This window comes from Paraburkholderia sp. J69-1 (genome assembly GCF_905220255.1).
Lineage (GTDB): Bacteria > Pseudomonadota > Gammaproteobacteria > Burkholderiales > Burkholderiaceae > Paraburkholderia.
Genome location: NZ_CAJMZG010000024.1, coordinates 113857 through 155030, shown reverse-complemented (window position 1 = coordinate 155030; position 41174 = coordinate 113857). Strand labels below are relative to the sequence as shown.

The 41174-nt window shown below is 61.6% G+C and carries 41 protein-coding genes and 1 pseudogene (1 of these 42 running past the window's edge); 20 read left to right on the top strand and 22 right to left on the bottom strand.

The window, feature by feature from the left end; all coding sequences use genetic code 11:
- The 11 genes and pseudogenes from U5A67_RS33575 to serC form a co-directional block, all read left to right on the top strand.
- Nucleotides 1-223 (top strand): annotated as a pseudogene (locus U5A67_RS33575) (phosphate ABC transporter substrate-binding protein PstS); the annotation flags it as partial.
- A 362-nt stretch (nucleotides 224-585) separates the two neighbouring features.
- Nucleotides 586-2694, top strand: coding sequence for a TonB-dependent receptor (locus tag U5A67_RS33570; RefSeq protein ID WP_321817715.1), 2109 nt, complete (start codon nucleotides 586-588; stop codon nucleotides 2692-2694).
- A 21-nt stretch (nucleotides 2695-2715) separates the two neighbouring features.
- A complete protein-coding gene (locus U5A67_RS33565) occupies nucleotides 2716-3402 on the top strand; it encodes a MotA/TolQ/ExbB proton channel family protein (RefSeq protein WP_321817714.1) in 687 nt (228 codons plus the stop codon).
- A 1-nt stretch (nucleotide 3403) separates the two neighbouring features.
- Nucleotides 3404-3802, top strand: coding sequence for a biopolymer transporter ExbD (locus U5A67_RS33560; protein WP_321817713.1), 399 nt, complete (start codon nucleotides 3404-3406; stop codon nucleotides 3800-3802).
- Nucleotide 3803: 1 nt separating this feature from the next.
- Complete coding sequence (locus U5A67_RS33555) at nucleotides 3804-4523, top strand: TonB family protein (RefSeq protein WP_321817712.1); 720 nt, start codon at nucleotides 3804-3806, stop codon at nucleotides 4521-4523.
- Nucleotides 4520-6085 carry an alkaline phosphatase family protein gene (locus tag U5A67_RS33550; RefSeq protein WP_321817711.1) on the top strand — a complete coding sequence of 522 codons (1566 nt, stop codon included), beginning with the start codon at nucleotides 4520-4522 and terminating at the stop codon, nucleotides 6083-6085. Before U5A67_RS33555 ends, U5A67_RS33550 begins: the two co-directional genes overlap by 4 nt.
- Nucleotides 6086-6092: 7 nt before the next feature.
- Nucleotides 6093-6809 carry a response regulator transcription factor gene (locus U5A67_RS33545; RefSeq protein ID WP_321817710.1) on the top strand — a complete coding sequence of 239 codons (717 nt, stop codon included), beginning with the start codon at nucleotides 6093-6095 and terminating at the stop codon, nucleotides 6807-6809.
- The gene (locus tag U5A67_RS33540; RefSeq protein ID WP_321817709.1) at nucleotides 6796-8172 is read left to right on the top strand and encodes a sensor histidine kinase; all 1377 of its coding nucleotides are present in this window, start codon (nucleotides 6796-6798) and stop codon (nucleotides 8170-8172) included. The genes U5A67_RS33545 and U5A67_RS33540 overlap by 14 nt, the downstream gene beginning before the upstream one ends.
- A 371-nt stretch (nucleotides 8173-8543) precedes the next feature.
- The gene (locus tag U5A67_RS33535; protein WP_321817708.1) at nucleotides 8544-8735 is read left to right on the top strand and encodes a hypothetical protein; all 192 of its coding nucleotides are present in this window, start codon (nucleotides 8544-8546) and stop codon (nucleotides 8733-8735) included.
- Nucleotide 8736: 1 nt separating this feature from the next.
- A complete protein-coding gene (locus U5A67_RS33530) occupies nucleotides 8737-9987 on the top strand; it encodes a RimK family alpha-L-glutamate ligase (protein ID WP_321817707.1) in 1251 nt (416 codons plus the stop codon).
- Nucleotides 9962-11062 (top strand): 3-phosphoserine/phosphohydroxythreonine transaminase, encoded by a 1101-nt coding sequence (serC, locus tag U5A67_RS33525; RefSeq protein ID WP_321817706.1) that lies wholly within the window; start codon nucleotides 9962-9964, stop codon nucleotides 11060-11062. The genes U5A67_RS33530 and serC overlap by 26 nt, the downstream gene beginning before the upstream one ends.
- Nucleotides 11063-11131: 69 nt before the next feature.
- Here the strand turns inward: serC and U5A67_RS33520 are convergent, their stop codons facing one another.
- From U5A67_RS33520 to U5A67_RS33495, 6 genes are all read right to left on the bottom strand, one after another.
- Nucleotides 11132-11452 (bottom strand): DUF4148 domain-containing protein, encoded by a 321-nt coding sequence (locus U5A67_RS33520; RefSeq protein ID WP_205983617.1) that lies wholly within the window; start codon nucleotides 11450-11452, stop codon nucleotides 11132-11134.
- A 224-nt stretch (nucleotides 11453-11676) separates the two neighbouring features.
- Nucleotides 11677-13023: a sensor histidine kinase gene (locus tag U5A67_RS33515; RefSeq protein ID WP_321817705.1), complete on the bottom strand. Its 1347-nt coding sequence runs from the start codon at nucleotides 13021-13023 to the stop codon at nucleotides 11677-11679.
- Nucleotides 12999-13664 carry a response regulator transcription factor gene (locus U5A67_RS33510; RefSeq protein ID WP_321817704.1) on the bottom strand — a complete coding sequence of 222 codons (666 nt, stop codon included), beginning with the start codon at nucleotides 13662-13664 and terminating at the stop codon, nucleotides 12999-13001. Before U5A67_RS33510 ends, U5A67_RS33515 begins: the two co-directional genes overlap by 25 nt.
- Before the next feature lie 584 nt (nucleotides 13665-14248).
- On the bottom strand, nucleotides 14249-14398 hold the full coding sequence (locus U5A67_RS33505; RefSeq protein ID WP_321817728.1) for an IS3 family transposase: 150 nt from the start codon (nucleotides 14396-14398) through the stop codon (nucleotides 14249-14251).
- A 50-nt stretch (nucleotides 14399-14448) separates the two neighbouring features.
- On the bottom strand, nucleotides 14449-14871 hold the full coding sequence (locus U5A67_RS33500; RefSeq protein WP_321959783.1) for an IS3 family transposase: 423 nt from the start codon (nucleotides 14869-14871) through the stop codon (nucleotides 14449-14451).
- A gap of 251 nt (nucleotides 14872-15122) precedes the next feature.
- Nucleotides 15123-15425, bottom strand: coding sequence for a transposase (locus U5A67_RS33495; RefSeq protein ID WP_321817702.1), 303 nt, complete (start codon nucleotides 15423-15425; stop codon nucleotides 15123-15125).
- Between the two features lie 254 nt (nucleotides 15426-15679).
- Here U5A67_RS33495 and U5A67_RS33490 point away from each other — a divergent pair, with 254 nt between their 5' ends.
- A complete protein-coding gene (locus U5A67_RS33490; protein ID WP_321817701.1) occupies nucleotides 15680-16909 on the top strand; it encodes a porin in 1230 nt (409 codons plus the stop codon).
- Nucleotides 16910-16913: 4 nt separating this feature from the next.
- Here the strand turns inward: U5A67_RS33490 and U5A67_RS33485 are convergent, their stop codons facing one another.
- Entirely contained in the window at nucleotides 16914-17738 is an 825-nt protein-coding gene (locus U5A67_RS33485; RefSeq protein ID WP_321817700.1) for a TetR/AcrR family transcriptional regulator, read from the bottom strand.
- Nucleotides 17739-17920: 182 nt separating this feature from the next.
- On the opposite strand from U5A67_RS33485, the gene U5A67_RS33480 reads away from it, so the two are divergent.
- The 7 genes from U5A67_RS33480 (at nucleotide 17921) to U5A67_RS33450 (ending at nucleotide 25469) form a co-directional block, all read left to right on the top strand.
- Nucleotides 17921-19114 carry an alpha/beta hydrolase gene (locus tag U5A67_RS33480; protein ID WP_321817727.1) on the top strand — a complete coding sequence of 398 codons (1194 nt, stop codon included), beginning with the start codon at nucleotides 17921-17923 and terminating at the stop codon, nucleotides 19112-19114.
- Nucleotides 19115-19149: 35 nt separating this feature from the next.
- Entirely contained in the window at nucleotides 19150-20850 is a 1701-nt protein-coding gene (locus tag U5A67_RS33475) for an AMP-binding protein (protein ID WP_321817699.1), read from the top strand.
- Entirely contained in the window at nucleotides 20847-21713 is an 867-nt protein-coding gene (locus tag U5A67_RS33470) for a VOC family protein (protein WP_321817698.1), read from the top strand. The genes U5A67_RS33475 and U5A67_RS33470 overlap by 4 nt, the downstream gene beginning before the upstream one ends.
- Entirely contained in the window at nucleotides 21710-22867 is a 1158-nt protein-coding gene (locus tag U5A67_RS33465; RefSeq protein ID WP_321817697.1) for an FAD-dependent monooxygenase, read from the top strand. Before U5A67_RS33470 ends, U5A67_RS33465 begins: the two co-directional genes overlap by 4 nt.
- A complete protein-coding gene (locus U5A67_RS33460) occupies nucleotides 22864-23322 on the top strand; it encodes an acyl-CoA thioesterase (RefSeq protein WP_321817696.1) in 459 nt (152 codons plus the stop codon). Before U5A67_RS33465 ends, U5A67_RS33460 begins: the two co-directional genes overlap by 4 nt.
- Before the next feature lie 7 nt (nucleotides 23323-23329).
- Nucleotides 23330-24088: an Asp/Glu racemase gene (locus tag U5A67_RS33455; RefSeq protein ID WP_321817695.1), complete on the top strand. Its 759-nt coding sequence runs from the start codon at nucleotides 23330-23332 to the stop codon at nucleotides 24086-24088.
- A gap of 91 nt (nucleotides 24089-24179) precedes the next feature.
- Complete coding sequence (locus U5A67_RS33450) at nucleotides 24180-25469, top strand: MFS transporter (RefSeq protein WP_321817694.1); 1290 nt, start codon at nucleotides 24180-24182, stop codon at nucleotides 25467-25469.
- Between the two features lie 52 nt (nucleotides 25470-25521).
- Here U5A67_RS33450 and U5A67_RS33445 read toward each other — a convergent pair whose 3' ends face one another.
- The 15 genes from U5A67_RS33445 to U5A67_RS33375 form a co-directional block, all read right to left on the bottom strand.
- The gene (locus tag U5A67_RS33445) at nucleotides 25522-25965 is read right to left on the bottom strand and encodes a helix-turn-helix domain-containing protein (RefSeq protein WP_321817726.1); all 444 of its coding nucleotides are present in this window, start codon (nucleotides 25963-25965) and stop codon (nucleotides 25522-25524) included.
- Between the two features lie 257 nt (nucleotides 25966-26222).
- Nucleotides 26223-27653 carry an OprD family outer membrane porin gene (locus U5A67_RS33440; RefSeq protein ID WP_321817693.1) on the bottom strand — a complete coding sequence of 477 codons (1431 nt, stop codon included), beginning with the start codon at nucleotides 27651-27653 and terminating at the stop codon, nucleotides 26223-26225.
- A gap of 171 nt (nucleotides 27654-27824) precedes the next feature.
- The gene (locus U5A67_RS33435; protein ID WP_321817692.1) at nucleotides 27825-29177 is read right to left on the bottom strand and encodes an FAD-binding oxidoreductase; all 1353 of its coding nucleotides are present in this window, start codon (nucleotides 29175-29177) and stop codon (nucleotides 27825-27827) included.
- Nucleotides 29178-29202: 25 nt separating this feature from the next.
- A complete protein-coding gene (locus tag U5A67_RS33430) occupies nucleotides 29203-30027 on the bottom strand; it encodes an ABC transporter permease (RefSeq protein WP_321817691.1) in 825 nt (274 codons plus the stop codon).
- Complete coding sequence (locus tag U5A67_RS33425) at nucleotides 30024-30866, bottom strand: ABC transporter ATP-binding protein (protein ID WP_321817690.1); 843 nt, start codon at nucleotides 30864-30866, stop codon at nucleotides 30024-30026. Before U5A67_RS33425 ends, U5A67_RS33430 begins: the two co-directional genes overlap by 4 nt.
- Nucleotides 30863-31909, bottom strand: coding sequence for an ABC transporter substrate-binding protein (locus U5A67_RS33420; RefSeq protein ID WP_321817689.1), 1047 nt, complete (start codon nucleotides 31907-31909; stop codon nucleotides 30863-30865). The genes U5A67_RS33425 and U5A67_RS33420 overlap by 4 nt, the downstream gene beginning before the upstream one ends.
- 84 nt (nucleotides 31910-31993) lie before the next feature.
- Nucleotides 31994-32842, bottom strand: coding sequence for a creatininase family protein (locus U5A67_RS33415; protein WP_321817688.1), 849 nt, complete (start codon nucleotides 32840-32842; stop codon nucleotides 31994-31996).
- Between the two features lie 46 nt (nucleotides 32843-32888).
- Entirely contained in the window at nucleotides 32889-33374 is a 486-nt protein-coding gene (locus U5A67_RS33410; protein ID WP_321817687.1) for a RidA family protein, read from the bottom strand.
- Complete coding sequence (locus U5A67_RS33405) at nucleotides 33371-34648, bottom strand: amidohydrolase family protein (RefSeq protein WP_321817686.1); 1278 nt, start codon at nucleotides 34646-34648, stop codon at nucleotides 33371-33373. Before U5A67_RS33405 ends, U5A67_RS33410 begins: the two co-directional genes overlap by 4 nt.
- A 5-nt stretch (nucleotides 34649-34653) precedes the next feature.
- On the bottom strand, nucleotides 34654-35646 hold the full coding sequence (locus U5A67_RS33400; protein ID WP_321817685.1) for a PDR/VanB family oxidoreductase: 993 nt from the start codon (nucleotides 35644-35646) through the stop codon (nucleotides 34654-34656).
- A gap of 214 nt (nucleotides 35647-35860) precedes the next feature.
- A complete protein-coding gene (locus U5A67_RS33395; RefSeq protein WP_321817684.1) occupies nucleotides 35861-36520 on the bottom strand; it encodes a TetR family transcriptional regulator C-terminal domain-containing protein in 660 nt (219 codons plus the stop codon).
- On the bottom strand, nucleotides 36517-37326 hold the full coding sequence (locus U5A67_RS33390) for an SDR family oxidoreductase (protein WP_321817725.1): 810 nt from the start codon (nucleotides 37324-37326) through the stop codon (nucleotides 36517-36519). The genes U5A67_RS33395 and U5A67_RS33390 overlap by 4 nt, the downstream gene beginning before the upstream one ends.
- Before the next feature lie 373 nt (nucleotides 37327-37699).
- The gene (gene groL / locus U5A67_RS33385) at nucleotides 37700-39334 is read right to left on the bottom strand and encodes a chaperonin GroEL (RefSeq protein WP_321817683.1); all 1635 of its coding nucleotides are present in this window, start codon (nucleotides 39332-39334) and stop codon (nucleotides 37700-37702) included.
- 33 nt (nucleotides 39335-39367) lie between these two features.
- Nucleotides 39368-39658 (bottom strand): co-chaperone GroES, encoded by a 291-nt coding sequence (gene groES, locus U5A67_RS33380; RefSeq protein ID WP_321817682.1) that lies wholly within the window; start codon nucleotides 39656-39658, stop codon nucleotides 39368-39370.
- A 141-nt stretch (nucleotides 39659-39799) separates the two neighbouring features.
- On the bottom strand, nucleotides 39800-39949 hold the full coding sequence (locus U5A67_RS33375; RefSeq protein ID WP_321959782.1) for a hypothetical protein: 150 nt from the start codon (nucleotides 39947-39949) through the stop codon (nucleotides 39800-39802).
- Nucleotides 39950-40181: 232 nt separating this feature from the next.
- On the opposite strand from U5A67_RS33375, the gene U5A67_RS33370 reads away from it, so the two are divergent.
- On the top strand, nucleotides 40182-41174 hold the 5' portion of the coding sequence (locus U5A67_RS33370; protein ID WP_321817681.1) for an LLM class flavin-dependent oxidoreductase. 84 nt of this gene lie beyond the right edge of the window; 993 of the gene's 1077 nt are visible here — the first part of the coding sequence; it begins with the start codon at nucleotides 40182-40184; the stop codon falls past the right edge of the window.

The following is a 41174-nucleotide window of genomic DNA, read 5'->3' as shown; positions in this document are numbered from 1 at the left end:
CTGGCCGGTCGTTGGCGCCACGTTCGTGCTGCTGCACACGGCACAGGACAAGCCGGATCAAGGCAAGGAAACGCTCAAGTTCTTCGACTGGGCCTTCAAGAATGGCACGCCGGCTGCTGACAGCCTCGATTACATCTCGCTGCCGCAATCGGTTGTGAGCGAAATCGAGCAGCAATGGAAGCTGAAAATCAAGGATGCAAGCGGTAAGCCGCTGAGCCAGTAAGCGTATTGCGCAACGGTTCGCTCCGTCTGCGCATGTTCGCACCATCATCACGCGCCTGATGCACCCGAAAAAAAGTGCGTCCGGCGCGTGAATGTTCATTTTCCTTCGCCTCGTTTGTCGCACGATGCCGCGGCAATCCCTCATTTCACGTTGTTCCGCGTCCGTACTCGCGTCCGCCGGTTTTGAATCAGGACGCGCCGCTTAACTTCGTAAGTTTCGCATCACGGCCAATTAATCCCTTGCCTCTAGTATGGCGGCGTTGCCCACGCAGATCGTCAATCAAAAGCAAAGGATACCTAAGGATGAAGCAGGTTCAGATGCGGCTTCGCAGAAGGCCGATCGCCCAACTCATGTTGGCGTCAATGTTTACAGCGGCTGCGCCCGCAGCCTTTGCGCAGTCGAGCGGCGATCTTGGCACCGTGCAAAGCACGGCCACCTCGGACTCGACCGGGGCCGCCACGTCGACGAAAGCGCAAACCGCGCCCGCGCAGGCGCCCACGCAAGGATCGCTCGCGGCATCAGAGCCGAAATCGATTATCAACAAGAATTACATTCAGAACAGCACGGCGCCGACATCGAATTACAGCGACATCCTGCAGATTGCGCCGAGCGTTTCGAGCGTCAATCCGAACGGACCTGGTCTGATGGAGACGCAAAGCCTCTCGATTCGCGGCTTCCAGGACGGCCAGTACAACGTGACATTCGATGGAATTCCGTTCGGCGATTCGAATGATTTCACGCACCATTCCACCTCCTTCTTTACCGCTCAGAATATCGGCGGCATTGCGGTCGATCGCGGCCCTGGCGACGCCTCGCAAATTGGCTTCGCGACCTTCGGCGGCACGGTGGCTGTGTCGTCGATCGAGCCATCGCTCACGCCTGCGTTTTCGGTGCTCGGCTCGTACGGCAGCTGGAATACGTGGGTGACGGGCGCAACGCTCAACACGGGCGACCTGGAAAAGTGGGGCGACGCGCGCGTTGTGGTCGGCTACACGCATTCGAGCAGCGATGGTGCGCTCGATAATGTGGGCCAGCGTCGCGACAACGTCTTCTTCAAGCTCGAAAAGCCGCTTGGCAACGATACGTTGCTGACGCTGTACGCCGACTACAACAAGATTTTCCAGAACACCTCGGTTGGTGCGACGGCGGCGCAGATCCGCCGGTACGGTTCTTCGTTTGCACTCAATGGCGATCCCACGAGCCAGGCCTACTCGGGATACAACTTCGACCGCATCAACACGGACTTCGAGTACATCGGCTTGCAGACCGTGCTGGGCGGCTGGAGGCTCGATAACAAGCTTTACACCTACGGCTATTACCACGACGGCTTTAGCGGCATGGACCCGAACGGCGAGACGCCGAATGGCACGAGCTTCGGCACCGACAACGTGCCGGGTACGCAGATGGCGAATAACTATCGCGCCTTCGGCGACACATTCAGCGCGGAGAAGGAACTCGGCCCGGGCACGTTGAAACTGGGCGGCTGGATCACGCACCAATCGAATTTCCGCGACAACATGAACGTGGACGACACGCTCAATTTCGCGCTCCAGCAACTGAATTACACGATGAACGATACGTTCCTCACGTTCGAGCCCTATGTGCAGTATGCGTGGAAGTTGCCGTACGGTCTCACGCTCACGCCGGGCGTAAAGTTCGTTTCGTTCAGCCGCAGCCTGAATTCGCCACTGAATCAGAAGTCCGGCGAGGCCGCTGATTTCAGCCATACGTGGACGAAGGTGCTGCCGTCGCTCACGCTGCACGAGCAGATCGATCCGCACTGGAGCGCCTACCTGCAATACGCGCAGGGTTTTCTCGCCCCGAACCTGAATGTGTTCTACGTGCCGAACGCTTCGGTGTCGGGCCAGCCGTCGCCGGAACAGACGGACAACTACCAGCTCGGTACGACCTACAAAACGGACCGTCTCACCGTCTCCGCCGATCTCTACTACATCAACTTCCGCAACGCGGTAACGAGCACGACCGTGGGCGGCAACACCGTCTTCTCGAACGCGGGCGGCGCCGTGTACAAGGGCTTCGAAACCGAGGCCACGTTCTACGCGGGCTACGGCTTCAGCCTCTACGGCAACCTCACGTTCAATTCCGCGAAGCAGAAGAGCACTGGCGACTGGATGCCCAATGCGCCAAGCCAGACCGCCGCGCTTGGCGTGATCTACGACCGCGGCCCGGTGCACGGCTCGCTCATTTCGAAGTTCGTCGGCCATCAATACGGCGACACAGGCAACCAGCAGCCGATTGGCGGTTTCATGGTCACCAATCTGGCCGCCGCCTACACGATCAAATCGCCGACGACGTGGATGCGCAATACGCGCATCGGCCTCGAAATCGACAACCTCTTCAACCGGACGAGCATCGACGGCCTCGCGGGCTACACCGCGCAGGACAACACGCCGCTTTACTGGACGATTCCCGGGCGCGCGGTGTTCGCGACCGTTTCCACTGACTTCTGATTTTTACCGGAGCTTCTTTCCATGTCTGTCGATACCATGATGCATTACGCGAGCGATTCGGGTGGCGTTCTGTACGTCATCGCCATCATGTTGTTCGTCGCCTTGACGGTCATCCTCGAACGCGGCTGGTTTCTCAGCCGGCTTCACGCGAGCGGCCACGTCGCGCAGGCGCAACTCGACCGGCTCGATCACGTCGATGCAAGCGCGCTCGCCACGCTGGCTTTGCGTCATCGCGATCTGCCGGCCGGGCGCGTGCTGTCGCTGGCCGCGCGCATGAGCGGCGAGCGCAGCCGCGAGAAGGTCGAAGCCATGCTGGAGGAAACGGTCATGCGCGAAGCGCCGCGCCTCGACCGCTTACTGTGGGTGCTCGACACCATCGTCACGCTCGCGCCGTTGCTCGGTCTGTTCGGCACGATCGTCGGCATGTTCCACGCGTTCCAGGTGCTGTCGAATCCGGGCAACGCGTCAACGCAGGTGACAGCAGGCGTCGCTGAGGCGCTGGTGGCTACGGCGTCGGGCCTGTTCGTCGCGATGATCGGCCTGCTGTTCTTCAACGGCCTGCATAACCGCGTGCGTCTCGCCGCGCATCAGCTCGACACGCTCAAGATTTCACTCGTTAATCGCCTGTGCGGTTGCGCGATGGAGCCGCTGTCCGAGCCGCGCGAGCATGCGAGCGGCCTTGCATCGCTCGCGACGCAAGGAGGGTGACATGAAGTACTTCGAAGCGCGCAAGGCGCGTATCGAGATCATTCCGATGATCGACATCATGTTCTTCCTGCTGGTGTTTTTCATCATGATCACGCTGCACATGATTCCGAATGCCGGACTCGCCACGAAGCTGCCGTCGAGCTCGACCGCGCAGTCGTTGCCGCCGCCGAAGCTCACCGTCACGCTCACCGACGACGGCGTGCTGTCCGTCGACGGCCACACGCTAACGCCCGCGCAACTCACGGCGCAACTGGCCGCACAGCCGGATGCCGCACACATGGCCGTGACGATCGCGGGCGCGAGCGGGGCGCGCCTGCAATACCTGGTGGCAGCGATGGATGCTTGCCGCGCGGCGGGCGTCACGCAGGTCGCGCTCGCGGCGCAGCCGGTGGCGAAGTGACATGGCGACCGTGCCGATGATTCCGATGCCGCGCGTGTCGTCCGGGCGGCTGCGCCTGGCGGGCGCCGCTGCGATGGCGCTGTGCGTGGAGGCCGCGTTGATGGCCGGTGTGTGGGCTGTGCTCGCGCATCGCAGCGCGCCGCCGCTGCCGCCCGAACGCAAGCCGACGATGCTCTCGCTTGCTAGCGTGGCTGCGCCTGTGCCTTCTCCGCCTGCGGTGACGAAGCCCGTGGTGAAGCCCGCAGAGAAACCTTTGGTGAAGCCGAAGCCCGTAGAGCCGGTGCATCGCGTAGTACATGCGACGCCGCCGCCCGAGAAGACGCCAGCGGCCGCACCAGCACCGGCTCCAGCGCCCGCGCCCACAGCCGCCGAACCCGCGCCCGTCACGCACGCACCCGTACAGCCCGCCACGGCTGCCGCGCCAGCCGGGCCCGGTCCGAACTTCGCGGGCAAGTTGCGCGCCGCGATCCAGGCCGCGCTCCATTACCCGGAGTCGGCGCGCATGTCGGGCGTTGCGGGGCGCACTCGCGTCGCGTTCACGTATCGCGATGGGGTGGTGTCCGAGGCGCGCGTCGTGGTGTCGAGCGGCGTCGCGCTGCTGGATCGCGCTGCGCTCGCCGCCGTGCGCGACGCGGACTATCCGAAATCCGAGCCTGCCTTCGCCGGCAAAGCCCTGACCGAACAACTCTGGGTCAACTTTAACCTCGACGAACAAGAATGAACCGAATTCTGACCGCGCTGACCGGCGCGTTGAGCGCCGCCGTGGCGCTGATGACGAACACTGTGTGCGCCGCCAATGCCGCGCCTTCCTTGCCCGCGCACGCGCCGGTGCATCATGTGCTGCTGGTGAGCGTCGATGGCCTGCATGCGAGCGATCTCGCGCGCTTCGTCGCCGCGCATCCACAGAGCACGCTGGCGCGATTCGCCGCGCAAGGCGTCGACTACACCAACGCCCGCACCGTCACGCCCGCCGACTCGTTCCCCGGGCTGCTCGCGCTCGTCACGGGCGGCACGCCCGCGGCGACCGGCGTGTACTACGACGACACCTACGACCGCTCGCTCGCGGCTCCGGGCGGCGCTTGCCGCGCGACCGGCACACGCGTGCGCTACGACGAATCGCTCGACAAGGATGACAGTCACGGCCACGACGAAATCGATCCGGCGAAGCTGCCGCGCGATCCGCAGCAGGCGTGCGCGCCGGTTTATCCCCATGCGTATCTGCGGGTGAACACAGTGTTCGAGGCCGTACGCGAGGCGGGCGGCTACACCGCGTGGATCGACAAGCATCCGACTTACGAACTGGTCGAGGGGCCATCGGGGCAGGGCGTCGACGATCTATTCCTGCCGGAGATCGGCGCGAACTACGAGCATCTCGACGATCCCGCCAGTGTTGCGCGCGCGCAAAAGATCACGGGTTCGCTCGCGCGCACCGAAGCCTACGACGCCATGAAGGCGCGCGCGCTCGTCAACGAGATCGACGGCCGCAATCACGACGGCAGTGCCGCAGCGCCCGTGCCGAACCTGTTCGGTCTGAATCTGCAGTCGCTGAACGTCGCGCAGAAACTCTATGGCTATCGCGATGCCGATGGCGCGCTCACGCCCGGCGTCGAGGACGCGCTCGCGCACGTCGACGGCTTGCTCCACACGTTCGCTGATGCACTCGAACGCAATCATCTGCGCGACGACACGCTCGTTGTGATCAGCGCGAAACACGGCAATGGGCCGGTCGATCCCGCACGCCTCAGGAAGATCGACGCGTCGAAACTTCAACAGGCGATCGAGGCCGCTGCGCCTGGCGCGCTTGGGCAGTTGACTGTCGATCACGGCGCGCTGGTGTGGCTGCGCGACGCAAAGACGACGGCTGACGTGACCGCCGCGCTACGCGCTCACGCGAAGGCGCTCGGGATTGCCGACGTCATCAGCGGCGAGCGTCTCGCGCTGCGCTTCCCGAGTCCGCGCGACGACAACCGCACGCCCGATATCGTCGTCGTGTCGCGCGACGGCGTGATCTTTGCTGACGCGCATGACGGTAAGCTCGCCGAGCATGGCGGGTTTCACGACGACGACACGCGCGTGGCGCTGCTGGTGTCGAATCCGCATCTCGCGGCGGCGGGCCAGCGCGTTACGTGGCCGGTTTCGACCACGCAGGTCGCGCCGACGATGCTCGCCGCGTTGGGTCTATCGCCGCGCGCGTTGCAGGCGGTCGCGCAGGAAGGCACGGCGGTGCTGCCCGATTCAGCGTGGACCGGCGCGAGCGCAAGCCGCAACGTCCCGAATCCGTGAGCAAGCGATGAACACCGCGCGCACAAGCCACCCGCGCGTCCTGGTCGTCGAAGACGATCCGGGCGCCGCGCTCGAAGTTGCTTCGGCGCTCGAAGACTACGGCTTCGACGTCGAATGCGTGCCTAACGGTTTGCAGGGCTTGCTGCGCGCGATGCATGCAGAGTTCGACGCCGTCGTGCTCGATCGCATGCTCCCGGATCTGGACGGCCTTTCGATCCTCGCGACGTTGCGCAATATCGGCAAGCAGACACCGGTGCTGATCCTCAGCGCGCTCGATGCTGTGGACGAGCGTGTGCGAGGTCTGCGCGCGGGCGGCGACGATTACCTCGTCAAGCCATTCGACGGGCTCGAACTCACGGCGCGTCTGAATGCGCTGCTGCGCCGTCGCCAGGCCGCGGCCAACGGTGTGAGCGACGCGCAGACACTCTGCGTAGGTGAGCTCACGCTCGAACGCGCGACGCGCACCGTGCGGCGCGCGGGCGAACTCATCGAGCTCAAGCCGCGTGAATACAGCCTGCTTGAATTCCTGATGTGTCATGCGGGCGAAGTGGTCACGCGCACGATGCTGCTGGAATCGGTCTGGAATTACCACTTCAACACGCAAACCAACGTGATCGACATGCACATCAGCAATCTGCGCCGCAAGCTTAGTATGAACGGGCGGCTTTCGGCGATGATCGTGACGGTGCGTAACTCTGGATACATCATTCATGTTTCGGTCTAGCGGCAGGCTACGTGCGCGCCTCGGAAGATCAGGCAGCGTGGGCTGGCTGCTGATGGGGTTTCTGAGCGCGGCCATTGCATTGTTCGCGCTGCTTTATGGGCTCACGAGCGCTTATCTGCTGCATGAAGTCGATGAGCGTTTGCGCGGCGAATTCGCTGAATTTCACGCCATCGGCCGAACGCAGGCCGTCGAAACGATTGCGGCGCTGAGCCGTCGGGATATTGCGTCCTCGCGGCCCTATGGCGTGTTCGACGCGCATGGCGTGCGCCTCGCGGGCAACGTCTCGACGCTTTCGGACAAGGAAGACCGCGAGCCGTTCGATTACACGGAAACGCTGAACGAAGGCGGCCGCAGCAGGCTCGCGCATTATCGCGGCATCATCATTCCGACCACGAACGGCCTGCGAATCGTGGTGGGGCATTCGATCGACGAAGTGCGCCACTTCGATCGCACGCTGCTCGACACGCTATTCGCGGGCATTGCGCTAACGAGTTTGCTGGCGCTTGCGTGCGGCGTTGTACTCAATCGAAACGCGAACCGGCGCATCGCTGCAATTGGCGAATCGGCACGCGAGATCATGGCGGGCAAACTAAGCCGGCGCTTGCCGCTGCGCGGCAGTCACGACGATCTCGACCGGCTCACGAGCATCGTCAACGCCATGCTCGACGAGATTGAGCGATTGATGGGCGAGGTTCGCAGCGTATGCGCGGGCGTGGCGCACGATTTGCGCACGCCGATGACGTCGCTGCGCGCCGGGCTGGAACGCGCGCGACGGCGTGCTGAAACACCGCCGGCATTCGAGCAGGCGATCGACGTGGCGATCGGTCAGGCGGACGTGGTGCTCAACCGCTTTTCCGCGTTGCTCAGAATCGCTGAAATCGAATCGGGCAGCCGCCGTGCGAGCTTTCGTGCGATTGCGCTCGATGCGGTAATGCGCGATGTCGCTGATCTTTATGAGCCACTCGCGGAGCATCGCCGCGTGGCGTTCAGCGTGGACGCGGCGACGCCCGTGCAGGTGAATGGCGATTTCGATTTGCTGTTCGGTGCGATCGACAACCTCGTCGACAACGCGCTGAAGTTCACGCCCGAAGGCGGTGTGGTTGCGCTGAGCGTGCGGCTCGACGGCGTGCAACCGTTGCTGACCGTTGCCGACGACGGCCCCGGCATCGAGCCGGAAGAGCGCAGTGCGGTACTGCGGCTGTTCTATCGCGGGCGCGCGTTCGAAAACTCGACGTCGGGACACGGATTGGGCTTGAGCCTGGTTGCAGCGATTGCGCGCGTTCACGACGCGAGCGTGGAGATCCTCGATAATGAGCCGGGTTGCAAGGTTCAATTGCGCTTTGCTGCGCATGCTCAGAACTGATGTCTAGCGATTAAGGAAACTTACGCGCGAAATTCGCGCGCGCGATTTTGTACCAACTTTCCTTAAGCGAATATTAGATGACGTATCAAATTTTGCTCGCAGCGTCATGACATGACGGCATTTTTTCGCCACACGAATTTCATGAAAATCTGTTCATGAGGTAATAATTTTTCATTTATCACAATGAACTTTGACGAGAGAATTTCATTACAGGATATTACTCTCAAGATATTTCGATGTATTTCTACGGGTTAAGGATTTCATAAGGGGGCTTGTCTTAGTCTGCGTGCCGTTCCGTTCGGCATTTTGTTCCGTTCGGTTCATGTCAGATGAATCGGTGCGAATTCGCACCGCAAACCGAAGGACGCACATTGAACAAGCTGCCACGCAAGGCGAATCCATTCGTGTTGATCGACTGCAATCAATTCAAACGGAAAGCCGTTGCGCAAGATCGACAATGCGAATCGCCACGCCCATTTGCAATTCCGGCTTTTGAGGAGGAAGTGGGTTACATCGGCGATGCCCCCATGCTTGCCCGAGTGTTGAAAGATGAGACCCGCTGAAATGGGTGACGCTCAAACGGTTCAGGAAACGTCCTACCAGCCGCTGGGTCTTTCGGCATTGTTGCGGCTGGCATCGAATGGCGGCGATCTCACCCAACTGGGCGCCATGTTAATCGAATATAGCCACACGCACGATGACCCGCAGGCACTGTTGGAATTGGCGTGGGTGCTCGAATTGAAGTTCGAGCGTGCTTCGGCGCTGGCTGTTCAGAAACTGGCGATCAGCATGCAGCGCCAATATCGCATTCACCAGGCTGTTTCGCACGACCCAGTGAAGCTGCTGGTTTTCAAGGCAGCGGGCGATCTCATGACAAACACGCCCTTCGAATGCCTCGTGGCATACGCGGGATTTCAGATCGACGTGCTGTTTGTGGACGAGGCGCTCTGTGCGGATTGCCGTTTGCCCGAGCACGATGTCATTCTGGTCGGTCCCTGTGCGCTCGATGGAAACCGTGCGGCCTTGGCGCGCATCGCGGAATTGCTGAAGAGGACCGACGCGCCAGTCATCAATCGGCCGGATCGGATTCCATGCACAACCCGTGACGCTGCCTGGAATCTGCTGGGTGCCGAAGCGGGCATTCACATGGCGAACACGGTGCGGGTCGAGCGTGCGGTGCTCGTTGCGCGTATTAACAAGCCCGAGGGTGTCAACGACGTCGCCGGCGTGCACTTTCCAATGATCATTCGTCCGGTAGGGTCTCACGCTGGGCAAGGCCTCGCGCGCGTCCAGACGATGGACGAACTGGCGCAATACCTGCGCGAGTCGGATCGCGAAGAATTTTATGTGGCCTCGTATATCGATTATCGCAGCGCGGACGGCCTGTTCAGAAAGTACCGCATTGCGTTGATCGACGGTGTGCCCTACGTCTCGCACATGGGTATTTCCGTGCACTGGATGGTGCATTACCCCTATGAAGAGATGCTCGCGCATCCGCAGCGTCGCGAAGAAGAGGCGCGCTTTATGGCGACCTTCGATGTGGATTTCGCGCACCGTCATCGCGACGCACTGGCAACCGTCGCGAAGTCGACCGGGCTGGACTATGTCGGACTCGATTGCGCGGAGACGCCGGACGGTCGCCTTGTGATCTTCGAAATCGCCACAGCGATGGTGGTTCACGATATGGACGACCCAACGGCCTTTCCCTATAAGCCTGCCCGAATGAAGCGCTTTTTCGACGCGTTCTGCGCGATGGTCGAGCGCAAGGCAAAAATGAATCGAGAGCACGATGACGACACGCAGGAACGAGTTTAATTTTTCGGGTGGACCGGGCGCGTTACCCGCATCGGTCTTGCTTCAGACGCAGCGCGCAATCGAGGCGTTGCCGGAAACGGGGATTTCAGTCCTGGGCATGAGCCATAGGTCGGAGTGGTTCGTGGCGCTGGTTGAGGAAGCGTCGCAGAATCTGCGTGCTTTGCTGGACCTCTCCGATGAATACGAAATCGCTTTTATGCAGGGCGGTAGCAGTCTTCAGTTCGCGACGATCCCGATGAATTTCGCGGGACAGGCATGGGCGCCGCCGCAATACGTCAGTTCAGGCTATTGGAGCCGCCGCGCGACGGCGGAAGCGCAACGCGTCTATCGATGCGGAGTGGCATGGGACGGCGTGCATTCGCGCTATAGCGAATTGCCGGATCTCACGAAACTCGATATCGATCCTCGTGCAGCGTATTTGCATTACGTCTCGAACGAGACGGTGGAAGGGCTGCAATTCGGCGCACAGGAAGGCCCGTCGAATGTACCGCTGATTGCGGATATGTCTTCGGACTTTCTTTCCGCGCCCATCGATACCGATCGATATTCAATGATCTACGCGCACGCACAGAAGAATCTCGGTCCTTCGGGCGTCACGGTTGCGCTGGTCAAGCGCTCATTGCTCGAACGCGTTCCAGACGGTCTTCCAGCGATTCTCAACTATCGCACGCATATCGAACATCGCTCGAACTACAACACGCCGCCCGTATTCGCCATTTACGTGCTGACGCTTGTTTCTCGATGGTTACGCGACGAGATTGGCGGTTTGCAATCGATGCGCGCGATTAACGAGCGGAAATCGGCCGCAATTTACGGCGCGCTTGAAAGCCTGGGCGATGCCGTGCGTATTCACGCAAAAGCGCCGTGGCGTTCGCGTATGAATGTGGCGTTTTCGTTCGGCGACGAGCGGCTCGATCGCGCCTTCATCGAATTTACTGGCGAGCGGCATATGACCGGCCTTGAAGGTCATCGCTCACTAGGGGGCGTTCGCGCGTCGCTGTATAACGCGGTTACGGAGCAGGCCGTTGCGTCCCTTTGCGAAGCGATCCGTGAATTCGCTTTAGCGCGGATCTAAAGCGAAACAGCGAGCGACGGCGCAGCGCCGTCGCTGGTGCGCTCCTGAACCATGCCGGCACACATGGCATCAATGGTGTTCGTACAACGTGTTCTGAAAGTGACCTGTCATCGGGCTGCCGGATTGCTGGGCGCCGATGGACGTGCCACCGTATCCCGTATCAACGGCTTTGGTCATCGAGGGTTGTGCAGCAACCTTTGCCTCAGCGGCCTGAATGTCATCGGGATAGTTCAGGCTGTTAGCCGACGGCTTGTAGCCAACCTGTTCCAGTTGAACCAGTTCATGCCGGACCTGCGCACGGGTGACCGGCCCATTTGTCGACTGTGCGAACGCAAGTGCCGGGCTCAGCAATGCAAGGGTAATGGCCAGTGTCTTGAAGATCGATTTCATGATGAATGCCTCTGCGAGTCAGTGTTTAACGATTGCTGGAATGTGCAACTCCAGTACCGTCAGAATGCCGCGTGAGACTTATCTGAAACTTAGGACACTTAGGCCCATCATCTTTGATGCGATTTCCGCGCCATCTATGGCTGCTGCGTCCCTTTATCTAGCGGTGGAAATTACGCCAACGTATTTTTCTATTTAGGGCGCGAACTTAGGTCTGAGTTGATCGGCTAGCTGCCGTCCAGCTTCAACGTGTGTAATTTGTCCGGAGCGGGAAAACGGATAGAGACGCAGAGGCCTCGCTGCTTGACTTCGTCGCTGTGCGTCAGAAAGATCTGCGCATTCATCCGTTTCACCAACGTTTGCACAATCGATAGCCCGAGCCCGGAGCCGGGTACTTCGTTGCCTAACGCGCGATAAAAGGGGGCGAATACACGTTCCCGTTCGGCTTCAGGAATGCCCGGGCCATTGTCGACGACGCGCACCTCGACGTAATGGGGTGTCTTGTTGACCGACAAGTCGACCAGGCCGCCGGCATCTGAATAGCGAATTGCATTGTCGACGAGATTCTTGAGAATGACGAACAAGTCATGCTCCCGTGTAGCGATCGTGGCATCCTGAACGCCATCGATGCCAAGGTCGATACGTCGAACCTCTGCAAGCGGCATGAGATCTTCCAGGACACTACGGAATACGTGTTGTACGGAAACCTGGGTGGCGTCCGTGTCGGAAGACGCCTGAGCCCGCGCAAGCGTTAGCAATTGCTCGAGGAGGTTGCGAGTACGTTCAATGCCGCGTCGTAATGTGCCCAGTCGCTCGCGAGCCGTGGCTGGTATATCTGCGTTGGCCAATCGTTCAGCCTGGAGCGACAAGGCCGTGAGTGGCGAGCGAAGCTCATGGGCAGCATCGGCAATAAATCGACGCTGGGTTGCCATGGCGTGGTCGACACGCTCTAGCAAGCGATTGATGGCGAGGGCGAATGGTCGAACTTCGCGAGGCAGTGGTTGGGCTTCTATGGCGTGCAATTCTTCTTCGGCTCTGAGGTCGATTTCAGAGGCGAGTGCAGTGATCGGCGCAAACATGCGACGCACGAGGACCACTACGGTGAATACCAATATGGGCACGAGAATAAGCAATGGCAGGATGGTTCGTAGTGCCGCGTCTCTCGCAATTTCGTCGCGGAAGGCTGCATCTTGAGCCACCGCGATGCGTGATCCGTCTCTCATCGTGCGGACTAGCACACGATAGGATTTAGCGTTCATCTGGAGCGTATGGAGGCCGTTGTCGATCATGACGGGAATCGGCAGCGACCCTTTGTCTATCGGAGACTGAACAAATATCCGGGGGGCGTCTTCGCCCCCTTGTAGCCCATGCACACCACGCTGCGTGAGCGGGTCAGCCTCAGCCAATGATGCGACCTGGCGAAGAACGTCATCCTGTAGCTCGTGGGCCTCGTCGAGGGCCGTCATGAACGAGAATGTGCCCGCGATGCTGGCGACAAGCAGGATCGCCAGAAGCAGATAAGACGACAGTTTGACCTGTAGCGATTCCCCTAGGATCCTTTTGAGACCATCCATCCGCTACCTCGAACGTTTTTGATGACGTCGCTGCCGAGCTTGCGCCGAAGCGCGTGGATCAGGTATTCAACGACATTACTTTCCACCTCTTCGCCCCAGCCATAGATTCGGTCCTCGAGATCCGCGCGGGAGAGGATCGCTCCTGGGCGCACCAGGAGCGCCTGCAGTAGTGCGAACTCACGGCCGGTCAATAAAACGGCTGGCCCGCCATGCGCAGAGGCTTCACGAGTGACAGGATCGAGTGAAACGATGCCGTTGCCAAGCGTGGGCGTCGCGTTGCCGGATTTGCGGCGCACTACCGCGCGTATTCGTGCGAGCAGTTCTGCCATTTCGAACGGCTTGAGGACATAGTCGTCGGCCCCACCATCGAGCCCACGCAATCGATCATTGAGCCCATCCCGCGCCGTGATGATGACGACAGGCACGGGATTGTTCGCGGTGCGGATCTGGGCCAGAACGTCGTGTCCGTCCTTGCCAGGCAAACCGAGGTCGAGCAGCACGACATCATAGGTGTGGCAACTCAGGGCAGTGAGTCCGCTTGGCCCGTTCTTGACCCAGTCGGCGGCGTAGGACGCATCGCGTAGAGCAGCGACAATCGCCTCGCCGATCATCGGATCATCTTCGAATAGGAGCACCCGCATTCAATCCACCTGTGAGAGATGTCTTGGGATCGTAGTCCGATTCAGCAGCTTAGCAGTGATCCTGGCGTAGCATCCTGCTGTGGATGCGAAAGGTCGGATGGCGCTAGTTCTCGTATCCAAGTGTGCAGTGACGCCAGACCGGAATTGCCCAATGTCACAAATGATGCGGTGACGCAGCGACCATGCTCAAGACGATGGTCGACAGCGAAGAGAACTGCGTCAAAAGCGTTTTCCTGTGCTATGGAGTTAGTACTTTCGCGGCGCTCGACGCAGCATTTCATATTTTATTTAACATAATATAATTTATCGAACTTTTATTTGTTTTATAAATGTTTGTTAACGTATATGTGAAAATCTGCCGATAGCGGCGCCGGGCCATTGCCCAGGGCTGCCCCAGCCTCTGGCCAGCGCGAATGCTCAGCGCCTTCGACGCGGACAGAAGTTCCTGTATGGCGGCGGAATCCGAGTGAGGATCGTTCAGGTTTAGAACGAGTTCAAGTTGCGTCGCGGTCGTCGCAGTTCCAGTCGCATAAAACGCAAGATTGTTGGCGTGAGGTCGATCGGGATCAGTGGAGGCCAACGCGTTAAGCAGCGGTACGATCCAGATAGAATCGCCGCGTAAATGCTGCAGGCGACAGGTAGTTCAGAGGTGCCTGCGTGCGCTGCCGGTTGTAGAATATTTCGATGTACTCACCGATGGCGAGCCTCCTGCTCGCGCGTTGCGAAGCGGTGATGATAGATCAGTTCGTTCTTGAGTGAGCCCCAGAATGATTCGATCGGCGCGTTATCGTATGTAGCAATTTCCGCGGCGACTCATCGACGCGCGCATGCCGATGTGCCTGAGCAGCTTCTGGTATGCCTGTGCGCAATATTGCGAGCCGCGGTCGGTATGCTGAATCAGGCCCGGCTTCGGGCGCCGGATTGAGACAGCGCGAAACAGCGCCTGCATGACCAGATTTTTCGTCATTCGCTCGCCCATCGCGTAGCCGACAATTTCGCCGCTGTACAGATCCTTCAGGCCAGCGAGATACAACCAGCCCTCGTCGGTCGCAATGTACGTGATATTGCCGCACCAGGCCTGATCGGGCGCTGCAACCGAGAAGTCCTGGCCCAGCAGGTTCGGCGCGACGGGCAAATCATGCTTCGAATTGGTGGTTGCCATGAACTTGCGCTTCTGCCTGCACCCCAGGCCCAGTTTCCTGCGCAACCGTTTTATCCGGTGTACGCCCACACAAACACCGTGCTGCTCAAGATGCTTCTACAGGCGCTCGGGACCGAAGCTTTCGCGTGTGCGCTGATGGGCAGCGAGAACCTCCGTTTCCAGTCGTGCTTCCTGCCGTGCCCGTTTCGAAGGCGTGCGTTTGCGCCATGCGTAATAACCGCTGACCGAAACACCTAGCAACCGGCACATCGGTGGCACCGGATAATCCCGTCGCATCTGTTCAATCACGCCGTACTTCACCGCGACTCCCTCGCAAAGTACGTCGCGCACTTTTTTAACAGATCGCGCTCCATTTTCACTTCCGCCAGTTCTCGCTGTACGCGCGCCAGCTCGGTCTCCAGTTCGGTCAGTGGCTTCTGGTCCCTACCGACCTTCTGCAGTTTGCCTGCCTTGGCTGAACGCACCGAGTTCGCCAATGTCTTGAGCGGAACCGAGAGCCGGCGTGCCGCTTCCGAAATGCCGACACCTTCAGTCAATGCCAGCTTGACCGCCTTCTCACGAAACCCTCTCGTGTAGACCGCTTTGGGAATTCGATGCATTCATGCCTCCGTTTCGCGATTTTACGAAACGTTGGCTTCCACTTTTTTCAGTCGACCTCACCCACGCCCCGGTCTCTTGACCCGTACGGGTAAACGACGCCCTAGAGCGCCACCGAAATTATTGACAGTAGTCTCAAATGTGCTAGATTTTGCGCGTGTATTTGAGATAGTCTCAAAATAATCTCAAAGACGCCATGACATCGGCATGGCACCACAAAACACAATTCGGATAACTATATATATGGAGATGCAGCATGCTTCGGAGACACGTGGTTCTATGTTCCTTTGCCGTGTTTGTTACCACATCTGCGCACGCGCAGAGTTCCGTGACGTTATACGGAATCATCGATCTTGGCCTCAGCTTCACAAATAGTGCGCAGACAACCGTTACGGGTGGAAAGCGTGCGGGCGGCGCGCAGTTCGCCCTGACCGACGCGCATGCGACGGGAATGAGCGGCAGCCGCTGGGGCCTGCGTGGCACCGAAGATCTCGGCGGCGGACTGAGTACCATTTTTGTGCTGGAAAACGGCTTTCTCGCCAACAGCGGCGCACTCGCGCAGGGAGGCGACGAATTCGGCCGGCAAGCGTATGTCGGGCTATCGAATGCATTCGGAAAGATCACGGCAGGCAGGCAGTATGACCCGTTGATTGAATCCGTACAGCCGTTTGCGGCCGCCGGTTCCTGGGCAGGCTACATGGGCGCGCACCCCGACGATCTCGACAATCTGACGAACACCAACCGCATCAACAACTCGGTCAAGGTCACCACAGCGAAGTTCGGTGGTTTCAGCGCCGGCGCGCTTTACAGCTTTGGCGGCGTAGCGGGCAATACAACACAGAATCAGATCTGGGCACTGGGCGCCGGCTACACGGGCGGCGCGTTTGCCTTCGGAGCCGGCTACCTGAACGCACGGGACCCCAACGTTTCGTTTTACGGCAACACGCCGAACAAGGGTACGGCGACGGCGAACAATATAGGCTCCTCAGGTTCGGCGACGAGCCCACAGTCGTATCCGGTATATGCAGGCTACGCTTCCGCGAAGACGCTCGAAATCATCGGCGCAGGAGCGTCATATACGCTGGGCGGCGCGGTCTTCTCGCTGGCTGCCACCAACACGCGCTTCGATAATCTTGGCTCTGCTTCGGGTCCGAACCCGCTCCACTACAGCGGCGATGCCATATTCACCAGCCTTGACTTCAACGTGCGCTGCAGCGTTACGCCTTTCCTCCAGCTCGCGACCGGCATCGACTACACCCATCGCAATTCCGTACAGGGCGACGACGGCGCGAAGTATCTCCAACTTGACCTTGGTGCCGATTACTTTCTCTCAAAGCGCACCGACCTCTATCTGCTGACCGTACTCCAACGCGCAATGGGCACCGATTCCCTGGGCCAGAGCGCCGTAGCATCGATTGCCGGTTTCAGCCCATCGACCATCGACAAGCAGATAGGCGTACGCCTCGGCATCCGCCACAAGTTCTGAGGCTTCAACCAGCATCCGCCCCGCGCGCCTTGCGGGGCGAGCGCGATTCGCGCCGCCTTGTATCGATCCGTACGTTACCCCCGAGCCAGTCGCCGAAACCGTTGAGCAGAAGCTTGAGGCCTTCGTCGAAAGCGAGTTCCGCGCCCAACTCCGAGAACGCCGCACCAACTATCTTCGCGGCGGGATAGCGGTCGTCGGAGACCTCGCCGAATTTGCCGCGCAGAAAGTCTGAATGCTCCGAGGGCGACTGGCGCCCCGCTGCCGAAATGCTCGAAGAGAGCAGGTACTGCGCCAACAAGTGATACGCGAGCGCGGCACGCTCCGCGGAAAACCCGCCCTGCAGAAACGCGGAGGTGATGTGATTGAACAACGCCATCCCGTAGTCAATCTCGCCGGGCGCAACCGACTGGAACAGACGGAAGCGGTTGTGCGACGCCACGTAGAGGTTCACGCCGGGCATTTCGCGCGCCATCGCGAACGAACTACGCGCAATGGTTTCGACATCGGCGCGCCAGTTGCCCGTCAAGGCTGGGAGCGCTTCCAGACGCAGCCGGTAATAGCGGTTCAGCACGCCGGAGATCAAGTCGTCCCGGCTACCCAGATAGTAGTGGATCAGCCCCGGTGCCACGCCGAACTCCTTGGCCAGTTGCACCATCGACACCTGATCGAGCGGCATGGCTTTTACCATCTCACTCGCACGCTCAATGATGACGTTACGCGACAACAGCGACTCGGCGCCGATGGGCGCGGCCGCTTTCGGCGGTCGTCCGCGACGGCGTGGCGGCGCTGGTTCGGCCATTTCCGGTTTCAAGGTGGTACGTGCAGTCATCGATCAAGTTATCGCTCGGGAAAGTACCAACAGTCTACCTCCAAATTTTATTTGACACTATCTCAATTAATTCTTAACCTGATTGACATCAAGTTCAAATTTTTATTGGAGGAGATGTGGAACAGAGGGAAAGACCAGTCGTGACCGCCGGTTTGCGCGGCGCCAGTTGGGATCCGGAGCTCATGCGTCGCCCGTATCGTGTCACGCCCTACTCGCTGCAAACCGCCGATGGGCAAAAGACACTCGGGTTTCTTTTCACGGCCACAGGAGACGAAAAGACGGTCGTGTCGATCATGCATCCGCGCGAAATGTCGGTGGCCCACTACCTGGTCCCGGCTGTGCTCGATGCAGGCTGTGCATGCTGGGTACAGGGGCCCCGTTCGATCGGCAACGATCTGCGGCTCGAACACGAGATTGCGTTGCTTGACGTAGCAGCGGGCATGCAACATTTGCGCACGCTTGGCTACCGTGACGTCGTGCTGCTTGGAAACTCGGGAGGCGGCGCGCTGTACGCCTTCTACAACCAGCAGGCGCGACTGGCGCCGGCGGAACGCCTTGCACGCACGCCAGCGGGCCGGCCTGTGAATCTCGCCGAAGCGGAGTTGCCGCTCGCCGACGGCTTCATTCTTGTCTCCCCACATCCGGGTCAGGGCACGATCCTGCTCAATAGCCTCGATGCGAGTGTGGTCGACGAAAACGACCCGCTTTCCGTCGATCCCACGCTGGATCCGTTTTCGTCTGATAACGGCTATGACCCGCACACGCGGACAGCCCGCTACGCCAGCGAATTCATCGAGCGCTATCGGGCAGCGCAAATAAGGCGCGCACAACGTCTCGACGATTTCGCCAGGCAGTTAATCGAACGAAAGCAGGCTGCGCGGCGGCGCCTTAAAGGCGATGCGCCCACGCCGGCAGACCGACGGCTCGCCGCCCACGCGCCCATCTTTCAGGTCTGGCGAACCGACGCCGACCTGCGGGCCTGGGACCCCTCGCTCGATAGCTCCGATCGCCAGGCCGGTTCGCTGTGGGGAAACGATCCGTTCGTATCCAACTGGGGCAGCGTTGCGTTCGCACGCGTGGTCACCCCGGAATCGTGGCTGTCGACCTGGTCTGGCCTTTCATCCCTCGCCTCATTCGAGCACTGCGCCGCGTCTATCGTCGCGCCTACGCTGCTGCTCGAATATACGGGCGATCAATGCGCATTCCCTAAGGATATCGAAGAACTCTTTGAAAAACTGGGTGCTGCCGACAAAACTCGCATTCGCGTGCGTGGCAATCATCACGGCATGGCGCTGGCTCGCGGAGAGCCCTCGGGGCGCGAAATTGCGTCCCGCCATATCGTCGAATGGCTGAGCGTGAGATTCGACACCGACTGATTACATCAGACAACAACATCATGATGGAGACAATATTGGATCAACAGACAATCCGGCCGAAAGTGACGTTGCCCGGCGTGCGCTACCCCGATGAAGCAAGATTGCGCGAATATCTCAAAGCTGGCGTACTGGGCACACAGTCGCTAACTTCGGCGCTGCGCGAGGCATTCGCGAAACATGCGGAAAAACTCGCGCTGGTCGGACCCGAGGCAGAGCTTACCTACGCGCAGTTCGACGATCTCACTGACCGGTTCGGCGCTGCTCTGCTCAAGCGCGGCGCGCAACCGCTCGACCGTGTGATCCTGCAATGCGGCAATTGCAATGAATTGCTGATCGCGTTCATCGGTTGCCTCAAGGCGTCGCTCATTCCATTGTGTGCGCTTCAGGCCTTTCGCAAGCATGAAATCGAGTATCTCGGCAATCTCTGCGCAGCAACGATTCACGTAGTGCAAGGCGATGATGCGAAGTTTGACGACATCGTTTTTGCTTCAGAAATGCGCGCGCATGTGCCCTCGCTGAAGATCACGGTGCAGGCGCGCGGCACGCAGCGAGGCGAGGCGCTCACGCTGTGGTCGCTCATCGACGGCATGAGCGCGAATGAGGCTCATGACCGGCTCGCGCGCATCGAGGACGATCCGTTTCAGGCCGCGGTGTTTCAACTCTCGGGCGGCACCACGGGCGTGCCCAAGATCATTCCGCGCTTTCACAACGAATATCTCTACAACATGCAGGCTGTCGCGGCGTGGAACGGCTATACCGGCGACGACGTGCTCTTCATGCCTACACCGTTCATGCACAACATGAACATGGTGTGTTTCTTCGGTCCCATCCTGCTCGCAGGCGGGCGCGTAACCGTGTGCCCCGACATCTCGTCGGAAACGCTCTCGGCGGTGGTGGAACGCTATGAGCCGACCTGGTTCGGCCTCGCGGGTCCAATCCTCCAGCGCGTGGCAGAACAGTTGAAGCGCGCCACGCCCGAAACAAAGGCCCGACGCAAACTGATGGGTCCGAAGAACGCGCCGCGCTTGCGCGAGATGCTCGGCTCCCCCTGCTACCACATCTTCGGCATGACCGAAGGCGTGATCATGTTCGCACAGGAAGGCGACCCCGCTTATGCGCTCGACGAATCCGTGGGCCGTCCGGTTTCGGCGTGGGACGAAGTGAAGATTGTCGAGATCGGCAGTGAAACGGAAGTGCCCGACGGTGAAACTGGCGAAGCGCTCTTTCGCGGACCGTACACGATCGGCGGCTACTACAAGTCCGAAAAGGACGATGTCCATCGTTTTACCGCCGACGGTTTCTACCGTTCTGGCGACCTGATGATGGCGCAGGTCATCGACGGCAAGCGCTACTTCTTTTTCCGCGGCCGCACCAAGGACGTCGTCGATCGCGGCGGCGAGAAGATCAATGCGGAAGAACTCGAGAATGTCATCAATCGCTGCCCGCTTGTGCATGCTTCGGCTGTCGTCGGTATGCCCGATCCGGTTTATGGCGAGCGGGTCTGCGCGTTCGTTGTCCCTGACCCGGTCGGATCCGGCCTCACGCTCGCCGATCTCACTGCCTTTTTGCAGGCCGAAGGTCTGGCCAAATTCAAATGGCCGGAGCGGCTCGAACTGATTGCGGAGTTTCCCGTTACCGCGTCCGGCAAGCTCAGCAAGGTGCTACTGCGCAAACAATTGATCGAGCGCCTCCAGAACGAAGGCGCAATCCGTACTGCCACAGAGGTCAAGTCATGAATCAAGCCGTCGCCCCGTCCCTTTTCGCTGGCCCCGTTCTGCGTGGCGTCCATCACACGGCACGCCCGACCTGGAAGCTCGAGGAAACCGTGCATTTCTATCGCGATCTGCTCGGCTTGCCGCTCGTGCACGCCATCTCGGCGCGAGGCTGGGGTCCGGCCGATCACGCCGACTTCCTCCACTTCTTTTTCGATAGCGGCAACGGCAGCACGATCGCGTTTTTCTACTACATCGGCACGGAACGGCCCGACTGGCTCGCGCCGAGCGACCACTATCAGGTTCGCGCCACGCACACGGCCTGGCAGGTCGCCGATGCCGTCGAACTGGCTGAATGGCGCGCTCGCGTCGAGCAGGCGGGGATCGAAATGCGCTATCAGGTACGCCATGAAGTGATCGAGTCGATCTACTTCAACGACCCGAATGGCTACCCAATCGAGATCACTTACCAGACCCGCCCGTTCGATTCGGCGGACAGTGGCGATGCGAGCCGCACAATCGAAGCCGCCATTGAAATGGAGCGTCTCGCGGCGCGCGGCGAAGCATTCGGCTCCATCGATCCAGTCTGGCAACGCAAAGCAAGCCAGCTCGACGGTTCGGCCGCGGCTGGCGTTGCTTCCGTGTTCGTCCTTGACGTCCCCGAATTCCGCCCGCTCGTGGACGCGGCGCGTCAGTCAGACGCTTATCGCACAGTGACGCACGGCGGCTATATCCGCATCGACGGCAATCCCGGCCTGACGTTCAACCGCAAGGCGCTCGGCTTCAAGCCCGCGCTCTGGTACGGCGCGCTCACGGGCGGCCTTGCTGGCCGCATCGAACAGTTCGATGCAGACCGTCTCGTGATCAGCCCGATGGTGCAGCCATGAAAATCGATATCGTAGGCGGCGGCCCCTCGGGTCTTTTCCTCGCGATCCTGCTGGCGCGCCAGGCACCGGACGTCACCGTCGAAGTGTTCGAACAGAACGCGCCCGACGCGACGTTCGGCTTCGGCGTCGTGCTCGCTGATACCGGTCTCGCGCGACTCAGCGACGCCGCGCCCGACGTTTGTGCCGACCTCGTCAAGGCGATGACGTTCAGCACGCAACAGACCATCGTGAGCGACGATACACCCATCACGATACAACGGCCTGGTCAGGGCGGCGGCGCGATCGCCCGGCTGGAACTGTTGTCGATCCTGCAAGCGCACGCTGCACGCCTTGGCATTCGCGCAACCTGGTGCGCGCGTGTGCTCGATATCGACGCGCTCGAGGGGGACATCGTGGTGGGCGCGGACGGCATCAACTCGCTGGTTCGCGCAAGCGCGGAAGTCGGCTTCGGCACCACTCGCCGCGATCTGACGAATCATTTCGCCTGGTTTGGCGTGCAAAAGGCATTTGCATGCCCGGCGCTCGTGTTCCGGCAATACAACGGCGGCTACTTCGTCGCGCACTATTACCCGTATTCGGAACACATGAGCACCTTCGTCGCGGAATGTGACGACCTGACCTGGCGCGAACTCGGGCTCGAAAGTGCGAACGCCGACGAGCGGCGCGAGTTGTTCGAACGCGTCTTCGCGCCTGAACTCGACGGCCATGGCCTCGTATCGAACAACTCGATCTGGCGGCAGTTTCCGGTAATCCGCAACGCGAACTGGTACAGCGGCAAACGCGTGCTGATCGGCGATGCACTGGCCAGCGCACATTTTTCGATCGGCTCGGGTACGCGCATCGCCATGGAAGACTCCATTGCGCTCGCGCAGGCCATCGCCGCCCACCCTGCCGACGTGCCTGCAGCGCTGCAAACCTACGTGAATACGCGTCGCGAATCCAAGGACCGCCTGATCGGCGCTTCGGAAGCCTCGTATGACTGGTATGAGCAGATACGCGCGTGGATGCAGACGTACACGCCGCACGAATTCGTCTACCAGTTCATGACGCGTACGGGCCGCGTCGACATCGCTCGCCTGCGCGAGCAGTATCCCGCGCTGATGCAGGAACTGGCGAGCGCTGGCGCGATACCCGCTGGCGAGGCACTGCAATGACGCAAAGCTACGAATATGTACTGAGCTGTTCGCCATTCGTCGTTCGACGTACGGTGCGATGGGGCGACTGCGATCCCGCTGGCGTCGCCTACACGGGGCGTTTTCCGGAGTTTCTGCTCAGCGCGCTCGCGCTGTTCCAGGATCACATCGCCGGTGGTTCGGGCGAGTCGCTCGGTCAGCAATACGGCGTGGGCTTGCCTTGCCGCGGCATGACGTTTGACTTTTCCGGCACGCTCTGGCCCAACGACGTGGTCGACCTCGAATGCTACGTAGGCGACATACGCACGCGCAGCTTCGACTTTCATTGCGAAGGCAGACGCCCGGGGGGCGAACCCATCTTCAGTGCCCGCTTCTCGCCAATCTGCGTCCATGCCCATGTGCGAGAAAGCAGGGAGATTCCGGCGCCACTCCGTGCAACGCTGACCCACTATACGCGCGCCGACAAAACGAGGTAAACAGAAAATGAACTACCGCATCGGGCAAATCGTGCCCAGTTCGAACATCACCATGGAAAAGGAAATTCCCGCGATGTTCGCGTCATACATGCAGGATCATCCCGAGCACGCATTCACATTTCACTCCAGCCGCGTACGCATGCACAAGGTGGTGGCCGAAGAGCTGGAAAACATGAATCGCGACATGGGGCGTTGCGCAGTCGAGCTTGCCGACGCGCGCGTCGACGTGCTTAGCACCGCATGCCTGGTCGCCATCATGTGCATGGGTCACGGCTATCATCGCATTGCTGCGCAGGCGCTCCTTGATGCAATAGGCACACAAGGAGCGAAGCCGGAAGTCATGACCTCCGCAGGTGCGCTCGTCGACGAACTCAAGAGCTTCGGCGCGAAGCGCATTGCGCTCATGGCGCCCTATAGCGATGCCCTGACCCGTCGCGTCATCGACTACATCGAAGCAGAAGATATCGAAGTTCAAGATGCCATCAATTTTTCGATCGAGGACAACCTGGACGTGGGGGCGCGCGATCCGCTCAGGCTGATCGACGACGTCAAGCGCCTGAACGTGCGCGGAGTCGACACGGTCGTGCTGTCAGCGTGCGTCCAGATGCCCTCACTGCCGGCACTGCAACAAGCTCAACAGGCGCTGGGCATCCCGGTCGCGTCGACGGCCGCGTGTACGGTTCGGCAGATGCTCAAACGGCTCGGACTCAAACCTCAACTTCAGGGTGCAGGCGCGTATCTCGGTGATCGTCGCGGTCTCGACTGATCCAGTTAGCGACTGAGCACCCAGCGTCCATCATCCAGGCGGCGAGAACGGCCAGAGAGCCACGCCGGCAGAGAGCCTTGAGGAGACATTCATGACCGTAGCACCCATTGCACCGGTAGCGCCTGTCGAACCGGCAGGTTGCAATGAACCCAGCAAGACACAACTCGTCGCGATTGTCGCCGGTGCGGCGATTGGCATGGCAATCGGCTACGCACCGGTATTCAACGCAACCGCGGGTGTCTTCGCTCCCGCGATCCTGCGTGAGTTCCACTGGACACGGGAACAGGCCGCGTTATCGTATGCAGCGTCGATGGGTGGGCTCGCGGCTGCGAGCCCGTTTATCGGGATGCTGATGGACCGCTTCGGCGTGCGGCGTGTCATTCTCACGTCTGCCATCCTGTTCAGCCTCGCCGTCGCTTGCATGAGTCTGCAGCGTGGCGACCCAGGATCCTGGGTCGCACTGTCATTGTTCATCGGTGTGACCGGAGCCGCGACGTCCGTCCTCGGCTACCTCGCGATCCTTCCACAGTGGTTCGACAGACGTCTCGGTCTCGCGACCGGCTGCGCCATGATCGGCCTTGGTATAGGTGCCGCGGCGGCGCCCACAGCGACACAGCATCTGATCGGCGCGCTTCACTGGCGCCACGCCTATCAGGTCATCGCATGCGTGTCGCTTGCCGGTTCACTGCTTGCCTGCCTGCTGATCAGGGAACGCAAGTCGGCGCCTCGCGCCCTCCCGCGTCAGGGTCATTTCGTTGACGGCCTTGCAGGGGGCGCCGCGTTTTCGACGCTCAAGCTTGGCATCATATTCGCCGTCGCCTTTCTCGCATCCAGCGCGACACTTTCTCTCAATCCGCATCTGCCGGCTCTATTGACGGAACGCGGCTTGTCTGCCGAGGAAGCCGCGCATTGCGCGTCGCTCATCGGTATCGGCATCCTTTTGGGCCGTCTTCTTGCAGGTATCCTGATGGACCGGTTTCACGCGCCTTTTGTTGGCTCTGCGTTCTTTCTCGCCGGGGCGGTGGGATACCTGTTGCTCCTGAACGCCGTATCCCTGCAGTCCGCTCTGCTCGCGTGCGCCTGCATCGGCTTGGCAATCGGCGTCGAAGGTGACCTTCTTTCCTATCTCGTTCGCGCCTATCTGGGCATGCGTCGTTTCGGCCTGAACTATGGAATCGCATTCGCCGGCTATGCCTCTGGTGCCGTGATTGGACCACTTCTGGCCGGCCGCTATTTCGACCAGAATGGTAACTACGAGATGCCGCTTCGACTTGCGCCGGCGGTGCTGCTCGTCGCGAGCCTACTCATCGTCTCACTCGGAAAATACCGCGCGTTGCAGTCGGCCGAGTCGGACGCCAGGTTCGTGAACGCCGAAACCTGAAGCGGGATCTTCGAACTGGCAGGCACGGCAAACCGTCCCGGTGCCAAGCGCCCTACTTCATCAGGGCCGCACAATTGCTCTCACCTCGGCATCTGATAGATTTGTTGCGCCGACATTCATCACCCGGAGGCGCAACAGCCCGTTCAAAGCCGACTGAATCATGCGAGCCATCGCAGATTGCACGGTGCAGCCCTTCCTCGATCGACAATTCGGAGTGGCGGATCGCCTCTATGAAGCGGCTGAAAATCGGTTCGGCGTCCAGCTCGATTTCCTCGATAAATTGCTCGAATGGACGATCCTGACAGGCAAGAAGGTTGACCGCAAATGGATCTAGCGGATGTGCAGCATCAGCAAACAAGGCATCGAGCATCGCCAGCTTACCGCGGAAGTGGCCGTATAGTGCGCCTCGTGTAACGCCTGCGCGCCGGGCGATTTCGTCGAGAGTCCCGGCTGCAAATCCCCTCTCGTAGATCACGCATTCGGCCGCATCGAGCAGCCAGCCTCATGGCCTCATCGTTTTCGAGAACCCTGGCGTATCCCCACGTAACAGAGGACAGGTAGCCAGGCGGGTATTCCATTCCTCCACACGACCACCTCGGCTCCCTGAAACGAACGGCGCCCGACGCTGCACCCGTGCCCACTTCGCGCCTTAGCGGTGTTACCTGGAAGGAGTGGGATAGCCGTGAGGCGGCGATAAAGCCGAAACAAAATACGCAGACAATGCCGCCCCACACTAACCTCAAACAAACTTCTTCACCCCCCAAACGCATACTCCAACGTCAAGCGGTTCTGAATGAATCTGGCGGACTTTTCCGGCGAAGACTGCAACGCAATAAAGTCGGCGATACTCAGCCCCTTGAGTTTTCCCGTGAAGTTATAGATCGCGTAGAACAAGTACTCCGACTGATCGAGGCTCACCGCCGTCGCGCTCGACTTCAGGTCCATAAACGAGTAGCGCGCGCCGATGAACCAATGCCCCATTGGCGCACCGTTGATGTCGATTGCGTACGCATTGCCCGCGCCCAAATCCTGCGTACTACTGAGAAATGGCTGCGCGAACAAGGGTCCCGATGAAACGTTGTGCGCATAGGGTGTCACGAGTGCGCCATTCAGATACGAGTCCGCGTGCGGCACGATGCGGTTGTAGCCGAAGCTCAGCGTCAGCGAATTGCGTTTGATACCGAACTGCGCACCCCATACTTCGCTGTTCACGTTGCCGAGCAGATCGCGTCCGTCGCCCGTTTCACGGAAAGCCTGCAGGCCCACGAACGGCCTGATCAGTCCATCGCTGCGAATCACCTGCCCTTCCACGTAAGTCAGCTTCGCGTAGTCCTGATAGGTCTGGAACCAGCCCTGCGCAGTGAGTGTCACGGGCTGGAAAGCCCACTTGTGACCTGCCCCCACGCCCCAGAAGCCATTCGTCTCTTCATTCCCGATCGTCGAGTACGAGTCGAAGTCCGAGTTGTACGTCGTGCGCTTCGTGAACGAATCGGAGATGTACGACTTGAAGCGGAACATCTTGAACGCCTGCACGAAGTCATTGCTGTCGCCGTAGCGCGCAGACACGCCCTGGAACAACTCCGGCGCCATCCGCCAGTCGTATGTCGAAGCGAACGGGACGTCGAGTTGCTGATTGCCGCCCACAATCTTGAAGCCGTGCCCCTCGTACTGCAGATACGCCTCGCCCATCGCCAGCAGATTCGGGCCGAGATAACCGTCGACCTTCGCCGGGTTATCGGAGTGATTGATGCCGCGCTGAATGAAGCCGCTCACACCCGCCGTGAAGCCGTAAAGAGATGCGGTCGTGAAGCCGAGCTTGCCACCGTAACTGATGGTGTCCTGATTGACTCCGGGAGAAAAGAACGCGTTGTGCGTTGAGAAGTAGATGGTGCGGAAATCCCCGGAAAAATGACCCTTGGTGAACGCTTCAAGCAGCGAGGTGGCCTCGTTCGAGCCCGCCAACTGCGCCGCCGACGGCGGCTTCACTTCAGCCTGCGCTTCCGGCACCGTGGGCGTGGTGGCCTGCCCGTGGGTGTCGCCGCCTGCTTTCGCCTTGTCCTGCACGGCGGCCGCGGCGGCCGCGTTGCGCGCGCCCTTCGCTGATGGAGTCGCGGGTTTCGCGGGCGTAGCAGTATCGCCGGGAACGGTTGTGGCGGAAGCCTGGGCACGTGCCTGAGCTGACACCCCCGCGATCGCGACGGCTGTCGTTGTCGTGACTATCCTGCATAGTAGTGCGAATTTATTTGTTGGCGCAGAGATCTTCATGTGATTGAGTAGCGTGTAATGATCTAAGAATGTGGATCAGGGGTCGCTTGCGCGAACGCGGGCGCAGTCAGGACGTGATCAGGACCCGCATCAGGCCCCGATCGTGCGCACCTTGCCGGGGTTGAGCAGATTGCCGGGATCGTAAGCGCGCTTGGCCGCGACGATCCCGACGTCAAGCGAGCCGCCGTGCTTGCCGTCCTCCAGCGTGAAGACGTGTGGATCGTTGATCGTCACGCCGTACGCGCGGTGCAGCGCAATCAGCTCGGCCAGGCGCTCGTCGGTCGTATAACGGATCAACGGCAGGCCAACGCAGACAACGCGCCCTTGCATGTCGCGAATGAACTCCAGGTGACACAGCACCTCGCTGCCCGCCGCACGTTCTATTGCTTCGATCTGTTCGCGCTCTTCGCCATAGGTGTAAGCCGTTTGCAGATAGGTGATCGCCTTGTCGTCGCGCAACGCGTGCAGCGTCGAGTGATTCCAGCAGTACTCGAGCAAGGTGTGCTGGCTGGCGCGCGCCGCGATGCCGTCCTGATGCCACGCGAGCGTGCCGCCGTGCGCGCTCACCAACGCCCGCAGCGGCTCGCGTCCCGAAGGGGCAAGCGCCGCGATGACCGCGTGCGCTTGCGCGTCGAGATGCCCGGCGAGCTTGCTGAAATAGCGCTGCACCTGATTCGAGAACAACGCGACGTTGCGCTTCGCGATGGCGGGCGAATCGGCCAGCGCCTTCGCGCACGAGAACGCGCTCGCGTGATCGGGGAAGCTTAGCAGATACTCGTCCCACTGCTGGACCGGCGCCAGCGCCAGTTCGACCTCCAGCACGATGCCGTTGGTGCCATAGGCATGCGCGAACGCGAGCGCTTCGTGCCCGCGCAATTCAAGCGTACGCGGCTGCGGCTCCACAGTCATGATGCGCACGGCCAGAATGGTGCCGGAAGCAGCCAGCGGTCCATAGTTGATCGAGCCGATTCCGCCGAAGCCGCCGCACAGCAGACCGCCGAGCGTCGCGATGCGAAACGTCGAAGGCATGCAGCGCAGTTCCCAACCGGCGGGCGCGAGTCGTTCTTCAAGCGCCGCGAGGCGGATGCCGGCCTGCGCACGCGCGACGCCGTCCTTCGTCCACAGCAGTTCATCGCAAGAGGTCATGTCGATCACCACGCCGCCTTCGAGCGGCACGGCCTGACCGTAGTTGCCGGTGCCGCCGCCACGCACGGTGAGCGGCACGCCCTCACGGGCGCAAGCGCTCACCACGTCGCGCAGTTCCGCCTCGTTGCGCGGCGTGACGACGGCGTCGGCCACCTTGTCTTCGAGCGCGCGCTTGAGCACCGGGCTGAACCAGTGAAAGTCGCGCGACAGGCGCTTGACGTGCACAGGAGAGACAGTCCAGGCAAGCGTGTCTAGCGTCGAACGTAATGCGTCGACGCGGGTCGAGTATGTTGTCATCGTTTTGTCCATTGAGTGGGCGCGCTCAAGCGGCGCGCTCGGATTCGCTTTCGTGCCAGCGGCCGATCGCGAGTGTCGAGAGCAGCGACATCAACGCGAATAGCGCAATGCCGACAAGGGAGATCAACACGAGCGCCGCAAAAAGACGCGGTATATTCATCTGATAACCGGCCTGCAGGATCTGGTACGCGAGGCCCGTGTTGCTGCCGCCCGTACCCGCCACGAACTCCGCGACGACCGCGCCGATCAGCGCGAGACCGCCGGCAATGCGCAGTGCTCCGAAGAAAAACGGCAGCGCGCAAGGCACGCGCAGACGCAGCAGCACCTGAAGCCGCGACGCGCGTTGCAGCCGGAAATACGCGAGTAGCCCCGGCGAAACGCTGCGCAAGCCGAGCGTGGTGTTCGAGATAATTGGGAACACCGCAACCAGCGTCGAGCAAATCACCAGTGCCAGCGTCGTGTTTTGCGCCCAGATGATGATGAGCGGCGCAATCGCCACGATCGGCGTGACTTGCAGCAGCACCGCGTACGGAAACAGCGCGGTTTCGATCATGCGGCTCTGCACGAACACGAACGCGAGCAGCACGCCCACCACCACCGCCGTGAAAAACGACAGCAGCGTGATCTTGAGCGTGAACAGCAGCGACGCGCCCAGCAGAGCCCAGTCGTGCACGAGCGTCGTGAAGATTTCCAGCGGCGATGGCACGAGATAGCTCGGCACATGGCCCACGACCGATACCGTCTGCCATGCCAGCAGCAATGCTACGGCCAGCAGCGCGGGAATCGCCGCGCGCTGCACGTCCGGCCGCTGCATGAGCGGCATGCGCCGCGCGAGCGTGGATGAACTCATGACTGCCTCTCCTGATCGCCGCTCGCCTGCACGAGCCGGTCATGCAAATGCATCGCGTATTCGCTGAAGCGCGCGGACACGCGAAACGCCGCGGTGCGCGGAAACGGTTCGTCTATCGCCACGTCGTCCACCACGCGCCCCGGGCGCGCGGCCATCACCACGACGCGTTGCGAGAGAAAGACCGCTTCGTGGATCGAATGCGTGACGAACATCACCGTGAGCTTTTCGCGCTGCCACAGTTCGAGCAGGTCGCTGTCGAGGCGATTGCGCGTGATCTCGTCGAGCGCGCCGAACGGTTCGTCCATCAGCAGAAGATTCGGCTTGACCACGAGGCCGCGCGCAATCGACACACGCATCTGCATGCCGCCGGACAATTCGCGCGGCAACGCGTCTTCGAATCCCGCGAGGCCCACTCGCGCAAGCACGTCGCGCACGCGATAGTCGGCTTCCTTACGCGCGACACCCATGAGTTCGAGCGGCAGCCGCACGTTGCGCGCCACGGTGTGCCACGGCATCAGGGTCGCCTCCTGAAACACGTAGGAGAGCGTGCGCGAACTCTGCGCCATCTGCGCGACGGGCTTGCGCCACAACAGCAGGCGCCCGTCGCTCGGCTCGATCAGTCCCGCTACCATCTTCAGCAAGGTGCTCTTGCCGCAACCGGACGGCCCCAGCAGCGTGACGAACTCGCCCTCCTTCACGCGCAGATCGACCGGCCGCAGCGCCTGCGTGCCATTCGGATAGACCTTCTCCGCCGAAAGCGCCTCGACCGCGAACGGGCTCGCCTGCGCCGCAGCGGCGCTCTCGACCAGCGTTGCGCACTCAACTGTCGCGCTACTCATGGCAGCACCGGATGACGCGTGATGAGGCTCGTGGTGTAGAACTGATCAAGCCGCACGGCCTTGCTGTCGATGAGCCCCTGCTTCACGGCCATGTTCCAGCTCGCCTTCAGACGGAGCTCCGTGATCACGCCGATGCCGCCCTTCACCGCGTCGCCACCCATGACGAGCCCGCTCGACTTCAACTGACCGACCGCCCACGTGAGCTGTGCCTCGCTCATGTTCGGGTTCTCCTTGCGGATCAGCGCGTTGCCTGCGGCCGGATTCGACAGATAGTCCTTCCAGCCTTGCATCGAAGCCTGCAGGAAGGCCGCGACCTCGTCCGGATGCTGCGCGATCACGTCGCTGCGGCACGCGATCGCGTTGCCGTATGGCGGATAGCCCGCATCGCTGAGCGCGAACACCTTGAACTTCACGCCCGCCTGCGCGAGCGCGAACGGCTCGGACGTGAGATAGCCCTGTTGCGCGATCTTGTCACTCGACATGAAGGGCTGCAGATTGAAGGTGTAGGGACGCACCTGGTCGTCCTTGAAGCCCAGCGTCGACTTCGCCCACGGCAGCCAGCTCGCGTACGCATTGCTCGACGCCAGCAACGTGCGCGTGCGCAACGCCTTAAGGTCGGGCACATCGTCATGTGCTATCAGCACGGTCGGATCGTGCTGGAACGAAGTCGCGACGAGCTTGACCGGCACGCCGTGCGCCCGCGCGTTCATCGTCGAGATATCGTCGCTGATGATGCATTGCGCGGTATTCGCCGCCAGCAGTTGCACCGCGTTCACTTGCGGGCCGCCCATGCGCAGCGTGACGTCAAGCCCCGCTGACTTGTAGAGGCCCTCGGCTTGCGCCTGATAAAAGCCGCCGTGCTCGGCCTGCGCATACCAGTTCGTGACGAGCGTAAACGGCGTGGCCGCGTGCGCGCCAGTCACACCGGCGGCACCGGCCGCAAGCGCGCACGCGAGGTACGCCGCGTGCAGGCGCAGGCTTCGCCGCAAGGCGGCGCGCGGGTGTCGTGCGGCCTTCCGAAGCCGCTTAGGAAAGTGATTCATGATTGCCCCTCGTTGTAACGGCGCGGCGGCGTGCTCGCGCGGCGCGCCGTACGCCCGCTGTTGCGGTATCCGGTTTCGTTGCGCTCAAGTGCGGCCTTGCACATCGCCGCGAAACTGCTGGCGCGCCCAGGTCTGCGCATCGCGCTCCGGCCAGCGCATCCGGTGCACCTCGCCGATCGCCTTCGCCCAGCTCGTGCTCAGCTGTTCGAGCAGCAGTTCACCCTGCTCGCGCGTCGCGCCGCGCGGATCGCCTATCACGCCACTCGGACCGAAGTCGCGCGCGCACCACGCGGCAGCGGGACGGCCGCTCGATAGCGTCGGGCACGGGAACGGCTCGGGCATGTTGGCGACGGCGCGGTCCATATGAACGGTGTCGGGCGCAAGCGCCATCAGCAGCGCCGATTCGCCGTGGCCCGCATGCATCGACAGCTTGCGTTCCGCGTCGGACATGAAGTGCTCTTCGTGCGGCACGCTCCAGGCTGAGCGCACGATGATCACGAAATCGCCGTGACGCAGGCGCAGTTCGCGCGCAGCCATTTCGAGCGGCTGCGGCTGACCGCCGTGCGCATTCACGATCACGAGCTTGCGAAAGCCGGCGCGATAGACCGATTCGCCAATCTCGATCGTGGTGCCCAGCAACAGTTCGCCGGTCAAGGTAACGGTGCCCGGAAAATGCAGATGCTCGTCGGACTTGCCATAGGTGATCGGCGGCAGCGCATAGGCCGGCACATTGGGATCGACGCGCGCAAGCGCGTGACCCACCACGCCAGCCGCCACGATGCTGTCCACCGCGCAGGGCAGATGCGGGCCGTGCTGCTCGATCGCGCCGGCCGGCAGCACGATCACGGTGTTTTCGCGGTCGGGCAACGCGTCGATATCGTTCCAGGTGAGGTAAGGCAGAAAGCGTTCGGGCGGGGTGTAACCGTGCAGCATGATGAGTGTCCTTGGGGCGTGTTGTGGAGGATGAAGCGGGCAAGCGTCAGCGCTGCGGGAGCCACACGGTGGCTTCCACTTCGATGAGGATGTCGGGCGTGGGCAGCATCGCGCTCACTTCGACGACGGTCGAAGCCGGCGGATCGTCGGGAAAGAACTGCTTGCGCACCTGGTTGTATAGCGGGAAGTGATCGAGATTGCGGAAGTACTGCACGAGCTTGAACACGTCGCACATCTGGCCGCCCGCGCCTTCCACCGTGCGACGAATGCTGTCGAGCACGTACCAGCTCTGCGCCAGCACCGGGCCGAGCTTGATATCGGCGGAGAACTCGCCCGTGCGGCCAATGCGCTGCGCAGCTTCGCTCGGAATGTCGTCGAAGCCCTTCACGATCAGGTTCGCCGCCGGGTTTACGGCGATCACGCCGGACAGGAACAGGAAGTCGCCCGCGCGGCGATACGCGGCGTAGCGCGCGAGCGGCGCCGCGCCTACGGTGACGTGGTTCGCCGGGTAAGTCGTTGCAGTCGGATTCATATAGTGATCCTTAGGATCGTGTCGGTCGACGCGCGCAGCACGCGGCGCGCGGTCAAGGAAGGCCAGGTGTGCACTTCAGCCGTATCGAACACCACGAGGTCGGCGCGGCGACCCACCAGCGTCGGCTGCGAGTCGGGCGCGTCGCCTAGCCAGTCGGCCCGGCAGATCGTGTCGGTCCATTTATCGAACGGGTCGTCGAGTTGCGCGGCGAGGATGCCGGTACGCAGTGCGTCGACGGGATCGAAGGTGCCGAGCGGACAGAACGCGTCCTGCACGTTGTCGCTGCCGACCAGCACCGGAATGCCACGCGCGCGCGCCTCGTGCAGCAGCGAGAGTCCACGCAGGCGCGGCGTGCGGCCTGCGCGCGCATCCTGTAGCAAAAGATTGGTCGCGGGCAGCGCAATCAAGGCCAGCGGCACGCGCGCCATGCGGTCGAGCAGCGCGAAGGCCGCGTCGTCGTCCTGGGCGGCAAGCGCACACGCATGCGAACACACGATGCGCCGCAGCCCGCCCGTCGCTGTGCATTGCGCGGCGCGAGCCGCCACGTGGGCGAGGCCGCATGCGTGAGCATCGAGTTCTTCGTCCACATGCAGATCGAGTGCCAGCGATGCCGTAGCCGCCGCGTCGATCAGATGATCGAGCGAGGCTCGCGCATAGTTGCTGGTGTGGATGAACGCGCCAAGCACGGCGTCATCGCTGGCCGCGATCTGGGACGCGATGGAGCGCGCGGCGGCAGCACTCTGGAACAGCGGCAACGGCACAAGCGCGACACGCTCCAGGCGCATGCGCGTACGCCACGTCTGCGCCAGTTCGCCGAACAGTTGCCATGCACGCGGCGCGCCAGCGTCCCACCAGTCGACATGCGTGCGCAGATGCGTGACACCCGCCGACCACGCCGCCTCCAGCGCGCGATTGGCGCGCTGGAGCAGATCGTCGTCGGTCCAGTTCGCGCGGTCTTCGTGCATTGCGGCGATGGCGGGCAGCAGACCCGGCGCCAGCGCACCAAGGCGCCCGCGCGTGTAGGCCTTGTCGAGATGCGCATGCGCTTCCACGAGCGCGGGCAAAACCAGTGCGCCTTGCAGGTCGATCGACGCGCCGCTCGGGAGCCTTCTGTCTGGCCCGCTTTGCCGATCGGATCGAACCGCGCCGATCACGCCCCCTTCGATTTCGATGGTGGCCAGCGCGGGCGCGCCATCGCGTTGCGGCCAGTCGCGCGGCAGGAGCCAACGCGGCAGACGCGCGCCGGTGATGGTCGTGACGAGAGAGGTCGTCATCGCGGTCACAGTTGCAGCGTGAGCGATGCCGACCGGCAGCCGCCGCAACAGAGCGCTACGTGGTTCTCACGGTCTGCGGCGTCGAGGCAGGCGTCGCCGTGCACCGGCTCGCCTTCGCTGTATTCGACCACACAGCTCCCGCAGATGCCCTGCTCGCACGCGGTTTCCACTTCCACGCCGTGTTCGCGCAATGCGTCGAGCAATGTCTGGCCGCGCTGCAGCGCGATTTGCCGCGCGGTGCGTGCGAGGATCAGTTGTGTTGTCGCCGCTGCCGCTGTTTCCGCAGGCGCGGCCCCGGTGTCGCGCGCGCGTGCTTCGCTATTCGCATCGGCGGTGAAACGCTCTTCGTGCCACTGCGCATCGGACACGTTCGCGCATTGCGTGCGCGCCCAGCGCACGAAGCCAGCCGGCCCGCAGCAATAGACGTGTGTGCCCGACGGCAGAGCACCGCTCAGACTTACGAGATCGACGCTCTGTGCATCGTCGAAATGCAGCGCCACCTGCGCCTGCCACGGCCCCTCGCGCAGTAGACCGGCAAACGGCAGATGCGCCGCGCTGCGGCTGAACTGCGCGAACGTGAACGACGCGCCTTCAGCCGCAAGCCGGTGCGCCATCGCCACCAGCGGTGTCGCTCCGATCCCGCCGCCGATCAGCAGATGATGCATCGCGTGCCCCGCGAGCGCGAACAGGTTGCGCGGCGCGCCGATCGTGAGACGAGCGCCCACGTTGACCGCGTGCAGCGCGCGCGAGCCGCCGCGGCCCTGCGTTTCAAGCTTGACCGCGATGTCGTAATGACCCGTGAACGCGGGATCGCTGCACAGCGAATAAGCGCGCGTGAGACCGGGCGCGACCTCGACCATCACGTGCGCGCCCGGCTCGAAGGCCGGCAGCGGCGTGCCATTGCCCGCGCAAACGCGCAGCAGCCGGATTTCGCCGGTGAGATTCGTGGCCTGCGTGACCACGACGTCGATGGGATGGCGCTGCACGATGCTGGACATGAGCTTTTATTTGACCGAATGGTTTGTTCATTCGGTCAATAAGCAACGGTCATGCCAAGCTGCTTGAGGCCCGGCTCAAGCAGCGCCAGAAAGGCATAGCTACAGGGAAGTTGCGGCGAAAATCGACGTGCGGCGGAGCGTGCGGGCCGCTCTGCGAGAGCGACTCTGGCGCGCACCCGACGGGGGCACCGCGCGCCAGATCAGGGACATCGCCCTATTTTGAAGCAGGCGTTTCGGCGTGCTCGCGGGCAATGCCGCAGCCCGCGAGCACGAAGCCGACGAGTTCTTCGAGCACGTGCTCCTGGGTCTTGCGGGAGCGCAGCGAGGTGTCCAGCATCTTCTCCGCCTGCATCGCGTAGTCGGCGTAATACTGGGTCATCGCCCACATGTGCATGATGAGCAGGCGCGCGTCGAGCGTGCGGATGCGCCCTTGCTTCACCCAGCCCTCGATCATCGCGACCTTGCGGTTCGTGCTGGCAATCGCGTCGGGCCAGAACTGCGCGAGACGATGACCGCCGCTCAGCAGTTCGGTCGTGAAAATACGCGAAAGCTCGGGATTCTTGAACGTGAACTTGAGCTTCTCGCGGATGTATTGCGCGAGGATTTCGGCGGGCTCGTCCGACTCGCCCTCGAATTCGAACAGCCGCGCCCAGCTTGCCATCAGGTCGCCGAGTACTTCGGCGTAGAGCGATTCCTTGTCGGCAATGTAGTAATGGAGCGACGACTTGGTGAGCCCCGCGCGTTCCGCAATCGCCTGGGTCGAAGCGCCCGCGAAACCGTGCTGGCTGAACTCCGAAATGGCCGCGCGGCGAATGGTGTTCATTACTTCGGTGCGGCTCTGGCGCGCTTTGTCCGGCCTCGTGGTCTTAGTCATGTAGTGAACGTGAGCATCACGCAGATGCGGGATCGCACCGCCATTGATTGGGCGTCTATTGTAGCTGGCAAGCGCCGACCCTCTGGTAGCGGGCCGGATTTACGCGCGCCCGTACCCTCACAACGACGGTTCCGCGAGTTCAGCGTCTGGCCATTTTCCACTTTTATGATCTGCCCTGTCATCGATTCTGCCTTAAGCAGCATCAACGCCGTTTCGGCAATGTCCTGCGGAGTGGAGACCCGTTGCAAGGCCAGACTTCCCGCTAACATTCGCATTTTTTCCTCATTCCCTGCCCACCATCTTGTTGCGACTGCGCCGGGCGTCACGCAATTGACCCGGATCGCTGGAGCCAGCGCACGCGCGAGTGATCTGGTGAGTCCGTGAACGGCTGATTTGGATACCGCGTACGGCAGTGAAGACCCACAACCGGTTTCGCCGGCTATGCTGCCAATGTTGACGATGGCACTGCCGGGACGCCTTCTGAGGTAAGGTGCAGCGGCCCGACAGCAATGAAACGTCCCTTTCACATTGACTGCGATGAGCGCGTCCCAAATGTCGCTGGAAATGGCATCCATATCCTCAAAGCGAAGCTGTCGGGTAGTGCCGGCATTGTTGATCAGATAGTCAATCCCATCAAAAGCGTCAGCAACAGCGAGTGTCATCGCTTGCACGTCAGATTCTTCTGCGACATCCGCTTTCAGCGCGATGGCCCGGCCACCGCTCCCGGAAATCGATTCCCTGGTCGCCAGCGCCTCGTGTTCGCTTTGTGAAGAGATAATCGCCACGGCCGCGCCTCGATTTGCCAGCGCTACGCCGTCGACACACAGTACCAGGGCGTTGGTCGGTGGACTGGACCCCGAGCGCCGATTCGATCATTCAGAAGGTGGCCCGGCTATGCAAAGTTATTTCTGGGACGGAACACTAGTTTTCACTGACTTTGCTGCGTTAGCAATTCCGCCTGTTCCGATTTCGCTCAAGCACAACCGACGCCCCTTGAATCCCATCTGAGTCAGCGCATCGAGGGCAAACCTCGAGCGTTCATCACCTCGACGACCTCGCACATTTCCACGGCAACATGGAGATAGATCGGCGTGGGGCCGTTACCAGCGCACGCGCTAGACCTCGGCGACACCGGTCAACCGAGGCGTGCGCCGCGTTCTGCTACCGCTGCGGCAGCGCTCAGAATCCAAGCTCCGGGCCGCCGGGTCCGCCAACTGGCGCGCCCTGGGCCGCGGCCTTCGGCGGCTCATAGACCGTCGCATCGGTCGTCAGCAGCAACCCTGCTACCGAAGCCGCATTCTGCAGGGCCGTGCGCGTCACCTTGGTCGGATCTAGCACGCCCTTTTCCACCAGGTCGCCGTATTGCCCCGTCGCCGCGTCGTAGCCGAAGTTACCCGCTCCTTCCGAGACCTTTGCTGCCACCACGCTCGCCTCTTCGCCCGCATTGGTCACGATCTGGCGCAGCGGTTCTTCCAGTGCGCGTAGCACGATCTTCACGCCGGCCGTCTGGTCTGCGTTGGCGCCCTTCAGATCGAGAATCGCCTGGCGCACGCGGATCAGCGCGACGCCGCCGCCCGGCACAATGCCCTCTTCCACAGCCGCGCGCGTTGCGTGCAACGCATCGTCGACGCGATCTTTCTTCTCCTTTACCTCGATTTCGGTCGCTCCGCCCACCTTGATGACGGCCACGCCGCCAGCCAGCTTGGCTACGCGCTCCTGCAACTTTTCGCGGTCGTAATCGGAGGTCGCTTCCTCGATCTGCAGACGAATCTGCTTCACGCGCGCCTGGATGGCGACTGCCTCCCCAGCACCGTCGATCACTGTGGTGTTCTCTTTGCCCACTTCAATACGCTTGGCCTGGCCCAGTTCTGCGAGCGTGGCCTTTTCGAGCGTGAGGCCGGTTTCTTCGGCGATAACCTGTCCGCCCGTGAGAATCGCAATATCTTCGAGCAGCGCCTTGCGGCGATCACCAAAGCCCGGCGCCTTCACCGCCACTGTCTTGAGCACGCCGCGAATATTGTTGACGACGAGTGTCGCAAGCGCCTCGCCCTCGATATCCTCTGCGATCAAAAGCAGCGGACGCCCCGCCTTGGCCACCTGCTCCAGCACCGGCAGCAGATCGCGGATATTCGAGATCTTCTTGTCGAACAGCAGGATGAACGGATTGTCGAGTTCTGCAATCTGCTTGTCCTGATTGTTGATGAAGTACGGCGATAGATAGCCGCGGTCGAACTGCAGCCCTTCCACGACGTCGAGTTCGTCGGCGAGCGACTTGCCGTCTTCAACGGTGATCACGCCTTCCTTGCCCACGCGATCGATCGCCTCAGCAATACGCTGGCCGATCGATTCTTCGCCATTTGCGGAGATGGTCGCGACCTGGGCGATTTCCTTGCTCGTGGTGGTGGGTTTGCTGATCTTTTTCAGTTCCTCGATGGCGATCGTGACCGCCTTGTCAATGCCGCGCTTCAGATCAAGCGGATTCAAACCTGCCGCCACATATTTCTGTCCCTCGCGCACGATCGCCTGAGCGAGTACCGTTGCGGTGGTCGTTCCGTCACCAGCGGCGTCGCTGGTTTTCGAGGCCACTTCCTTGACGATCTGCGCGCCGATGTTTTGCAGCTTGTCGGCAAGCTCCACTTCCTTCGCCACCGACACGCCGTCCTTAGTCACAACAGGCGCGCCGAAGCTACGCTCGAGCACGACGTTGCGGCCCTTGGGACCGAGCGTGACTTTGACGGCGTCGGCGAGAATATTCACACCTTCGATCAGTTTCGTGCGGGCGATATCGCCAAATACAATGTCTTTGGATGCCATGATGGTTTTCTCTTTCAGGCGTTCAAGCGGGATTTATTGATTCACGACAGCGACGATATCCTCTTCGCGCAGCACCAGCAGTTCGTTGCCATCGACTTTCACGGTCTGGCCAGCATATTTTCCGAACAGCACGCGGTCGCCGATATTCAGGTCGGTGGCGATGCGGCGGCCATCGTTGTCGCGGCGGCCCGGCCCCACGGCGATCACTTCGCCCTGGTCCGGTTTTTCAGCGGCGCTATCGGGAATCACGATTCCCGATGCGGTGCGGGTCTCCTGGTCGAGGCGTTTGACGATCACGCGATCGTGCAATGGGCGCAGGCTCATGGCGTCTTCCTTGGCATATTGGGTAATGACTGGCACTCGCCTCATGCAAGTGCTGATGAAAAGCCGAGTATAGAAAGATGTTTCTGTGTGCTCCAATAACGGATTGGCACAACGATATGATCGAACTTATGGCATTCGATATCAGTGTTCCGAGCTGATTTCGCCGCTTATGTCCGACTTGATATTCGAGACCCAGGCGGCAGCGCGGCGGCGGATACGCTGGACATTGGCACGTCGTCGGGCAGACGGCAGATCGCGGCGCTGTCTGGCATCCAGCCAGCGGGCGGCCATTCACGCGTCCGGAGAGGATCGGTCGCGCTCGCAAGCATGTCTGGATGCCCGGCAAATCGCCCCCACCACATCACGCGACGTCATCACGATCGAATTGACAATAACGCAGATACGCCGCGATCCTGCCCGCCACATGATGCCAATAAGGAATATTTATATTCAATCAATATTTAAAGTTCGCATGAACAAATGCTAGGCTGCGCCCCATAGCGATCTATTAACAGGAGCCATCATGAGCATCGAATTCATCGGGATGATCCAGCAGCGCAAGGTGTCGGAGACCCACCAGGCGACGGGCCCCGCCATCGACATCGATTACGTTCGCGATTTCGCCCAGACGCACGAACGCGCGGGTTTCGATCGCATCCTGGTGCCGCATAGCTCGAGCAGCCCCGATGCCGCGCTCACGATCGCGTACGCCGCAAGCGTCACCTCGCGCGTACATTTCATGCTCGCGCATCGTCCCGGTTTCGTGGCCCCCACGCTGGCCGCGCGTCAGCTAGCCACGCTCGATCACTTTTCCGGTGGCCGCCTGGCGGTGCATTTCATCTCAGGCGGCAGCGATGTAGACCAGCGCCGCGACGGCGATTTCCTGAGCCACGACGAACGCTACGCGCGCACCGACGAATACCTCCAGGTGCTCAAGCGCGTCTGGACCGAAGACAAGCCATTCGACCACGAAGGCCGCTTTTATCGCTTCGAGCAGGCGTTCTCGGAAGTCAAGCCGCGGCAGCAGCCGCATGTGCCGATCTATTTCGGCGGTGCATCGCCGGCGGCGCTCCCGGTTGCCGGCAAGCATGCCGACGTGTACGCGCTGTGGGGCGAATCGAAACAGGGCGTGGCCGACCTGATCGCCCGCGTGCGCGCCGAAGCCGCGAAACACGGCCGCGAGTTGCGATTCTCCGTCTCGTTCCGGCCGATCCTCGCCGATACCGAAAAAGCCGCGTGGGAGCGCGCGGAGCACATCCTCAACGAGACGCGCCGCCTGCGCGCGGCCCAAGGTCTCGTCAAGGGCGGCCCGCTCGAAAGCGAAGGGGCGCGTCGCCTGCTGGGCGCAGCCGGTGACGGCGTGCGTGCGGACGACCGTTTGTGGACCGCGGTGGCGAAGGAGATCGGCGGCCGATCGAATTCGACCGCGCTGGTGGGTACGCCGGAACAGGTCGCACAGACGCTTGCCGAATATCATGCGATTGGTGTCACCACGTTCCTGATTCGCGGTTTCGAT

Excerpts from the sequence above, each read along its gene's own strand:
- U5A67_RS33570 (WP_321817715.1), top strand. The coding sequence starts at position 586 with ATGTTTACAGCGGCTGCGCCCGCAGCCTTTGCGCAGTCGAGCGGCGAT.
- U5A67_RS33565 (WP_321817714.1), top strand. The coding sequence starts at position 2,716 with ATGTCTGTCGATACCATGATGCATTACGCGAGCGATTCGGGTGGCGTT.
- U5A67_RS33560 (WP_321817713.1), top strand. The coding sequence starts at position 3,404 with ATGAAGTACTTCGAAGCGCGCAAGGCGCGTATCGAGATCATTCCGATG.
- U5A67_RS33555 (WP_321817712.1), top strand. The coding sequence starts at position 3,804 with ATGGCGACCGTGCCGATGATTCCGATGCCGCGCGTGTCGTCCGGGCGG.
- U5A67_RS33550 (WP_321817711.1), top strand. The coding sequence starts at position 4,520 with ATGAACCGAATTCTGACCGCGCTGACCGGCGCGTTGAGCGCCGCCGTG.
- U5A67_RS33545 (WP_321817710.1), top strand. The coding sequence starts at position 6,093 with ATGAACACCGCGCGCACAAGCCACCCGCGCGTCCTGGTCGTCGAAGAC.
- U5A67_RS33540 (WP_321817709.1), top strand. The coding sequence starts at position 6,796 with ATGTTTCGGTCTAGCGGCAGGCTACGTGCGCGCCTCGGAAGATCAGGC.
- U5A67_RS33530 (WP_321817707.1), top strand. The coding sequence starts at position 8,737 with ATGGGTGACGCTCAAACGGTTCAGGAAACGTCCTACCAGCCGCTGGGT.
- serC (WP_321817706.1), top strand. The coding sequence starts at position 9,962 with ATGACGACACGCAGGAACGAGTTTAATTTTTCGGGTGGACCGGGCGCG.
- U5A67_RS33520 (WP_205983617.1), bottom strand. The coding sequence starts at position 11,452 with ATGAAATCGATCTTCAAGACACTGGCCATTACCCTTGCATTGCTGAGC.
- U5A67_RS33515 (WP_321817705.1), bottom strand. The coding sequence starts at position 13,023 with ATGGATGGTCTCAAAAGGATCCTAGGGGAATCGCTACAGGTCAAACTG.
- U5A67_RS33510 (WP_321817704.1), bottom strand. The coding sequence starts at position 13,664 with ATGCGGGTGCTCCTATTCGAAGATGATCCGATGATCGGCGAGGCGATT.
- U5A67_RS33495 (WP_321817702.1), bottom strand. The coding sequence starts at position 15,425 with ATGCATCGAATTCCCAAAGCGGTCTACACGAGAGGGTTTCGTGAGAAG.
- U5A67_RS33490 (WP_321817701.1), top strand. The coding sequence starts at position 15,680 with ATGCTTCGGAGACACGTGGTTCTATGTTCCTTTGCCGTGTTTGTTACC.
- U5A67_RS33485 (WP_321817700.1), bottom strand. The coding sequence starts at position 17,738 with ATGACTGCACGTACCACCTTGAAACCGGAAATGGCCGAACCAGCGCCG.
- U5A67_RS33480 (WP_321817727.1), top strand. The coding sequence starts at position 17,921 with ATGCGTCGCCCGTATCGTGTCACGCCCTACTCGCTGCAAACCGCCGAT.
- U5A67_RS33470 (WP_321817698.1), top strand. The coding sequence starts at position 20,847 with ATGAATCAAGCCGTCGCCCCGTCCCTTTTCGCTGGCCCCGTTCTGCGT.
- U5A67_RS33465 (WP_321817697.1), top strand. The coding sequence starts at position 21,710 with ATGAAAATCGATATCGTAGGCGGCGGCCCCTCGGGTCTTTTCCTCGCG.
- U5A67_RS33460 (WP_321817696.1), top strand. The coding sequence starts at position 22,864 with ATGACGCAAAGCTACGAATATGTACTGAGCTGTTCGCCATTCGTCGTT.
- U5A67_RS33455 (WP_321817695.1), top strand. The coding sequence starts at position 23,330 with ATGAACTACCGCATCGGGCAAATCGTGCCCAGTTCGAACATCACCATG.
- U5A67_RS33450 (WP_321817694.1), top strand. The coding sequence starts at position 24,180 with ATGACCGTAGCACCCATTGCACCGGTAGCGCCTGTCGAACCGGCAGGT.
- U5A67_RS33435 (WP_321817692.1), bottom strand. The coding sequence starts at position 29,177 with ATGACAACATACTCGACCCGCGTCGACGCATTACGTTCGACGCTAGAC.
- U5A67_RS33430 (WP_321817691.1), bottom strand. The coding sequence starts at position 30,027 with ATGAGTTCATCCACGCTCGCGCGGCGCATGCCGCTCATGCAGCGGCCG.
- U5A67_RS33425 (WP_321817690.1), bottom strand. The coding sequence starts at position 30,866 with ATGAGTAGCGCGACAGTTGAGTGCGCAACGCTGGTCGAGAGCGCCGCT.
- U5A67_RS33420 (WP_321817689.1), bottom strand. The coding sequence starts at position 31,909 with ATGAATCACTTTCCTAAGCGGCTTCGGAAGGCCGCACGACACCCGCGC.
- U5A67_RS33415 (WP_321817688.1), bottom strand. The coding sequence starts at position 32,842 with ATGCTGCACGGTTACACCCCGCCCGAACGCTTTCTGCCTTACCTCACC.
- U5A67_RS33410 (WP_321817687.1), bottom strand. The coding sequence starts at position 33,374 with ATGAATCCGACTGCAACGACTTACCCGGCGAACCACGTCACCGTAGGC.
- U5A67_RS33405 (WP_321817686.1), bottom strand. The coding sequence starts at position 34,648 with ATGACGACCTCTCTCGTCACGACCATCACCGGCGCGCGTCTGCCGCGT.
- U5A67_RS33400 (WP_321817685.1), bottom strand. The coding sequence starts at position 35,646 with ATGTCCAGCATCGTGCAGCGCCATCCCATCGACGTCGTGGTCACGCAG.
- U5A67_RS33395 (WP_321817684.1), bottom strand. The coding sequence starts at position 36,520 with ATGACTAAGACCACGAGGCCGGACAAAGCGCGCCAGAGCCGCACCGAA.
- groL (WP_321817683.1), bottom strand. The coding sequence starts at position 39,334 with ATGGCATCCAAAGACATTGTATTTGGCGATATCGCCCGCACGAAACTG.
- groES (WP_321817682.1), bottom strand. The coding sequence starts at position 39,658 with ATGAGCCTGCGCCCATTGCACGATCGCGTGATCGTCAAACGCCTCGAC.
- U5A67_RS33375 (WP_321959782.1), bottom strand. The coding sequence starts at position 39,949 with ATGGCCGCCCGCTGGCTGGATGCCAGACAGCGCCGCGATCTGCCGTCT.